This is a genomic window from Paenibacillus aestuarii (assembly GCF_027789125.1).
In the GTDB taxonomy this organism is placed as follows: domain Bacteria; phylum Bacillota; class Bacilli; order Paenibacillales; family NBRC-103111; genus Paenibacillus_E; species Paenibacillus_E aestuarii.
In genome coordinates, this window is record NZ_JAQFVF010000055.1 from 1 (window position 1) to 57,671 (window position 57,671).

Below are 57,671 nucleotides of genomic sequence, written 5' to 3' on the forward strand. Positions count from 1 at the left end.
CCGTCAGCCTCCACCATCATATGCCGTTGTAGCTCAACTGGTAGAGCAACTGACTTGTAATCAGTAGGTTGGGGGTTCAAGTCCTCTCGACGGCATGTTTTATTGGGGATTAGCCAAGCGGTAAGGCAACGGACTTTGACTCCGTCATGCCAAGGTTCGAATCCTTGATCCCCAGTCTCTTATTTGAGCCATTAGCTCAGTTGGTAGAGCACCTGACTTTTAATCAGGGTGTCGTAGGTTCGAGTCCTACATGGCTCACTTTTAACTATTTTTATGCGCGCGTATGGCGGAATTGGCAGACGCACTAGACTTAGGATCTAGCGGGCGACCGTGGGGGTTCAAGTCCCTCTACGCGCACCATTTGCGGAAGTGGCTCAGGGGTAGAGCATCGCCTTGCCAAGGCGAGGGTCGCGGGTTCGAATCCCGTCTTCCGCTCCATATGTTTTGTGCCCTTAGCTCAGCTGGATAGAGCGTTTGACTACGAATCAAAAGGTCGGGAGTTCGAATCTCTCAGGGCACGCCACTTTTTAAACCATACATATATCGGGACGTAGCTCAGCTTGGTAGAGCACCTGCTTTGGGAGCAGGGGGTCGCATGTTCAAATCGTGTCGTCCCGATAACGTGCGGGTGTAGTTCAATGGTAGAACTCCAGCCTTCCAAGCTGGTAGCGTGGGTTCGATTCCCATCACCCGCTTAACGAAAAGAAATCACCGGTAACGGTGGTTTTTTTGTTTTCCAATATAGAAAGGATTAGTTCTTGACAGGAAGAGCATGGAGCTTTTCGTCATGAATCTAATCTTTTTTTCATTTTACACTATGTGCCCGAAGCGGAATGTGGTAGAATATTCAGAAATGAGTTTTTGTGTGGAAAATACTTTGCTAGAGAGAAGCTTTAATGTAACATAGCGACTAGATGAGGTGGAGAGTATGTCAGAGAATACAAACAGCATACAGAAACAATCTACGAATAACTTGCTGCGGAGAGATGTCCGTTTCTTGGGCCATATTTTGGGCGAGGTCCTGGTCCATCAAGGCGGGAACGAGCTGCTTGACGTAGTTGAGAAAATACGTGAGATGAGCAAGTCGTTGAGAGCTCATTACGTACCAGAGATTTACGAGGAGTTCAAGGCAACGATCACTGCGTTAGATCCGGAAATTCGGCATCATGTCATCCGCGCTTTTGCGATCTATTTTCAGTTGGTCAACATTGCCGAGCAAAACCATCGGATTCGTCGTAAAAGAGATTACGAACGTTCCTCCGGTGAGCTCGTTCAACCTGGCTCCATTGAAAGCATCGTGCAAGAACTGAAGAATAATCACATTCCGCACCAAGAGGTACAGGAGATCCTTCAAGCGATTTCGTTGGAGCTTGTCATGACAGCTCACCCTACGGAAGCGATGCGACGTGCTGTACTGGACGTAAACCTGCGGATTTCCGATGATATGATGAAGCTGGATAATCCGATGCTGACCCACCGCGAACGTGAACAGCTCCGTGAGAAGCTGCTGGGTGAGGTGCTGAACCTATGGCAAACAGATGAGCTTCGTGACCGTAAACCGACTGTCATCGATGAAGTTCGTAACGGACTTTACTACTTTGACGAAACATTATTTGACGTTCTGCCTGAGGTGTACCACGAGCTGGAGCGTTGTTTGAATAAATACTATCCGGAAAAAGTATGGCATGTTCCATCGTTCTTGAAATTCGGATCCTGGATCGGCGGGGACCGTGACGGCAACCCTTCAGTAAGAGCGAATGTGACTTGGGAAACGCTGCAGCTTCATCGTCAACTGGCACTTCAGAAGTATGACGAGATTCTTAAAGAGACGCTGGAGCACATGAGCTTTAGCCGTAATATTGTCACAGTTAGCGAAGAGCTGCTGGCTTCGATTCAAAAAGATCGTGAGGTTCTGGGCAACGTTCAAGACGTATGGCGGAACGAGAAAGAACCGTATCGGATCAAAACAACCTATATGATCGAGAAGATTCATCATACAGGCGACCCGAACGTACCGGCCTCTCATAAATACAACAGTCCGGAAGAGTTCATTGCCGATCTGCAAATTATCGATGCCAGCCTAAGAGGGCATTACGCAGACTATGTCGCAGATAAATACTTCAAAAAGCTGATCCGCCAGGTCGAGCTGTTCGGTTTCCATTTGGCTGCGCTGGATATTAGACAGCACAGTAAGGAACATGAATCAGCAATGACGGAGATTTTGGCGAAAATGGGCATTGCTGCAGACTACAGTAAGCTGTCTGAGAGTGAAAAGATTAGCTTGCTGACAAATGTCTTGAACGATCCTAGACCGGTCACTTCGGTCTATCTGGAATATTCGGAAGGCACGCAAGAATGCCTCGACGTATACCGCACGGTTAGCCGCGCTCAGAAAGAGTTCGGACGCAACTGCATCAACAGCTACCTGATTAGTATGACACAAGGTGCCAGCGACCTTCTTGAGGTTATGGTTTTTGCGAAGGAAGCTGGGCTTTACCGCAAGGAGAGCGACGGCACGGTGACTTGCACAATGCAATCTGTGCCGCTCTTTGAAACGATTGATGATTTGCATGCTGCCCCTGAAATCATGAGCACGCTTCTTGCGATTCCCGCATATAAGTCGAGCTTGGATCCAGAGACACAGCTGCACGAGATCATGCTGGGCTACTCGGACAGCAATAAGGATGGCGGTGTCATTACCGCGAACTGGGAGCTGCGCATGGCGCTCCAGAATATTACGGATACAGCGAAAAAGTTCGGCGTTAAGCTGAAGTTCTTCCATGGCCGCGGCGGCGCGCTCGGTCGCGGCGGAATGCCGCTGAACCGCAGCATTCTGGCACAGCCGGTCGAAACGCTTGGTGGCGGCATCAAAATCACCGAGCAAGGGGAAGTGCTTTCCTCGCGCTATTCCTTGCAAGGCATTGCTTACCGAAGCCTGGAACAGGCGACATTCGCCTTGATTACCGCTTCGAAGCTGTCCCGCACGCCTCAGCGCCATCCGAAGGAAGAAAGATGGGAAACCATCATGAGAGGCATCTCGGAGCAGGCGCAGAAGAAATATCAGGATCTGATTTTCCGAGATGAAGATTTCTTGACGTTCTTCAAGGAGTCTACGCCGCTGCCGGAGATCGGCGAACTGAACATCGGCTCCCGCCCTTCTAAACGTAAAAATAGCGATCGCTTCGAGGATCTGCGCGCGATTCCATGGGTGTTCGCCTGGACGCAAAGCAGATACTTGCTGCCGGCTTGGTATGCGGCTGGAACAGGCATCCAAAGCTTTTACCAAGGCGTAGAAGAGAACCTTGAGACGTTGAAGGAAATGTACACAGAATGGTCCTTCTTCAGCTCCATGGTGGATAACCTGCAAATGGCACTGGCGAAGGCCGATCTGTTGATCGCGAAAGAATACGGCAATATGGTGAAGAAATCGGAGATCGCCGAGCGTATCTTCGGCTTGATCAGGGAAGAATACGCATTGACTTCTTCCATCATTCTACAGATTACAGGCCAACAGGAAATTCTGGATAACGTACCGGTGATCCAAGAGTCCATTCGCCTGCGTAACCCTTATGTAGATCCGCTAAGCTACATGCAAGTCGAGCTGCTTGCAGAGCTTCGCGAACTGCGTGATAACAATCAAGATGATGCAGATCTGCTGCGTGAAGTATTGCTCACGATCAACGGAATTGCTGCAGGACTTAGAAATACGGGCTGATTCTACATTCAGCGAATTTAAAATAAAGCAAGTCGAAGAGTCGGGGGTCTCGGAACAAGAGGCACTCGACTTTTCGCCGTGATTGTTACTGTTGCATGAATTATAGGAGTGTTGAACGAAATGATGCGTTGGGTAGCGATTTTCCTTGTCATTATAGGGGCATCGAGTTACGGATTACTCTCTTCTTTTATTAAATTGGCCTATGGTCAAGGATTCAATGACGGGCAAATTACGCCTACACAAATGTTGATGGGGACACTGTGTGTATGGCTGCTTATTTTATTTTCCAAAGCTTCGTGGGTAAATCCTTTCAAAGGACCATGGATAAAACTTGGATTAATTGGTATATTTGGATTAGCATTGACTACAAGTTTTTACAACATCGCGATATCTGAACTAAATGCCTCTATGGCGATCATTTTACTGTTTCAATTTACGTGGCTCACAATCGCCATCGACTGTGTGAAGCGGCGCAGACGACCTCGAATAGCCGAAGGTATCGCCGTAGTCATCATTATGCTGGGGACTTTGATGGCAGTGGATGTTTTGAACACGGATTGGCATCAATTCAACTCTAGAGGGCTTCTATATGGCCTTGCCTCTGCTGTAACGTACAGCGTGTTCCTTTTCTCTACGGGCCAGGTGAAGAGCCAGCTGCCGCCTCTTATGAATTCTGCCGTCATGCTAACAGCCTCGCTGCCGGTGATGTTCATCTTGCATCCTCCAACTGTATTCATACAAGCAAATGGGGGATATTTATTGTTATGGGGGCTTCTTCTGGGCATCTTAGGCCAGGTCATTCCAACAATCACATTCAATATGGGGATTCCACGGATTGGCAGCACCTTAGCGGCAATGCTAGGGTCTGTAGAGCTGCCGGTTGCTATCATAGCCGCTCATTTCATCATCGGAGAGCAAGTTGCGCTGCTGCAATGGTTTGGAATGGGGTGTATTCTTATAGGTATTGTTATCTCTGAATACAAGCCCAAATCCGCTGCTTTTCAAAAGGTAGAAAGTTGAATCGTCTAGAAGCCGGAGGTATCGGAGTGAATTTTGTAGAAGCTAGACTGGCGAAATTGGCCAGGAACGGGGATCGAAATGCTTTTGAGGAGCTCGTTGAGCTCTATAAGGATAAGATCTTTCACTTGGCTTACCGAATGTTGAATAACAAGCAGGAGGCCGAGGATGCGGTGCAGGAAACATTCTTGCGGGTTTACACGAATTTGCATCGATATGATGAGAATCAGAAGTTTTCAACATGGATTTTTAGAATAGGCACGAATTTATGTATTGATAAGCTGCGGCGCAGGAAGAACACATATTCCTTGGACGCGGAGCTGCCCGATGGCGAAGGCAACGATTTCTATGCCATGCTGCCCAGTGATGAGGATACGCCTGAGAAGCAGCTTATCGTCTCGGAGACACAGGAGCAAATTCGCAAGGCGATTGAAACGCTGCCGGAGAAATACAAATCGGTTGTGATCTTACGATATTTGCACGATATGTCGCTTCAGGAGATCGGGGATGTGCTGGGCATGCCGGTGACAACGGTGAAAACCAGGGTGCATCGCGGTCGGGAGTACTTACGCAAGCTGCTTGAGCAGCATGAACATATTACCATCTAAAAAAATGTTGCCATAGTGAAACATATGCGCAATTCAAACGTATGGTATACCACAAAAGCAATAGATCAAGAAAGGGGTGGCGGCAGCATGAATTGTAAGGAAGCCCTCCCGCTCATACATGAATATCTCGATGGTGATTTGCATGGGTCAGAAGCAAAAGAGTTGAAAGAGCACCTGATCGCTTGTCCTGCATGCCGGACGCTATTCAAGCAATTGGAGCAAACGGAAGCGATGGTGCGGTCGCTCCCTCCAGTCCGTGTGCCTGATACACTAACTGCGCAGATCATGAGCGGACTTCCACCAATGAAGAAGAGCAGAACGTGGACGGATTGGATTCGTAAACACCCGGCTGTGTCCGTAGCGGTTGTCTTTGCCGCTGTCATGTTCGGCAGCTACATGTCCATGTGGAATGATGACAAGAACCTGATGGTGAAGGGAAATGACTTGCAGGAAGTTATTATTCAAGGCGATACCGTAATCGTCCCACAAGGCCATACCGTCAACGGGGACCTGGTTGTTCAGCGCGGCAAGCTGGAAGTAGAGGGAGATGTGACGGGGAACGTGACGGTTATTGACGGCTCCGTGAACTTGGCCTCCACCGCGCATATCTCGGGACAGGTAACCAAAGTCGATGAAGCGATTGGTTGGATTTGGTACAAACTGGGCGAGATTGTGAATATGATTGGGAGTTAAAAGAGCTGCGTCCTTATTCAAGCCCATGAGGCTGGATGGGGACGTTTTTTATTGGGAAAAATGATCGGAAATAGCAAAAATGTCATGATTCAAAGACCGTATAAATAGAAGTCTTGTGTGGATTATGGTATGATGCTAAATACAGAGAGAATCTATGTGTTAAGCCGTTGGGGGAGAATATTAGATGGACCTGCTCACGAGCATCTCGATTAAGGATATTATTGATATTCTGATCGTCAGCTATGTGATTTATAAACTGATATTATTAGTCCGGGGAACAAGAGCCATTCAGCTAATGAAGGGTATTCTTGTTGTTGTCATTACTTGGGCACTCAGTATTTGGTTCCAGCTGAGCACCCTGCAGTGGATGATGAATCAGACATTGACCTTCGGGGTACTAGGCATCCTGATTATTTTCCAGCCTGAGCTCAGGCGCGCTTTGGAGCAGTTAGGGCGCGGCAAGCTATTCAGCAGGTCCTCTTCGGAAGAGGATCAAGATGTGAACAAGCGGATCGGAGAAGTGATTCGAGCGGCGAACTATTTGGCTAAACGGAAAATAGGGGCTTTGCTTGTATTTGAAAAAGAGACAGGCCTCACGGATTATGTAGAGTCCGGCATTGCGATTGAAAGCAAAATTAGCGCAGAGCTGTTAATTAATATATTTATTCCGAATACACCGCTGCACGACGGTGCGGTTATTGTAAGGCAAAATCAGCTTATGGCGGCTGGATGTTATTTGCCGTTGTCCGAGAATCCTTTTATCAGCAAAGAGCTGGGTACGCGCCATAGGGCCGCGATCGGCATGAGTGAAGTTTCGGATGCGATGTGTGTGGTCGTTTCCGAGGAGACCGGACAGATCTCGCTTACGATGAACGGGCATATCGTTCGGGATATTAAAGAGGAGTCGCTGATTGCCAAGCTTTTTGAAGAGCTGAAGCCGAAGGCGAAGACGAAAGAAAAGAACCCTTTCTTGAAGTGGAGGGGACGAAACAATGGATAAATGGCTGCGCAATACGAATGTTGTACGGGTCGTCGCCCTGATTATTAGTATATTTTTATGGGTTGTCGTCCACTTAGATCAAAAAGGTGTGGTCGGCAGCTCCCCCATCCGGGAGCGTGTGGAAACGATCAATAACGTCGCCATTACGACCAAATATGATGAGAGTCATTACTTTATCTCGTCCATGTCTCCTTCCAATGTACAAGTCGTGATTAACGGGAAAGAATCTTCTGTGAAAAAAGTGACGGCGAGCAATTCCTACCAGATCCAGCTTGACCTCACCCAGGTCGGCAAGGGAGACCATCAACTGCCGCTTACGCCGATAGGGTTTCCTTCGGACGTAGAAGTTCAGATCACCCCGCGGACTGTCCACGTTGTCATTGAAGAGCTGCAGATGAAAGAAGTTCCTGTCGTCATCAACTTGAAAGGCACGCCGGCTGCTGGACTTAAAGCGGGTCAGCCGATTGTGAAGCCGAACAAGGTGTATATTACGGCACCAACGAGCAAGCTGAGCCTGATTGAAAATGTTCACGGCGAGGTATCCGTCGATAAAGCGCAATCGGCCGTTACTAAACAGGTGAGGCTGCAAGCTTTTGATAAGGATGGTAAGGAAGTAGCGGTGAACCTGAATCCGACTGTTGTGGATGTCGAGGTGCCGATTACAAGCCCGTTCCAGACGATTCCTCTGCAATTGAAGCTTAGCGGCGAGCCGCCCAAAGGCTTCGCCATTTCCTCGGTGACGCAGACGCCGGACAAGATTACGGTTTACGGCACGCAAGAAGAAGTGGACCGCCTGGAGTTCTACCAAGGGCCGCAGATTAACGTGCAGGACATTAAAGAAACAAAGGATTATACACTGGATATCCCCCTTCGGAATAAAGTAACTCAACTGGATCCGTCTAAGGTCACCGTGCATGTGGAAATCGTACCTTCCGTGACCAAGGCGATCGAGAATGTGCCGATCACCATTATCGGGCAAAATGAGAGCTATAATACGAAGGTAACCCTGCCTGACACAGGGAAATTAAATATTACGGTCGAAGGTGCACCTGCGTTGATCGATCAGCTGAAGACGGAGGATATCCAAGCGATTTTGGATGTGAGCAATCTGCCTCCAGGCAAGCATGAGCTGAAAGTTGCGCTGAACCTGCCGACATATGTGAAACTGGGGATGCCGCAAGAAGTGAAAGCAACGGTAGAAATTAGCGAGCAGGCACCGAAACCAACCGTGAGCCCATAAGGTATGCGGGACATAGAACATAGAGGAGAAGAGAAAATATGGGGAAATATTTTGGCACAGATGGTGTAAGGGGAGTCGCTAATCGCGAATTAACACCAGAATTAGCTTATAAAATTGGCCGTTGTGGCGGTTTTGTCCTGACTCGTCAGGCGCAGCATCCAAAAGTGGTAATCGGACGGGACACACGAATTTCGGGTCCTATGCTTGAGGCAGCGTTGGTAGCAGGCTTGCTGTCCATTGGTGTTCATGTCATCCGCATTGGCGTTGTCAGCACACCGGCAGTCGCTTATTTGACTAAAAAGCTGGGTGCAGACGCAGGCGTTATGATCTCCGCTTCGCATAATCCTGTAGCGGATAACGGTATTAAGTTCTTCGGCGGCGACGGCTTCAAACTGCTGGACGAGACAGAGCTGGAGATTGAGAAGCTGCTGGACGCCGCTGTAGATGAATTGCCGCGCCCTGAAGGTGGCGAGATCGGTACGGTTTCCGATGATGCGGAGGCGAAGTTCGCCTATCTGGAGTTTTTGAAAACGACCGTATCCGAGTCTTTCCAAGGATTCAAGGTCGTGCTCGACTGCGCGAATGGCGCGGCGTATGAGCTGGCACCCAAAGTGTTCCGCGATCTTGGCGCGGAAGTAATTGCGATTGGCGCCGAGCCAACAGGGCGCAACATCAATGAGCAATGCGGCTCCACCCACCCCGACAAGCTTTGCGAGGAAGTGGTTAAGCACGGCGCAGCCATTGGTCTTGCTTTTGACGGCGACGCGGATCGTCTGATCGCAGTCGATGAGACAGGCGCCGAGATTGACGGCGACTACATTTTGAGCATTTGCGGCGATGCACTGAACCGCGCAGGCAAGCTGAACCACAGCACGATCGTGACGACCGTGATGGCGAACATCGGCTTTTTCAAAGGGATTGAAAAGGCGGGTTTGAAAGGCTTGCAGACGGCGGTGGGCGACCGTTATGTGATGGAAGAGATGCGCAAGGGCGGGTATAACCTGGGTGGCGAGCAGTCCGGTCACGTTATTTTCCTGGACTACATCTCCACAGGTGACGGTATTCTCACAGCGCTGCAATTGATGAATACGATTGTTCAATCCGGTCAGAAATTGAGCGAATTGAAGCATATTATGCGCAAGTTCCCGCAGCTGCTAGTGAACGTTCGTGTAGCTGACAAGAGCAAATTGAAGGACAATCCGGTGATTGAAGAAGCGATCCGCAAGGTGGAGACTGAGCTGGGCGATAATGGCCGCGTACTGGTACGACCATCCGGCACAGAGTCGCTGATCCGTGTAATGGCCGAAGGACCGGACAAAGAGCAGGTTGATGCTTATGTTCAAACAATTGCCAAAGTTATTCAAGAGCAGCTGGTATAGGCTGTAAAGCCTTATGGAACGCCCCTTTTCTGTAATTCTGTGGATAGAGAAGGGGAATCCATTGTTAAGAACAGGCAGTCTTGCAAGGAAAAAAGTGTTGCGCATCTGTGGTAAAATGAATATGATGTAAATGTGTTTTTTACTCAAGAAGGAAAGGCAGGGTAGAGGTTGATCTAGCCATAATAGCGCCAGAACTCGCGAGCGGGACGGATAACTGCGCGGTGCGAGTTGACGAGGTGAAGGTGTTCGAAACATTCGGCGGGGACCTTCCGGTACAGAGCTAGAGTGCCGTTAAGTTGGAGAGAAAAACGCTTGGGCGACCGGGCTGACAAGATTCCAACATTGCTAGCTATTGATGATGAACTTATTGCACGTTATATAGATTATGTTCTTTTGTTTTTTTTGAATGTAGGTTAGCATGTTTTTTTATCATGGGTAAAAAGATTGATCTTTGACAAACAGCCTAGAGAGGCTTATAAAAATTTGGAGGTTACTACACTATGTGCGGAATCGTTGGATATATTGGCAAGCGTAATTCTCAAGAAATTCTACTAGAAGGACTCAAAAAACTCGAATATCGAGGTTATGATTCAGCTGGTGTGGCTGTTTATACGGCAAGTGGACTGCAAATTCAGAAAGCGAAAGGCCGCATTGCGAACCTGGAATCCAAGCTGGAGGAAGCACCTCTGAACGGAAGCGTCGGAATCGGGCATACGCGTTGGGCAACTCACGGCAAACCTTCTGATGTGAACTCTCACCCGCATACAGACAACTCGATGAAGTTTTCTGTTGTGCACAACGGGATTATTGAGAACTACATCACTTTGAAAGAGGAATTGATCGAGAAAGGACATGTATTCGTATCGGAAACAGATACAGAGGTTATTTCTCATCTGATCGCTGACCTGTACGAAGGAGATATCCTGAAAGCTGTTCAGAAAGCTGTGAAACGCATGACTGGCGCATTTGCGCTGGGCGTTTTGACAGAATTCGAGCCAGATCGTTTGGTCGCTGTGCGTCAAGCTAGCCCGCTGATCATTGGTATCGGTGAAGGCGAGAACTTTATCGGCTCGGATATTCCGGCAATCTTGGAGTATACACGCAATGTGTTTATTCTAAATGATGGAGAAATGGCGCTGTTAACCCGAGAAGGTGTCGAATTAATGACTCTCGAGGGGAATTTTATTTCCAGGGAAATGTTCCGTGTCGATTGGGATATTGTTACGGCGGAAAAAGCCGGTTTTGATCACTTTATGTTGAAAGAAATTCATGAGCAGCCTAGAGCTTATCGCGATACGATGGGCAGCCGCATCTCTGCGGATGGCACGCAAGTGACTTTGAACGAGCTGACGACCCTTACTCCAGAAGCGATTCGTGAAATCAATCGTGTTCATATTGTTGCCTGCGGTACGGCGTATCATGCGGGAATGGTTGGGAAATACATCATTGAGAAAATGGCGCGCATTCCAGTTGAGATTGATGTCGCTTCCGAGTATCGTTACCGTTCACCGATTATTACGAAGGACACGCTCGTTATTGTCGTAAGTCAGTCCGGTGAAACCGCGGATACACTGGCTGCTCTGCGTGAAGCGAAGCGCTGTGGAGCGCATGTGCTGGCCATTACGAACGTTGTGGGCAGCTCGGTTGCACGTGAAGCGGATGACATGATCGTTACGCTGGCAGGCCCTGAAATTGCGGTTGCGTCGACAAAGGCGTATACGTCACAGTTGGTCGCATTCTACCTATTCGGTTTGCACCTGGCTCAAACACTTGGCACGCAAACTGCCGCAGAAATCGCTGAAACGCTTGCAGCGTTGAAGGCTCTTCCGGAGCAGGTTGAGGCGATCCTGGAGCAAGCTGAAGCCATTAAAGGCGTTGCTGAGGAAATGGCGAAGCATGACAACTTGTTCTTCATCGGCCGCGGCTTGGACTATGCAGTCGCTTTGGAAGGCTCCCTGAAGTTGAAAGAGATCTCTTATATTCACTCTGAAGCTTACGCAGCAGGTGAATTGAAGCACGGTACTCTTGCGTTGATCGAGGAAGGCGTTCCTGTGATTGCGTTGGCAACTCAGCACGAGCTGCTTGAGAAAACTGTGAGCAACATTAAAGAAGTGAAGGCGCGCGGCGCGAATGTGCTCGGCATCGCTGTTGAAGGCGAGCTGGAGCTGCAGAAGTCTGTAGACAGCACATTCGTGATTCCGAAGACGCTGGACGTCCTGGCTCCAGCTCTTTCGGTAGTGCCGCTGCAACTGCTGTCCTACTACGCTTCCTTGGCGCGCGGCAACGATGTTGATAAGCCGCGTAACTTGGCGAAGAGTGTGACGGTGGAGTAAGGGTTTGGAGAAGTGTTAAGGGTTATGAAATAAATAAAAGAGGCGCCAAAATGGCGCCTCTTTTTTTATTGTCTTTAGCTTACTCGAGCATATTTTTTGTCGCGTTATACATACTCGCTGCATATTGGTCAATTTCATCCCGCGACATGCGTAAGCGGGCCACAGAAGTGCCGTATCCAATCTCCGACAAACCTTCGGCCAACCCCTCAAAAATACCATCCGCAAAAGCATCTAACGGCTCGCCATGCACATGCAAGCCTGTCCCGCCCAGATCTGTATTGACGGCTGGAGGAGCCACTTCAATGACTTCAACAGACGTATCCGATAGTTGGTGCCGCAGACTCATGGTGAAGGAATGAAGAGCCGCTTTCGTTGCAGAATAAATAGGAGCAATTGCAAACGGAGTAAAGGCTAACCCGGATGTTACGTTAATGATCGCCGCGTCGGCTTTCGTTGCAAAAAACGGAGCGAACAACATCGAGAGATGAATAGGCGCTTCAATGTTAGTTGTGAGTTCTTTATTGAAATAGGCCCAATTGCTCTTTGCATCCGCTTTAAGCACGCTAAAGCGTTGTTGGATCCCCGCATTGTTCACTAACACATTCACTTCCGGATAATTCGCGGTGACCCAATCGAACAAGGCTGCACGCTCAGATTCAATATCCAGGTCACTGACACGCGTAATGAGGCCTGGAACCTTATCTTTTGCACTTTGGAGCACATGCTCACGTCGTCCAGTCACAATGACGGTATTTCCCGCTTTGACGAAGCGTTCTGCAAAAGCTAAGCCAATTCCTGCGCTTCCACCAGTAATAAGTATGGTATTATTAGAAAGTTTCATTTTCATCCACTCCTCAGTTAGGTTTTGTATATCGTGTAATTTTTACGTCAATGCCTTCTAAAGACTCTGTCATCAATGAAATCTTGTCCAGTACAGCTTGTTTATGATTCAACATCATTTTAAGTCGTTGTTCAGTGGTGCTTTCACCTTCTACTACCCAATCCATATATTGTTTAATGTCACTTATGGGCATCTGTGTATTCTTTAAACAAATAACGGTTGCGAGGAGCGCCAATTGAACCTCTGAGAATAACCGCCGACCGGCATCATCACGTTCGATGAACGGTAATAAGCCCTTTCTTTCATAATAACGTATCGTTGATTCTGGAAGATTAAATCTGGCTGCAGCTTCGCTAATGGATAAATACTTCATCTGGAGACCTCCGGATACTTTGTCCTGTCGACAAAATTATGATACGACTTAAACCATAGTTTAAGTCAACAATAAGTTTTTTTAGGTTTTGCGTAAAAAAACAAAACAGCCTTAGTTCGGACCACCATCCCAACTAAGGCTGCTTCAATTAGAGCGTCAAATTCGGCAAATATCCTTCGGACAATTCTCACAATGACAAATATCCCGCAAATAATCGAGACTTAAAATAATAAGCCGTCCCTGTTCATCAAACTGAATGGCGTTAGCCTTCTTGAGCTCGCCAAGCATGCGATTGACGCTTTCTCGGGTAGCGCCGATCATGTCGGCAAGCTCGGAATTGGTCAGCTTCTTGGAAACGAGAATCTGTCCATCCTGCTGAATGCCGTAGGAGTTCGAGAGCCTGATCATTAACGAACATAACGCACCGTGCTTGCCGAACATCATGAGATCACGGAATTTGGTCTGTGTCATGCGATGAACAAGCCCCATCCACTTCATGAATTCCACCGCTAGATCTCCATGCTGCCAAAGCAGCACTTCCAGATCCTTCTGCTGGATGACACCTATGACGGAATCCTCCATCGCTTCGGCCTTGAAGATGTGCAGCGACTGCTGGAATGGATCGAACTGGCCAAACATATCGCCAGCTTGGTACATGTATAAAACAAATTGTCTACCTTCATCCGAAGATTTGGTAATTTTGATACGACCTTTTTTAATAAAGTAAAGCTTATCCGCAGGATCCCCTTCCCAGAACAGATGCGCTCCGGCAGCGACCTTCATCTCATACATGATCTGCTGCAGCTTCGTTAAGCTTTCTGCTGAAAAGAAACCTGTATTTGTCACACCCGTATTGGGCTTTGTTGCGTTCACGTTCTCCATCGACTTACCACATCCTAATAACATGATCAGGCAGTTTATTCAAGTATAACAAATTTTCTCCTTACGCACTGTGATTTATATCACACCGCGAATGAGGCTGTGACATTTTTCACTTACGGAATGCAAAGTCTGAACTAAATTATAACTATACCAAACTTGTTAGGGAGGTGTGGCGGTAAATGCTTACAGGAGTGATTTTGGCTGGTGGAGTCAAACGTCGCATGAATGGCACGTTGAAGTCGCTGCTCCCGTTTGACGGGCAGCCGCTCATTGTCCGGCAAATTAATCAAATGAGAAGTTTATGTGATGAACTTATGGTTGTTACGGACGAGCCTAGACCGTTGCTGCCTGTGCTCGATCCGTCGGTGCGTGTGATAACGGATTTTTTTAAAGGCTGTGGAGCGCTTGGAGGGCTGCATGCGGCGTTATCGTTAGCTGGCAACTCGTCGGTATGGATTGTAGGCGGTGACATGCCCTTCCTTTCCAGTGAAGCAGCGAAGCTTATGTGGAAGAGAAAGAGCGAAGGGCTCCACGCGGTCATCCCTCGTATTGCGGGCGAGTTAGTTCCGCTACACGGTATTTATGACCGGGCAAGCACGTCGCCCATGATTCCGTTATTGGAACGAGGCGAATCCAAGATATTAGCGTTGCTCGATCATATTATTTGGGGAGACGCCTCACTGGACGACCTGCCGGAACTTGGCGCTGAGGGAAATCTTGCCTCCAGCATCAGAACGATGCAGGATTATGAAGCTCTGCAGCAGGGCAGACGGAGGCTATAGGCCAAATGTGCGATTTCGCGGCGATGTGATCTTCGTCACAGAGGTTTACGCTGGAAATCTTCTACAATAAGGGCGACGCGATCTAGCCCGAAGATGGAGGTGATTAACATCGTTATGGAGATGAAGGAAAAAGATCAGGCTGTGGCTGCTGCTACAGATGAGCAGCCGGTTCTTAAGGGAACTTTTGCTGCGGTATTGCTTCTAGGGGGATTTCTGGCTGTTACTTGGTTTGCCGTGTTCCTATTATTTCTTTCTAGACAGTAGCCGAATCGTAATGCAAGGAGAAAGGGGCAGGTTATGCATATTCATAAACTTGAAAAAATTTGGCTCACCATTGGGATCAGCATGTTATTCGTTTTTTTAGGCGTCCTAGGCGTATCCGCTTTTGCCATGGGCTTACAACCGCCTAGTGAACACCACCATATGCTCGATCCGGCTAAAGTATATGAGACAGCGCCATTCGACAAGCCAGGGCTGCGCCAAACCGGGGACAACACGTATGAAGCTGTGATGACCGCTTTTACCTTCGGCTATGCTCCGGATAAGATGGAGATTCCGCTCGGAGCGACCATTGACTTCGTGGTGACCAGCCAGGATGTCGTTCACGGCTTCGAAATCCCGGGCACCAATATCAATATGATGATTGTTCCTGGTGAAGTCAGCCATGTCAGCCATAAGTTTACGAAGCCAGGCGAGTATTTGATTCTATGCAACGAATACTGCGGTGGTGCGCATGAATTTATGAAGACAACGATTATCGTAAAATGACAGGAAGCTATTCAGGAAGGTGGAAGTTGTCATGCTGACAGGAAGACAGGAGTTTGGTAAAGCTATATTTGATCCAAAGGACGGCAGGCTCGTTGTTGCCCATATCCTTGTTGCTTTTATAGCTTTGCTTATTGGCGGAGTGGCCGGGCTGCTGCAATCGATGGTGAGAAGCGGGACGTTGAAGCTCCCGTTCAATATTGGATACTATGAGCTCTTGACCGCGCACGGCGTGTTGATGGCTATCATTTTTACAACGTATTTTATTATCGGGTTTCTGTATTCAGGTGTATCCCATACGTTAGGGGGTAAACTGCTACCGATTGTGAACCGCATGGGATGGCTCGGATTTGCACTTATGACAGCTGGCACTGCACTCGGCGTGGTCATGATTCTGACCGGGAAGGCCAGTGTACTGTATACGTTTTACGCGCCGCTTAAGGCATCTCCTTACTTCTATATCAGCTTGGTTTTCATTGTAGTAGGCAGCTGGATTAGCGGTTGGGGAATTTTTTATCAGTTTAAATACTGGAAAAGAATGCATCAAGGCCAGACATCTCCACTATTTGCCTTCATGGCGGTCGTTACGTTCCTGATGTGGCAGATTGCGACGCTAGGTGTGGCAGCCGAAGTGCTGATTCAGTTGATTCCCTGGTCGTTCGGTTGGGTGGAAACGATCAATGTGATGCTTAGCCGCACACTGTTCTGGTATTTTGGTCATCCGCTCGTTTATTTCTGGCTTATGCCTGCGTATATGTGCTGGTATGTCATCATTCCGAAAATGATCGGGGGCAAAATTTATAGCGATGCGCTGGCTAGACTGGCCTTCATTCTGTTGCTGCTGTTCTCGATTCCGGTAGGGTTTCATCATCAGTTGATGGAGCCGGGGATCAGCCCGTTTTGGAAGTTCCTGCAAGTTGTTCTGACGTTCATGGTTGTCGTTCCTTCGTTGATGACAGCATTCTCCTTATTCGCCACGTTTGAACTGAACGGTCGCGCCAAAGGAGCCAAAGGGCTTTTCGGCTGGGTTCGTGTTATGCCTTGGCGGGACGTGCGCTTTTTCGCTCCATTCATGGGCATGCTGATCTTCATTCCTGCCGGCGCCGGCGGGTTGATCAATGCGAGCAACCAAATGAACGCTGTCATTCACAATACGTTATGGGTGACAGGGCACTTTCATTTGACCGTTGCGACGAGTGTAGCCTTAACCTTCTTTGGCATTACGTATTGGTTGATCCCGGCCGTAACCGGACGCGTTCTAACGAAGCGCATGAATAAGCTGGGTATCATTCAGACAGTGATCTGGTGCGTGGGCATGTTCTTCATGTCAGGAGCCATGCATCTATCGGGATTGCTAGGCGCGCCTCGGAGAACGTCATTTACGACCTATGAGGGACATGCGGATGCGGCGAGTTGGATGCCTTATTATGTTGGCATGGCTGTAGGCGGCACGGTGTTATTCATTGGCGTTCTGCTCATGGTATACAATGTGTTTGCACTGCTCAAAGCACCTCAAGGCGCAACGGAATATCCAATCGGTGAGACGATGGAACAGGCCGAAGCGACACCCGCTTATTTGGAGCGTTGGGGCGTCTGGATTAGTCTATCGGTCATATTGATCCTCATTGCATACTCGATTCCGTTAATGGATATGATCATGCACCCAGGTGTGGGCTCGAAGGGCTTCGTCACTTGGTAAAGGGAATGCCGGACATTGTTGGTAGAGTAATGTTATGATCTTGACAAAATTGTGAAATATTTCACAATCGTAATCATGAGTTCAACATAATTTACAGGGTATTACGGATTATAAAACATTTTTAATCATGGAGGTCTAATAAGATGAAAAAAGTATGGAAAAACGCAGCTTTAGTGGCCATGCTGGTGATGATCGTCTCGGTATTTGCAGCATGCGGCAAAGACGAAGGCGGTGCGACGTCCGGAACTCTCAGCGTGGTGAAGGAAATTACGCTTCAAGCCAAAAACTTTGAGTTCGATCAGAAGGAAATTCGTGTGAAAAAAGGCGATAAAGTCAAAATCACGCTTGAAAACGCGCAAGGCAGCCATTCGGTCAAAATCGAAGGATACGATAAGACGATTCAAGCCGGCAAATCCGTCACTTTTACTGCAGACAAGACGGGCGAGTTTAAATTTGCTTGTGATCTGTTCTGCGGTCAGGGCCATGGTGATATGACGGGGAAATTGATCGTCGAGTAAAGTAATCCAATAAGCGTAACAACGATAAAGCCTCTGAGCCTGTATGCCGCTCATGGGCTTTTATTTTCGTTTCAATTCTGGCAATATAGGGTAATATAGAAGCTGTTTGCCAGAGTTTGCGGAATGATTTCGTTTATTTGTGTAGGAGGGGGAGTCAGGTTGGAAGTTTTTGTTGCCGTTCTGTTACTGCTGGTCTTAATTGGGGTATCCAACGTGATCTACAGGTTCGTTCCCTTCGTGCCTGTCCCATTGATTCAAATTGTGCTGGGAGCCATTATCGCGGTGATCCCGATAGGCATTCATATACCGCTGGAACCGGAGCTGTTTTTTATCTTATTTATCGCTCCACTGCTGTATAACGATGGTAAACATACGCCCCGAGAGGAGCTGTGGCGATTGCGGGCGCCGATTCTACTGCTCTCCGTAGGGCTTGTCTTTGCGACGGTGCTGGTTGTCGGCTACACGATCAACTGGATGATCCCGTCAATCCCACTGGCAGCAGCCTTCGCTCTGGCGGCGATTCTGTCGCCGACGGACGCGGTCGCCGTCGGCTCCTTGGCAGGCCGGATTCACCTGCCAAAGAGCCTGATGCGTCTCTTGGAAGGCGAAGCCTTAATGAACGACGCCTCAGGCCTGGTGGCCTTCCGGTTCGCCATCGCCGCGATGGTGACCGGCGTGTTCTCGCTGCAGAAGGCGACGGTCAGCTTCCTCATCATCGCTGTGGGCGGCTTGGTCGTCGGGGCGCTGCTGGCGTTCATCATCATCGGCATCCGCCAACTGCTCAGGCGCGTCGGCTTAGAGGACGAGACGATGCACATGCTGCTGCAGATCCTGACGCCGTTCCTCCTGTACTTGATCGCAGAGGAGATCGGCGTATCGGGGATCTTGTCCGCTGTGGCGGGCGGCATTGTGCACGCGGTGGAGAGCGAACGGCTGGAACGCGATATGCCGAAGCTGAAGTCGGTATCGACGAACACGTGGTCGGTCATTCTTTTTATCTTGAACGGGCTGGTTTTTGTCATTCTCGGCTTCCAAATCCCCGAAGTGACCGAAGTCATCTTCAAGGATCCGGACTTCAACAATTACCTGATGCTGGGCTACGCGGTCGTTATTTTCGTGATGCTGCTCGTCCTCCGCTTTGTATGGACCCTGCTGTTTACAAGAGGCGGGCGCTGGTTCGGCAAAAACAACAAAGAAGCAGCGAGCTTCAAGGTGCTTATCTTAACGACAATTTCAGGGGTGCGCGGTGCCGTGACCCTGGCAGGTGCCTTCTCCATTCCGCTATCTCTGGCGAGCGGAGAGCTATTCCCGCAGCGCGATCTCATCATCTTCCTCGCGGCCTGTGTGATCCTGCTGTCGCTGCTGACAGCGAGCATTCTACTGCCGCTGATCGCGAAGAAGCGGGTGTCCGCCGACGAGACGGAGAAGGCACAGATCGAGCGCGAGTGGCAAATTCAGGTGATGCAGGCAGCCGTGCGGCACTTGCAGCAGGAGAGCAACGAGGAGAACGAGATTGCGGTGGAATCGGTCATTGCTGAATACCGCAGAATGATTCAGCAGTTAAGCGCAACGGAAAATTCGCCTAGGCCATTACCGCGTCTGCGTCATGAAGAAGTGGAGCTGCGCCGGGCTGCGCTAAATATTGAGCGAGCTTTTATCAGCAACAAATTGGAGCAGGGGACCATCACACAGCGGCATGCTGATTTCTATTTCAAAATGCTGGATCAAGTCGATCTTATTCTCGCCAATCGGTTCCATCTCTGGGTAATGATCTTCAAGAAGCTGTGGGTTCGGTTGAAGACCTCGTTCCGCCTTATTCCGAGCGAGATCTCTTTCTCCGAGCAGGATGTGGCCGCGCTTCGCGGGCTTAAGATCCAGTGCGGTCAGGCGGTTATTCATCAGATGGGACCGTTGTGCACACCGGATTTGAAGGATGATCCGACGGAATGCGTGGTGGCTTACTACAACCAAGTCGTCGATCGTTTGAAAAAGATCCAGCTGGCGTCCACGCATAAGGATCGCACGTTCGACGAGTCCAGGAAAGAATTGCACTGGATTGCTGTGCAGGCGGAGCGGGAAGAAGTGCAAAATCTGTACGAACAGGGGACGATCGACCGTACCTTGGCCGCTGAACTGCGGCGTCTGATCCGCGATCGGGAAGCGTCGCTGTATGAGCAGGATGAATTAGGATGAGTCATGCTACGGATAAAAAAGGAAACCCAGTCATCCCACGTTTAGTGGAGGACTGGTTTTTTTCTTATTTTAAGCAAGGAAGCCTATGATCCGCGTTCACCGACCCTCTAAAGCGGATTTCCCGCTTTAGAGCAACCTCCGGGGGCGAGTGTAGAAATGGTCTCGGCAGGATGCTAATTAAAATATACGGTTGCATACGCTTTCATTCATGAAACAGGTCAAAAATGGCGAAAGATCGGCTCTGTATCATTTTACATCTCCACGGAAAGGGTCTATGATTTGGCTCACAACCAAATAAAACAAAGCAACAACGCTGAGTCCCTACTCGATAGGGAACGGGGGAACCAACAAGAATTAGCCGGGTAAATACGGTAATTACCGGCGGCGTTCTCGGGGTGAATCTCTGGCAAACGATTGCCGGAGTAGGGCGCTCTCAAGCCCGAATCCGACAGCTAACCTCGTAAGCGTATTGGGAGAGAATGACCTCTGAAGGATCTGCCGGCCGCTTAAACGAATGCGGCTGGACAAGAAGCCTGCGTGTAGAGAATTTCTCTGCGCAAGGGCTTCTTTGTGCTTTTCACAAATAAGGAGCGTGTACAAAGAATGATTGAGGAAAAGATTTGCCCGTTGCATCAGGCTCATGCCGGCAGCTGCAAAATCAGCAGCATCGAATGCTTTCGCTTTGATAAGGAGCTCAAACAAAGGCTGTTCCCGGGGTACGGGTATCAAGACGGCTGCGGTGTGCTCACGCTTGGTTCCGATCACGGGGACATTGGCATTAGCGGTTTCGCGCTGCCCTGCACGGCCATGCATGGAGATTTCGTCCGCTGGGCTTACGTGTTTCAGCGGATTAAGGGCTTATCCTTGGAGGATGCGCTGCAGTATGCGCTTCTGAAGCAAGAAGTCTGGGGGATCGACCGCGCGCAAATCCTGGAATCGGCATTGACGTGCATGACTAGCGAGCCTGAAACGGCTTTTCCTGTGAAATCGGAGTGGAACTGTCTAAGAGACCGCAGTTATTTATTCGATCATGCACAAGCCTATATCTCTTTCTAACGAGTGAGATTTTTATGCTTTTTTTACACCTGATCCTGCATTCTTTACCCCCTTTTTACAGCAAATCGTATTAAGATTTCTCTTGTAGCAAATAAGCAATAAAGAAGCTCAGAGCGGGCGTGGTGATGGTGGAGGCGTAGGGTATGAAAGATTCTGCATTTATTCTTGTTGTGGCGCCGATGAATACGGGTGAACCATTGCTCCGGTATTTGAAATACAAGTGTTTGCCATTTATTGTAATAACCAATAATAAGCAGGAAGAGCAGCGTCTTCGCAGACTTGGCGTCGAGCACATCCTCATGGTGGATACGGTGGAGCATGAAACTTGGGCTGTTCCGGAGACACCGATCGGTAAAGTGTTTATGTTCGAAAAAAGTTTGCCGCTATGCTGCCGTTATCTCCAGATTGTCCGGAAATGGACGGCACAGCCGATTTATGTAATCTCCGAGCGGGCCAGTGTCAGGCACATCTACAAAGGGCTCGGGGCTGATCATGTGATTTATTCAAGGAATGGCCAGGTTTCATTCTTAGTTGATTAGTTGCGGGAGGTGACCAAACATATGTTTGGCGATGTTGGTATGGTAATCCTTTTTATCGCATCCTTTGCGGTGTTTTGGGGGTTTTTGAAGTTCTGTGAAAAAGCTTAGGAGGTGGCACCCATGTGGGTTATTGGCTTAATTGCCGGTGTGCTAATCGTGTATCTTTGCGTTGTGTTGGTGAAACCGGAGAAATTTTAAAAAGAGACATGCATCGGTGCATGGGGAGGATTTTCAGACATGGGTATGGGAATTGTGCAGGTAGCCCTGACAGTAGTCATTATTCTGCTATTGGTGAAGCCGATGGGCAGCTATCTTGTCAAAGTATTTGATTATGAACGTTCCGGCCTAGACCGGGTGTTCGGTCCCATCGAGCGGGGCTTTTACCGCATCATGGGTGTTCGCGAGAAAGAATCGATGGGGTGGAAGCAATATTTGGGAGCGATGCTCCTCTCCAACTTCGTTATGATGGTTCTCTTGTATCTTGTCTTGAGAACGCAAAAATATTTGCCGCTCAATCCGGACGGCATCGGCAATATGCCGGCGGCTCAAGCGTTTAATACGGCAACTTCTTTTATCACGAATACGAACTGGCAGTCGTACAGCGGTGAGAATGCCCTGTCCTACTTATCTCAACTGCTGGCCGTAACCTTCCCGATGTTCACATCGGCGGCGACCGGGTTTGCCGTTGCGATTGCTTTTATTCGCGGCTTAATCGGCCGTCAGGACAATCTTGGCAACTTTTACGTGGATGTCACGCGTTCGATTACTCGTATCTTTTTGCCGCTGGGCTTTATCGTTGCTTTGTTCTTGGTGTTCCAAGGCATCCCGCAAACGCTGCAAGGAGCGGCGTCAGCTACGACGCTGGAAGGCGCGCCGCAGACGATCACGCGAGGGCTTGTGGCGTCGCTGGAGTCGATCAAGCATCTCGGAACGAACGGTGGGGGCTGGTTTGGTACCAATGCCGCGCATCCGTTTGAGAATCCGACCGCTTTGTCGAATGTGATTCACATTTTATGCATGATGCTTCTACCTACTGCGCTTGTTTATGCATTCGGGCTTATGATCAAAAACAAGAAGCAAGGCTGGGCGGTTTTCACGGCAATGGGCGTCATCTTCCTGGTGATGCTGGCGACCGTATTCGTTGCTGAATACAAAGGTGTTGCGGCACTCGACAGCATGGGCGTTCATGGCAACATGGAGGGCAAGGAAGTCAGGCTCGGTGTTGCGCAATCGGCGCTGTTCACAGCGGTGACGACCGCGGCCACGACAGGCTCTGTCGATAACATGCATGAATCGTTGACCCCGATGGGCGGCTTTGTGCCACTTGCTGAAATGATGCTCAATAACGTTTACGGTGGTAAAGGCGTAGGCTTGTTGAACGGTTTACTATATCTCATCCTTTCGATTTTCATCTGCGGCTTGATGGTCGGCCGTACGCCGGAATTTCTCGGCAAGAAGATTGAAGGCAAGGAAGTGAAGCTCGCTTCCATCGCATTGCTCACACATCCGTTGATCATTCTAGCTCCGACTGCGCTTGCGCTCTTGCGTCCGGAGTCCATTGCATCGATCTCCAATTCCGGTATGCACGGCTTGTCCGAAGTGTTATATGCTTTCACATCGGGCGCAGCCAATAACGGCTCTGCGTTTGCCGGACTGAATGCCAATACGAACTTCTATAATGTGGGCATTGGTTTAGTGATGCTGTTTGGCCGCTACATCTCCATAATTGCGATGCTGGCAATCGCCGGTTCATTGGCAGTCAAGCGCGTTGTGCCGGTAACGACGGGCACTTTGCGGACGAATACCCCTCTATTTACGGGAATATTGGTAATGATCATTCTCGTAATCGGGGCGCTTACCTTCTTCCCTGCTCTGGCGCTGGGACCGATTGCTGAGCATTTGGCCATGCCGCATTAAGCGCGGCGTACATTCGAGGGAGGATTCTTATGACTACCGTACGTAAAAAAACAATATCGAAAGAGTTGGCTGCACAAGCCGTTCTCGATGCATTCAAAAAGCTAAATCCTGTCGTCATGATCAAGAACCCGGTCATGTTCATTGTTGAAGTCGGCACGTTCATTACGTTGCTATTATCCTTCAAACCCGATCTGTTTGTCGCCTCTGGGGTCAGCCGTGGCTATAATATCGCCGTCTGTTTGATCCTGCTGTTCACGGTTCTTTTCGCTAACTTTGCCGAAGCGCTGGCCGAGGGCCGCGGGAAGGCACAGGCGGATACGCTGCGGAGAACGAAGTCTGATACGATGGCGAAACTGGTGCAAAAAGACGGTTCCTTGAAGCAAGTATCGTCAACGCAATTGAAAAAAGGCGACATCGTCCGCGTCGATACCGGGGAAATTATCCCGACGGACGGGGAAATTATAGAAGGTCTTGCTTCGATTGATGAGTCCGCGATTACGGGCGAATCCGCACCGGTTATTAAGGAAGCTGGCGGCGACTTCTCTTCCGTCACCGGCGGTACTCGGGTCGCCTCGGACTATATTATCGTGAAAGTGATGACAGACCCGGGTGAATCGTTCCTGGACCGCATGATTGCCCTCGTCGAAGGCGCGAAACGGCAAAAAACACCGAACGAAATTGCCCTCACAACGTTGTTGGCCGTTTTAACACTGATCTTCATGATCGTGATTATTACGATGGTTCCGATGGCGCAATATCTAGGGGTCCAGCTGGACCTGGCTACATTGATCGCGCTGCTTGTTTGTTTGATTCCGACGACCATTGGCGGCTTGTTGTCCGCGATTGGCATTGCGGGAATGGACCGGGTGACCCAGTATAACGTACTGGCCATGTCCGGTAAAGCGGTGGAAGCTGCCGGTGATATCGATACCCTTATTTTGGATAAAACTGGAACGATTACGTACGGTAACCGGATGGCGGCCGAGTTTATTCCTGTTAAAGGCGTAACTCAAAAAGAAGTGATCCTTAGCTCGTTGAAAGCATCAGTCAAAGATGAAACGCCGGAAGGCCGCTCAATTGTAGAGCTGGCGGGCAAGCTTGGCGAGTCTTGGGCGGAAAGCGAGTACCGGGACGCTGAGTCAATTGAATTTACAGCAGAAACGCGTATGTCAGGTTTGAATTTAAGCAATGGCGTGCAAGTGCGCAAAGGCGCTGTCGATGCCGTGAAAAAGCATGTAATGGCTAAGGGCGGCAGTATTCCTGCTGATCTGGACGAAGCTGCCCAACGGATCGCCAAGGCGGGAGGTACTCCGCTGGCTGTATCCGTCAATGAGCGAATCTTCGGTGTCATTTACTTGAAAGATACGGTGAAGCCTGGACTGAAAGAACGTTTCGCCGAGATGAGATCGATGGGGATCAAAACGATTATGTGTACGGGTGACAATCCGCTCACAGCTGCGACGATTGCGCTGGAAGCCGGCGTCGACGACTTCGTCGCGGAAGCCAAGCCGGAAGACAAGATAGCGGTCATTCGCAAGGAGCAGCAGGAAGGCAAGCTCGTGGCGATGACCGGTGACGGAACGAATGATGCCCCGGCGCTTGCGCAAGCCGATGTCGGCTTAGCGATGAACTCGGGGACGATGGCGGCCAAAGAGGCGGCGAATATGATCGACCTCGACTCCGACCCGACGAAGCTGTTGTCCGTGGTGTCGATCGGCAAACAGCTGCTGATTACGCGCGGAGCGCTGACGACATTCTCGATTGCCAACGATATTGCCAAATATTTTGCGATCATTCCTGCCATGTTTATTCTGGCTATGCCGCAGTTGCAGGCGTTGAATATCATGCATTTGGCTTCGCCGCAGTCGGCAATCTTATCGGCATTAATATTTAATGCCATTATCATTCCGCTGCTCATCCCGATCGCGATGAAAGGTGTCAAATACCGCGCGATGTCGGCGGATAGGCTGCTTTCGCGCAATGTTCTCATCTACGGTGTCGGCGGTGTCATCGTACCGTTCATTGGGATTAAGCTGATTGACCTGGTCCTGCAGGGGCTGCACATCGTTTAAAATAAAGAAGGAGAAGCTTCAAGCTTGCTCGTAGAGCTTGCAGGCTTGGAGTTTCCCTGTAACTAGGAGATATGATATGAAACATATATGGACGGCGATTCGCGTTTCCGTGGTGCTCATGCTGGTCTGCGGGCTCATCTATCCCTTGGTCACCACCGGAGTTGCGCAGGTGTTATTCCCTAAACAGGCTGATGGCAGTTTGATTGAGCTGAATGGCCAAACGGTCGGCTCAGAATTATTGGCTCAGGGCGTGGAGTCTCCCAAACTTTTCCACCCCCGAGCTTCGAATGCCAAATACGATCCTACTGCTTCAGCCGGTTCCAATATGGCCATCGCTTCCGACGATTATGTCAAAGCGATAGCTGACAAAATCGATGAGATCAAAAAAGATAATCCCACAATGACGGATATTCCAGCCGATTTGTTGACGGTATCCGGCTCGGGCTTCGACCCGGACCTGTCTCCCGAAGCGGCGAAAGCGCAAGTGTCCCGTATCAGCAAGGAGACGGGAATCAGCGCACAGCAGCTTAACGAGCTGATCGACGCTCATACGAAAGGCCGCCAATTAGGCGTTTTCGGCGAGCCGCGCGTCAATGTCACTGAGCTAAATATCGAGTTATTGAAGCAAGTGAAGCTTTAATTATCCAGCCGCTCCCGCATGTCGGGGGTGGCTTTGTGGCTTTATTCGTTTCTAGGGGGAGGCAACAACATGGACGGCTTTAAACGCAAAACACCTGAAGAGATCCTGCACTCGATCTCCAAACTGCACCGCGGCACGTTGAAGATATATATCGGCCCGGTGAGCGGCTCGGGCAAGACCTACCATATGCTGCGGGAAGGCCATATTCTGAAGCAGCAGGGGATCGATGTGGTGATCTGTGCCGTATCGACGCTGAAGCGGCCGGAGACGGTCGAGCAATTGGGTGATCTGGAGCGGGTATCGAGCATCCATTGGTATAAAGGCGATGTTGAGTACAAAGATTTGAACCTAGAGGCTTTGATGGCGAGAAATCCGGAGGTCGTCCTCGTTGACGGGCTGGCACACCGGAATCGCCCGGAGGCCAGGTTCGCGACCCGGTTAGAGGACATCAAGTATTTGCTCTCACACGATATCAGCGTCATCACCACGGTGAATGTGTATGAGCTGGAAGGCTACACAGAACTGGCGCAAAAGCTGACCGGGATCGAGGTTGAACATACCGTACCGGTCGATACACTGGAGCTTGCTGATGAGGTGAGGCTCATCGATGTGACGCCGGAGACGATTCTAAACCGGCTAGCGGAAGGGCATCTTAAGGTGAACAAAGATGCTCCTGTATTCAAGCGCGGCAATCTGGGGGTGCTGCGCGAGCTGGCGCTGCGCTTGGTGGCGGAGGATGTCAATGAGTCGTTGAAGGAGCACCGCGAGGAGATGGGGCTCTGCATCCCGCCGGGAACCGCAGAGCGCATCCTGGTGACGACGCAGTACCATTGGAACGGCTCGATCTACGTGCGCAGAGGGCAGCAGATTGCCAAACGGCTGAACGGCGATCTGCTCGTGGTGACGTTCAGGAATTTCAAGCGCGCGCTAACTAAAGAAGCGACCGCGTTCCGCCGCAGCATGATCAAGCTGGTGGAGAAGGTAGGGGGCGAGTTCGAGGAGCTGCCGTACCGCAGCCGCAGAAGCATGCCGGAGACCTTGGTGCAGTACGCATCGCGCCATCAGGTGACACGCATTGTCATGGGGCATACGAAGCATACGCGATGGCAGGAGTTTTGGCAGGGCTCGGTGGTCAATACGCTGCTCAAAGTAACCAAAAATATCGATCTATTTCTGGTCGCAGACCGGGCTGAGTACGAAGGGGAGCGGGTGCTGCCGGCAAAAATCGTCTCCGCCAAGGAACATCAGAAGTACCGGCGGTTAAGCGAACAGGAAGTTGTGGAGAAAATAGGGAAGATAAAGCGCGGCAAATTCAAGGTCTATATCGGCGCCGCTCCTGGCGTAGGAAAAACGTACATGATGCTTCGCGAAGGCAACGATCATTTGAAAAAAGGGATTGATGTGCAGATCGGTCTGCTCGAGACGCATAACCGCAAAGAAACGATCGCGCAGACCGGAAACTTGCCGATTATTCCCCGCAAGAAGATTGTCTACCAGGGCATTGAGCTAGAGGAAATGGACACGGAGGCGATTATTCGCAAGCGTCCCGAAGTGGTGCTGGTTGATGAGCTGGCACACACCAATGTTCCCGGAAGCAATAATAAAAAACGTTACGAGGACGTTCTGGAGATTCTGGACGCCGGCATATCCGTTATTACGACGGTCAACGTTCAGCATTTGGAGAGTTTGAATGATGCTGTGCAACAAATTACCGGCATTCGCGTTAGAGAGACTGTGCCGGATAATATTCTACAGATGGCGGATGAAGTGCAGCTCATCGATGTTTCTCCTGAAGCGCTGCAGCAACGGATGCGTGAAGGCAAAATCTATGCCAAAGCCAAAGTAGAGCAAGCGCTGTCCCATTTTTTCAAAACAGGGAATCTCATCGCTTTGCGTGAGCTCGCGCTGCGTGAAATCGCCGACGACGTTGACGAACGGCTGGAGTCGCTGGAGCGCAAAAGCTCACTTCGCGGCCCGTGGCGGCGCAAGGAAGTGATTTTCGTCTGCGTGAACAGCACGCCGCATGCCGAGCGCCTGATTCGCCGTGGTTTCCGCACCGCCTATCGCTTGAAGGCCGCCTGGTATGTTAATTATGTTCATGTTGGGGGAGGCGGCGAGTATACAGGAGAGCTGAAAGCAAGGCTGGACGCTTTGGAGCGGCTGACGGTCCGGCTTGGCGGCAAGTTCGTCGTTCATGAGGCGCGGGGGCCGAAGGAGATTGCTCATGTGCTATCCGTCAAAGCGGACGAAGCGGAAGCGACGCAGCTGGTCATTGGACAGTCGAAGCAGACGTTCTGGGAGACACTGCTCAAAGGCTCCGTCGTTAAGAAGCTGATTCGCAAGTCAAGGCATAGAGATGTGCTTATCGTTGCGGATTTTGAACCCAATCCTGCATAATTGAAGAGAACATAACAATGAAGTAAGGTGACATGATGAGCAGTCCGTGGAAACGGTTGGGGAAGTTAGCGCAAGGCAGCTTTTATGCCTGGAGGCCGTATACCTGGGTGACGCTGGGCATCGTTCTTTTAACCTTGTTGCTGCGTAGCTTTGAGCCGTTTTTTGATAACGTAAATATTGCATTAATCTACTTATTCCCCATTCTAATTAGCGCGGTATACGGGGGGATGGGGCCTTCCATCTTTGCCGCCAGCTTGAGCGTACTGGTGTTCGACTTTTATTTTATCCCGCCGTTCTTAAGCTTTACGATCGCAGATTTGCGGTACTTGCTGTCGTTTGTCGTTTATTTGGCGGTTGCGATATTAACCGCTAGTCTGGCTGCGCGGTTGAAGCAGCAGCTGCATGTTGCCAAGCAACGGGAGGCGACGACCGCTACGCTGTATGCCTTGAGCCGGCAGATGACGGCGATCACCGATTTGCAGTCGCTGCTCGACAATGTATCCCGTCAAGTATCAGAGACTGTTGGCGCTCAAGCTGTTATTTATATGCCGGATGCCGAAGATGAATTGAAAGTGATGACAAGCTCGTCGGACCCCGCTTATTGGGGCAATGGGCCTTCGGAGATGGGCATTGCCAAGTGGGTCTATATGTATGGGGAGATGGCCGGGAGGGGCTCAAGCACACTTCGCGAATCATCCGGCCTCTACGTGCCGCTGCGTACGGAGGAGCGGGTTTACGGCGTATTGGCCGTTAACCTTGATCTCTATGAGCAGCCGGTTGCCGGGACTGATGCGCCGGACCAAGTGCGTTTGCTCGAAGCGATTGGCGGACTGGCCGCAAGTGCTGTAGCGCGCGTGAAATTGGGCGAGGAAGCGAAGCTGGCCCATCTAACGGCGGAGTCGGAGCGCATCCGCACGGCGCTGCTAGACTCGGTGTCCCACGAATTGCGCACGCCGCTGGCGACGATTATCGGCTCGGCCACAGGCTTAATCGAAGGCGACGCCATGTTCTCCAAGGAGGACCGGCTCGACCTGCTTGCCACGATCCGCGACGGCGCGCTGCGCATGAACCGGCTCGTGACGAACCTGCTCGGCATGGTGAAGCTGGAGAGCGGCATGCTGACGCTGCGCAAAACGTGGTGCGACCCCGCAGACATCATCGGTGTCGTGCTGGCGCAGGTGAAGGATTTCCAGCAGCATCGGAAGATTACAGTCCAGCTGCCGGACACCGTACCTTATTTATACGGCGATGAGGTGCTGCTGGAGCAAGTGATGGTGAATGTGATCAGCAATGCGATCAAGTATTCACCTGATTACAGTGAAATCGTCGTCTCCGCAGCGCCGGCTCAGGATGACCGGCACATCATGCTGATGGTGGCTGATACCGGCGCAGGGATTGCTGCAGCGGATCGTGAGCGCATTTTTGATAAATTTTACCGCTCGCCAGCAACCCGCCATGTGACCGGAACCGGTTTGGGGCTCGCCATCTGCAAAGGCATCATTGAAGCGCATGGCGGGACGATTAGCGCAGAGCCGAATCTGGAGCGGGGCACGGTCGTCCGAATTGTGCTGCCAAGAGGCGACGAGCAGGAATTACAGGAATGGATACCGGAAAGGAATAATGCCTGACATGACGAATGGAGCGCGTATCTTAATTATCGATGATGAGCCGCAAATCCGGAAGCTGCTGAAAGTGACGCTGCAAGCACATAGCTTTGAAATTCACGAGGCGGCAACAGGAGAAGACGGTGTGTATCAAGCGAGCATCGTACATCCGGACTTGATCGTGCTGGATCTCGGCCTGCCAAGCATGTCCGGCATGGATGTGCTGACGCGTGTACGGGAATGGTCGCAGATCCCGATTATCGTGCTGACGGCGAAAGACCGCGAGGAAGATAAAATAGCCGCGCTGGATGGCGGAGCCGACGATTACGTGACCAAACCGTTCGGGATGGGCGAACTGGTTGCCAGGATTCGCGTAGCGCTGCGCCATGTGGCGAAGACGGTCGACGAGCCGATCCTGCGCTTCGATCATCTGGTCATCGACCTCGCGCAGCGGCTGGTCGAGCTGGATGGCAACCGGGTCAAGCTGACGCCGACCGAGTATGATCTTTTGAAAGTGCTTGCCTCGAATGCAGGCAAGGTGGTTACGCAGCGGCAGCTGCTGCAGCAAGTGTGGGGCGGCCACCACCACGAGTCGGACAGCCACTATTTGCGCATCTACATCGGCCATCTGCGCAAAAAGCTGGAGGAGGACCCGACGCGCCCGAAGTTTATCGAAACGGAGCCGGGGATCGGGTACCGATTTTTGTTGCAGCCTTAGTGGCGACGTGCGGTGAGGTGCGGTGAGGTGTGGTAGCCCCGAATCAGTCGGACCGCCGGGTCCAACTGTAGGTCGGTAGAATCGGACTGCAGCTTCTTGAAGCGGCCGTGTGGGACACGCAACAAGTTGGAGAAGCCGAGATGTAGTGTCTAGAGCACGGTTGAGCCATCCTACTGTGAGTATGCGTACTTATCTAACTGCCTCAGCAAATTGCAGTAGTCCGACTTTGCCCACTTATTTAGGCGTTGGGCGGGTGGATTTATGCTGCAGTCCGGCTTTGCCTACTTAGAGAGCAGAAATGGTGGATAGCTTAGTTGTTTTGCCGCAGCAATTGGGCAAAATCGGATTGGAGCGCATGTGGTGGGTGGAGGTCCAGCTGAAGGTCGGCAGAATCGGACTGCAGCTTCTTGAAGCGAGCGCCGCCCGCCCATCACTCATAAAATAAAGGGGACCTCTAAGTCAGCAGCTTTAGAGATCCCCTTTTGTTATATTGTAGCGCTTGGTATTTTATGTTAATATAATTATCGAACGAATAATATTAAATAATACCACAGGTTAACGATAAAGTCAATGTTTAAATCGGAGGTTCCCATGAGCGAACTGCCCTGTCAAGGATGCAAAGGATTATGCTGCGGCCCTGTCCCCGTCACGGATCAAGAATTGAAAACGATAAAAAAGAAAATCAAAGCCATGCCCATCAAGTTGCGTGCAGAGCTGGAAAACCAACAGCGCCATTATGGCACATGCATATTTTATGATATGGAAAAGGACAAATGCGGCATCCATGCCGTGAGACCTTCTGTATGCCGGGCGTTCGGCTACTTCAGCAACATGGTCTGTTTTCGGCAGCCATCAGCCGCCGGAGCGGCACCTTGGCGTGCGCAGGCTCCCTCAGTCGGCCTGCTGACAATTGATTTTACATGGCGCGACTTTAAGTAGCGGCAAGAAATCGGACGACTGGTCGGTAGATGGAAAGGTGTAGATCGGTAGATAGCCGGTAGGCCGGTAAGCCAGTAGATAGTCTTTAAGCAGGGCGGTACGTATTTAGGTATTTAGGTAGTTAGCTAGTTAGCTAGTTAGAAGTTAGCTAGTTAGAAGTTAGCTAGTTAGTGTTGCCCCGCCGCAACCGCCACATTAAAAAAAGAGCCTCACGGCTCCGTACGTTAAAACGTGTGACAATGTTATCACATTGCTGCCTGAAGTACCACAGGCTAAACTCGAAGTAGCCCCTCTCATGGGGACTGTCTGGATCGTGCTAATCGTTTAAGTGATGCTGTTCATCCAATACTTCAAGCTATACGCCAACCATACAAGGTGATAAATATTGACTGCGGCATAAGTGACGACAGTGATGGTTAAGGCAGGGCTCACCCAGGGACGAGCTTGAATACGCGGATAAAGAAGCATGAAGAGTAGCGGGAGGAACAGCTTGATCAAATAAAATCCTGCCACATTCCAGTCATAAATATGCCGGATCACAGGATTCAGCTCTTCAATGAACTGAAGGCGGAGGCCCATGTCGGTAAACATAGCATCAAGGAAGCACAAAGCAAGCAGCAGCACCAACGATCGAATACGGGCTATATGGATGAATGAAGATTTCATGACACGCCGCCTTTTGAATCAGTTTACTCTCATTATTATGATACAAAATGTATCGAGTAACATCAACTTTTTCTTTATTGCCCCGAAATGGTACGATGATAGCGATAAGCTTGCAGATGAAGGAGAAAAAAGAAGGGGAAATATTCCGTGATTCAATTTCAAAATGAACATATGACTGTTTTTCAAAGTGTTCTTTATCAAACCACAGCAACTGTCATCCAAACCACGGATCTGGTGCTCGTCGTGGACCCGAATTGGCTGCCTTCCGAAGTTGAACAGATTCGCAGCTACGTGGATCAGATAAAAGGCGCACGCGAACTTTACCTGCTGTTTACGCACGGCGATTTTGATCATATTATCGGGTATCGGGCGTTTCCCGACGCCAGAGTCATCGGGAGCAAGGGGCTTAGCGAGCATCCGAAGAAGGCTTATAAGCTGGAGTTGATTCGCGATTTTGATGCGAAGCATTATGTGGAGCGCAGTTATTCGATCGAGTTCCCAGAGCTGGACATCATCATGAGTGATAACGGGCAGCAGCTAAAAAAAGGCGGGACGACCTTAACGTTCTTTCAAACTCCCGGTCATACAGCGGATGGCTTGTTTACGATTGTTGAACCACTAGGCATTCTGATCGCCGGCGATTACTTGTCAGACTTCGAGCTGCCGTTTATTTATGACAGCGCCAAAGCGTATCAACAGACCTTGCTCACGGCGAAGCACATTTTTGAGCAATATGCGATAAAGGCGCTTGTTCCGGGGCATGGCCGAGTGACAACGGACCTGGAGGAAATGCGCCGGCGCCTGGATCTGGCGGACGACCATCTGCAGCGGCTCATTCAGGCTGTAACGGAGCCGAATGAGGCGGCTGTTGCGGCGCTCGAGCAGGAGCATGCTTTTCCGTCATCGTTTACGCAGGAGTGCCATGCGGAGAATGTCCGGATTATTCAACAGGAATTTGGAAAGCGGAACGAGTAAGTGGCAGGTTAAAAAGAAAGAGGGCTTATGGACAGGCGTCCACATAGCCCTCTTTTGATTTTTCCCGGTATTGCCCTGGAGTAATGCCTTCTTGCTTACGGAAAGAACGGATAAAGTTCTGTGAGTTGTTATACTGCAGTTTAGAAGAGATGTCCTTGATTGGCATATCGGTCTCGGAGAGCCATTTTTTAGCCATATTGAAACGGTAAGTCGTCAAATATTCGCTGAACGAGCAGTTCGTTTCTTTGCGAAAAATACTGCTTAAATAATTAGCGTTATAATGCAGCTTGGAGGCACAATCCTCGAGCGTCAGATCGGTATCGTAAAAGCGCTGCACCAGATCGATGATTTTCTCAGAGATGTTATGGTACTGGGCATCCTGGCGGTCCCGGAAAATCCGAATTAACGGATACACCACTTGCGTCCAGAACCAATCCTCGATCTCGGCGGCGATTTGCAGATCCAGCAGTTCCTCGAAGATGGAGCCCTTCGCAGGATGGATCTGATTGAGGCTAATCCCGGATTCCTGCATGACGATAAGCAGGTTGTTCAGCAGGCGGGTCAGCGGCATCTGGTATTCCTGCGGCGTAAGCGGCGCAGCGAACACCGTTTGCAGCAGCTGCTTGAGCAGCTCGCGCGATTTCTCTTTTTCCGCCAGCTTGATGGCATCCATAAGCTCGTTCTCAATCGGCTTCGGATAGTTCAAATTCAAGTAATGCTTGCCGGAGTTGATGTTCTCGTACTGAATGATGATGCCCTCGCCGAGCTTAATCCGGTGCTTGAGCGCTTCCAGTCCCTCGCGATAGGCGGTAGGCATGCTTGTAAACGCTTGGAAGGGGAGACTCATTCCAATACTGACATGCAGGCTGAGATAGCTGATCACGTGCTGCTGCATCTGCTCCGTCAGCGCATACACGTGGTTGCGGAACTCAGCCACATGGCTGTTTGGGCTGCCGATCAGCGTCACCACCGTTTGGTCGATGATGATGGGCGCCAGCCGCTGCTCCGACGGAATGAGCTCTTCGATAATGTTATGGATGGCGAAGAGCAGCAGCTCCGCATCTCGCCTCTCGTAGCGGGTATTATCGAAGGAGTCGATCTGCAAGGTAATGACTGACATCGTTCTCCAGTCACTGACCTGCACACCGTACCCGAACTGAAATAGTTTGTCGTGCAGCTCGCTTGATTTCACATGGCCTTGGAACGCTTTGATTAGGAAGAAAGTGCGCACCTGTCCGATATGCTGGCGGACTTCCTTTTCCAGCTGGGATTTGGATTCGAACAGATGGTACACCTGCTCGCCGATGAGCTGAAACTCGTCCGCTTTGCGCTTCCGATTGACGGTCACGAGGCCGCCGATTTGATTCATGAGCAGCTGGATGGGCGAATACATTTTACGTGAGCCGAGCCAGGCCAGCAGCATAGAGATCAGCAGCATGAGTGCGCAGATGTAGATGGTGTAGGTTTTGATCTTGCTCGATTCCTGGGTCATGCTGCCAATCGAGGAGACGGATAAATACGTCCAGCCGTTCAGATTGGAACGCAGATAAGACACCGAGTAAGGCTTGCTTAGAATTTCGGTGGAGAATTGTCCCTGCTGCTTGACGAGCTGCTGCCCCACGTCCGTCAATCCGGCTTCTGTAATCGACTTGCCGACCATGGTGGGATCCGGATGCATAATAATCCGATTCGCTTCGTCGATAATCAGAATGTCATCCAACTGGTCGGTATCGCTTTTAATAAAATCCTGCAAGCTGCAGGCAGGGATGTTGGCGAGCGCCATGCCGTACTTCTCTGGACCGGTCGTCGGCAGCTTTTTCATCAGGCTGATTGTATATTCACAAGGGACGCTGCGCGCGTTCTCCTCGGTGTAGAACCAGGCTGAAGGGCTCATCAGCCAGGCGCTCGTATCTTGAGGGTCCATAAGCGTAAGCAATTTATCGTAGTACGGATAGTTGTCGAATTGATATAAACCTGAGTTCTTGATCATCCAGTTCTCCCGAGCATTGATCAGGATGACATCCTCAAGCTTAGTATCAAAAGATTGCATGTAGCGAATCTCGCTGCGCAAGTCGTCATAAACCATGAAATCGTTTACAGTTAAAGGTTTGTCTAAAGCCTTCTTGAGCACGGTAGAGTTGATGACCTGATTAAGCGTATGGTTGACAGTTGTTAATTTCTGCTCTACATTGGAGTTGATTTGCATAATCAACTGCATTTTACCTTCATTTACATTTTTCTGGATTTCGTTGGAAGAAGTCACGAAGGCAAAAGCGCCGATGAAAATTACGGGCAGCGTGCTGAGCAAGAACCCAAAGATTGTCATTTTGCTTAGAAAGCTTAAAGAACGCACGATATCCAACACCCATCCTGAGGTAGTGATTATGCAAGTACTCGTTTTAACATTGTAGTAAACCGTTGCTCCTGGGGCAATAATCATCTGTAATCGCGATAATCATTATCTTAGATTATGAATAGAAATCACTGCTGCGGCAAGGGGGACACACAGAATGGGCAATGTTGTTAAACGGAGTCGTTGGAAAAGAAGCTGTCTGATCATCACGCTGCTGAGCCTGGTTAGCTGGCTGACCGCCTGCAGTCATAGCATGACGTCCAAGCAGGATCAAGCGGGTGACAACCGGCCTGTCATTTCGATTATGGCGCCTCTGCATTTTCCGCATCCGCCTACTCCCGAGCTGGTGAAAGCCATTGAAGACCGGACGCAAACGAAGTTGGAATTGAACTGGGTGCCTGATGGCATTTATACGGACAAGATGAACACAGCGCTCACAACCAACTCACTTAAAAAAGCGACTTATGTCAAATACACGGACTATTTGCTGCTCAAGAACTCCATCCGTTCGGACGCGTTTTGGGATATCGGCCCCTACTTGGAGCAATTTCCGAACTTAAAGCAATTGAATAAAAATATTCTCAATCAAACGTCTGTTGACGGCAAAATATACGGCCTGTATACAGAGCGCCCTTCGTCGCGCCAAGGCATTATCATCCGTGAGGATTGGCTGGACAACCTGAAGCTGGCGAAACCAAGGACGATTGATGAACTGTACAACGTGTTGAAAGCGTTCACGAACAACGATCCGGATCAGGACAGCAAAGCGGATACGATCGGGTTGACCGACCGGAACGACCTCGTCTTCGGCGCCTTCAAAACGGTCGCTTCCTACTTCGGCACCCCCAACAATTGGGGGATTAGCGGGGGGAAGCTGGTTCCGGAGTTCGAGACAGCGGCTTATATGGATGCGATGGATTTTATGAAGAAGCTGTATGACGAGAAGCTGATTAATAATGATTTCGCAGTCACGAGCAAAGATGTGCAGCGCGACAAGCTCATTCGCGGCATTGCTGGCGTCTATATTGGCAGCATGCAGGATGTGCAGCGTCTATCAGACGAGACACGTTTGGTCGATCCGAAGGCGAAATTGACGCTGATCAATCATATTGAGGGACCGAACGGGTTCAAAGTATGGTCAATCCCGAACTACAGCGCGCTGTACTTGTTCTCGAAGAAAGCGATTCGTACCGAGGACGAGCTGAAGCAGGTGCTTAGCTTTTTTGACCGGTCTATGGATAAAGATGTAGCCAACCTGATGAAATACGGGTTGGAGGGCAGGCATTACACGACCAAGGATGACAAGGTCCTCTTATCGGAGGATACGACACAAATTCGTGCGAATGAAGTGAACGCGCTCTACGTGCTGATGATTGCAGATTTGAACAATCCAAATGTGATGCAGGTGGCGGAGAGTGAATCGTTATCCCAGCTTGCCGACAAGCTTAGTGCGGATAATGAGAAATATGTCGTCAATGATCCGACGATTAGCTTGGAATCCAAGACTTATGATGAACGCGGTGTCGAATTGTACAAAATTATGTCGGACGCTACCTATAATTACATGCTCGGCAAGCTGGACAAGGCCGGATTCCAGCAGGAGATCGAACGCTGGAAACGCAACGGGGGCAGCCAGATCATTCAGGAATACAACGATGCATACGGGAAAAAGTAAAACAGCCGCAGGCGCTTCAGGCGCTTGCGGTTTTTTTGTCTTCATGGGCTCAGCCGTCATGCTCATTTCACATTCGGATAATCATCTTCTCACATCCTTTGCTGCGCCTGGGCGAAATGAGCAAATGATTGTATCGGCACCCGGGTACGGGCATGTAACGTAAGGGGAGCAGCACATCACAATTTTGTGGAGGTCTACGTATATGAAGAGAAAGTTAGTCTCGATTCCACTGAGCGTTATGCTCGTTTCGAGTGTTTTGCTGGCAGCTTGCGGAGGAGATAAATCAGCATCGACAGCACCTGCAGCCAGTACGGCAGCTAGTGCAGCACCAAAAGCAACGGAAGCGGATAGCAAGCCGACACCGATTACGATCATGTCTCCGCTGAATACCGCACAATCCCCGCCGGATGTCATCGTGAAGGAATTGGAGAAAATGACCAACACGAAGCTGACGTTCCAATTTTTCCCGGCAGATACGTACGAAGAGAAGTTGAATACAACGCTGGCGACAGGCGCGCTGCCGCAGGTTACATATCTGAAGAACCAGGCGACATTCATTCAGATGAAATCCGCCATCCGCGATGGCCAATTCTGGGAAATTGGCCCTTATTTGAAAGATTTCCCGAACCTGAGCAAGTTGAAATCCACAACGAACGACAATACCAAGGTCGACGGCAAGTTGTACTCGCTGTATCGCGGTGTCGACATTGCCCGTCAAGGCCTGATCTACCGCAAAGACTGGGCGGATAAGCTGGGCCTGAAAGCGCCTACAAACACTCAGGAGCTCTACGAGATGGCGAAAGCTTTCGCCGAGAAGGATCCCGACGGCAACGGCAAAAAGGATACGATCGGTTTGGCTGACCGTAACGACCTGATCTACGGCGCGTTCAAGACCGTTGATAATTGGTTGGGCGTACCGAACAACTGGGGTGAAAAAGACGGCAAGCTGCAGCCTGAATTCATGTTCCCTGAATATGTAGCTTCCATGGATTACTTCAAAAAGCTGCGCGATGAAGGCTTAATCAATAAAGACTTCGCAGCGACAAGCAAAACGGACCAAATCAAGCTGTTCACGAGCGGCACGGCAGGGATGTACATCGGTGCGATGACGGATGTGGCGTCGTTGAACAAAGATTTGATCAAGAACGTGCCATCGGCTGTTGTGGATGTGCACAGCATGGTAGCTGGACCTAGCGGGAAATTCTCTTCCTGGGCGCTGGGCGGCTACAACAACGTCGTGCTGTTCCCAAAATCCGCGATTAAAACGGAAGCTGATCTGAAGAAGATTTTGGCCTTCTTCGATAAAGAGATGTCGCCTGAAGTAGCGAATATGATGTTCTGGGGCATCAAAGACGTGCATTATTCCGTAACGGATAACAAAGCGAAGAAGCTGGACGAGGATAAATGGACGCGTGAAGTGAAGCCGTTCGCAGACGCCGCTATCGGTGATGAGGACACGACGGGGCGCTACCTCGGCATCCCTTCGATCCCAGCAGCAGGCAAAGCCGATCAGCTGAAAATCGAGAACCTGAAGTACGCCGTACAGGATCCGACGGCAGCGCTGGACTCCAAAACAAACATGGAGAAAGGCGTACAGCTGCAAGCGCTCATCACAGACGCTACGTACAAGTACATCTACGGCAATCTGGATAAAGCCGGATTCGACAAAGCGGTTGAAGACTGGAAGAGCCGTGGCGGTTCCAAAATTATTGACGAGTACAACGCCGTTTATAAGAAGTAAAGCAAACAGAAGGGCTGTCGTGCAGGCGGCAGCTCTTTCTTCTTAAAAAATGTTCTCCCGGAAAGGAAGAAGTGTATGGAGGAAGTGAATGTAAGACAAAGAGCGGTGACGACGACACGAAGCAGCGAGTTAAGCAAACGTCTATGGAAAAACAAGTGGATCTATGTCATGCTGCTGCCGGGAGTCTTGTATTTTCTTGTTTTTAAGTACATTCCCATGTATGGCCTTGTCATTTCATTTCAGGATTATAAACCGTTTAAAGGCATCAGCGGCAGTGAGTGGGTAGGCTTTGAACATTTTCAACGACTGTTCACTGAACCTGACTTTTTACAAATTTTAGGTAACACCTTGATTTTGTTTGTGATGAACCTGTTGTTCTATTTCCCGATTCCGATTATTTTGGCGCTTATGCTGAATGAAGTCAAAGGCGACCTGTTCAAGAAAACGTTTCAGACGATTGTGTATTTGCCTCACTTCATGTCTTGGGTCATTATCGTTTCCATCACCTTCGTTATGCTGACGATGGATGGCGGGGTTGTCAACGACTTGCTGGAGTACTTCGGCTTGGAGAAAGTGAACTTCCTGCTGGCGCCCGAATGGTTCAGACCGGTATATATCCTTCAAGTCATATGGCGGGAAGCAGGCTGGGGAACCATCATTTATTTGGCGGCTATCGCCTCAATCGACCCGCAGCTGTATGAAGCAGCTCGCATGGATGGCGCAGGGCGATTCAGACAAATGTGGCATATTACATTGCCTGCGATTCGCTCCGTTATCATCGTTTTGTTAATTTTGAAAATTGGTGCGGTTCTCGACCTCGGTTTCGAACATGTGTACCTGCTGCTCAATTCCATGAACCGGAACGTGGCCGAGATCATCGATACTTACGTATATACGGCAGGCTTAAAGCAAGGCCAATTCAGCTACAGTACCGCAATCGGATTCTTCAAATCGTTTATCGGACTGATCCTGGTTATGATGGTGAACCGGATTTCCAAGAAGATGGGCGAAGAGGGCGTCTACTAAGGAGGACTCAACCATGATAGATGATAGAACGGTAAAAGGCAGAATTTTTGCCATTGTCAACTATTTGTTATTAACGATCATCGGCCTCATTACCGTCATACCTTTCGTACACGTCGTTGCCGGCTCATTTACTTCCAGTGCGGAGATGGCGGCCAAAAAGTTCGTGCTGATTCCGACGGAATGGAGCCTTGCGGCGTACCAGTTTATTTTCTCTACGAATACGATCTTCAAAGCGATGGCGGTCTCGATCGGCATTACGGTAGTCGGCACCGCATTCAGTATGTTCATCACGGCTTTGATGGCTTACGGACTGTCCCGCCGGGATGTCGACGGGCGCAGCGTTATCATGTTCTTGGTCGTGTTCACGATGCTATTCCACGGCGGCTTGATTCCAACGTTCCTCGTCGTCAAAGAGCTTGGATTGATCGACAGCTATGCATCGTTGATTCTGCCTTCCGCGATCAGTGCGTTTAACCTGATCATTCTGAAAAACTTCTTTCAGAATATCCCAGACGGTTTGGAGGAGTCCGCAAGAATCGACGGCTGCAGCGATTTCGGCATTTTGTTCCGCATTGTGCTGCCGTTATCCATGCCGGCTATCGCAACAATCTCCCTGTTCTATGCGGTGACCTACTGGAACACGTATATGAGCGCCATTTTCTACCTGAACGATAGCGCCAAATGGCCGATCCAGGTCCTGCTGCGGCAAATTGTCGTGCTTTCCAGCGGCATGGATTACAGCTCGGATCTGGACAGTGTGACGCCGCCGCCGGCGCAATCGATCAAGATGGCCGTTATCGTCGTGGCGACACTGCCGATTCTGCTGGTGTATCCGTTCCTGCAGAAGCACTTTGCTAAAGGTGCCATGCTCGGCTCGATCAAAGGATAGGAGAGGAACCGGCAGATGGGCATTCACACTGACAATAATCAAGACATGGCTGATATGCAGCGGATTCTAGCGGAGATGGACGGCATGTTCGAGGGCTTCTTCGCCTGGCTGGGCGGGCAATATGACGCGGAGAGCGGAGGCTTCTATTATGCGCCCAGCTCGCGGTCCATGCCTGCGCGGCCGGACATTGAGTCAACAGCGCAGGCGCTGAATATACTGGAGCGCTGCGGCCTGCTGGCCGCCATGCCGGAAGCGATGAAACAGCGCATGATCGCTTTCTTCCAGCAGAAGCAGGACCCGGCATCAGGCTATTTCTATGACGACAACCCCTTGATGCGCGAGGATGAAGTGATGGTCGCCCGCGCCATCGGCTACAGTACGAATGCACTGCGTAAGCTCGGCGGGCAGCCGCTATATGCGCTGCCGTATGCAGCGCAGCAGGCTCCGGCGTACATGAGTTCGCCGGAAGATTACAGGCGGTGGCTGGACCTGGTCGAGCTCTGCAACAGTTGGCGCGGCTGCGACCGCCTGTCCACCTCCAGCGTGTACGTGCGGCAAGTGGAGCCGGCGGAGAAGCGGGCCGCGTTCGCGCAGACCGCATTTGATTTCTTTGCCGATCGGCAGGATCCGCTGACGGGGCTATGGGGGGAAGGGTCGTATTATGTGCGCATCTCAGGAACGTTCAAGCTGCACATCTTCTACGACCACTTCGAAGTCCCCCTGCCGCGCGAAGCGGAGATTTACAAGAGCATCCTGTACACGCTGCGCCATGAGGAGGCGGAGGATATGTGCTACATCCGCAATCCGATTCATCTGCTCTCTTATATGCAGCTGTTTATTCCTCTTGCAGAGCTGCATGAGATCATTGCGGTGACCACGCGCAATATGAAGCGGCTGCTGCGCGCGGACGGCGGCTTTTCGCGGGAGCTGGCGCATTCGCCGAAAGCGCCGAATGTCGCGCAGATCAAGCGCGGCGAGTACTATCCGAACATGCCGCAGGCGGTTAGAATCGGCCGCGGCGAGATCGAAGGCGACATGAACGCGGGGACGCAGGCGCTGTTAATCCGCTCGGTGTGCTACAGCTTGGCAGGGCTGCAAGCACCGGATTTGGCCGCTGCCGCCATCAAGCACGTGTACAAGGCAGCCGATTAGCATGATGGAACGGTTCGCAAGAGACCCACTGCCGCTTGAAAAACGATTGTCGCGCGAAGCCGCAAGCACGCTGTGGAATCACGGCATCTATCAATTCGGCAATTCGCTGGCAGGCGTGTTTATTAGCCTGTATTTGTGGCGGCTGACCAATGATCTGTGGATCAATGGCGCTTTTCAGCTGATTATGCTGGCATCAGCGCCAATTGCGACGATTTATATGGGTAAAGTTGCCAAAGTGAAAGACCGGTTGTACGCGTACCGTTCCGGCATTTATTTAACGGCATTATTTTATTTGCTAATCCTGATCGCCCAGGAACGAATGATTGACTATTATGTCGGGTTTGCACTGCTTAAAGGCATATCTACAGCCTTCTATTGGCTGGGCAACTTCACTATGATCTCGGATGTGACCGATAACGATAACCGGCACCGGTATTTGGGCATCAACGCGATGGTGACCCATGTGGCCAACTTATCGGGACCGGCCTTGGCCGGGCTGATCATTGCCAGTTTTTCCGGGCTGCGCGGCTACATGCTCATTTTTGGCCTATCGTTCCTCATGTTCGTTCTTGGCTCGGTTCTTAGTTTACAGATTCGCAAAAGACCGACGCATCATACGGCATATTACCTTAAATATACGAGTCTTATCTTGAAAAGGCGTCCTGACTTCACCAGATCCCTAGTGGGATGGTTCATCATTGGATTGCCGCAGGGCATCATGGTGTACGTGCCGTCGATTCTTATTTACCATGTGCTGCCCCATGAGTCATGGGTCGGCTATTTGAATGCTTTTTTTCTCAGCTTGTCGATTTTATCGAGTTATATCTTGTCCGTTCGCGGCAATTCAGCTGCCACTGGCACGTATTTATCCTGGTCAGCCTGGGGCAGCTTGGCGGCGACAGTCATTTTGCTGTGGGGCGTCTCCTTGACGGGGGTCATCATTTTTATGTGCGTCACCTCCCTGTTGAAACCGCTACAAGCGAACACGTATACGGCGCATTATTATCAGATGATCGGCAGTATGCCATTAGGCGAAAACTTTCGAATCGAATCGATCGTCATTCGCGAATCCGTCATTAATATCGGCCGTGCGGCCGGCGTGCTGCTGTTTATGCTGACAGCCGGGGAGATCGATAACGTGTGGCTGCCATGGATGCTGGTTGCCGTCATGCTAGCACAAGCTGTCATTCGCCCATTGATCGAGGGACGGGCAGGAACATTAGAGAGGGGAATATCAAGATGAACAACCGCTTAGAACAATCGCCAATCCAGTGGGCCAGAGCTGCCTGCGATTCTGTAATGAGCACGTACACGCCTATGGAGCTGCCGCCGGCTGGGCGCTGGCATTATCATCAAGGCGTATTCCTGTGCGGCATGGAGATGCTGTGGAAAGCCGATCAGGACGAGCGCTATGACGCCTATATCCAACAATACGTCGACAACCTGATCGATGAATATGGGAATCTTTATTTTGCCCGTGACGAGTTGGATGCGATTCAAGCCGGGCTTTTGCTGTTCCGCTTGGAGCAGCGCACGGGAGCGCGCAAGTACCGGATCGCTGCAGATAAGCTGCGGAGTCTATTGACAACGTTGAACCTGACAAGCGAAGGCGGCTTTTGGCATAAAGACAAATATCCGTACCAAATGTGGCTCGACGGGCTTTACATGGGCGGCGTCTTCTCCTTGAAGTACGCCAATGCGTATGGGGAGTCCGGCCTGCGAGCGACCGTGCTGCATCAGGAGAAGCTCATGCGTAAGCATATGAAGGACGAGCAGACGGGGCTTCTCTATCATGCCTGGGACGAGAGCCGGCGCATGCCATGGGCGAACCCGGAGACGGGTTGTTCGCCGGAGTTCTGGGGCCGCTCACTCGGCTGGTACGGCCTAGCTGTGGCGCAGTTCCTTGACGAGCTGCCTGCGGATGAGCCGGGGCGCGAAGCGCTAGTCGCCTCGCTGCGCGAGTTCGTGCAAGCCTTAGTCCGCTATCAGGATGCGGAGAGCGGCTTGTGGTACCAGGTGGTGGACAAAGGACACCTGTCGGATAACTGGCTCGAAACATCGTGCACGAGCCTGTTCGTCTATACCATCGCCAAGGCGATCAAGCATGGCGTTGTCGGCGCTGAATGCCTGGACGCTGCAGTCAAAGGCTATCAGGGCTTGATCCGCACGCTGGAGTTCGACGAGCAGGAGCTTGTGATTGTGCCGCTGATTTGTATCGGCACATCGGCGGGGGACTATGAGAACTACGTGACGCGCCCGACGAGCCAGAACGATCTGCATGGCGTGGGAGCTTTCGTCATGGCCTGTGTGGAGATGCAGTCGCTGCTGCAGGCAAATTAAGCTCAGATGCCCTTTAAAAGCTGATTTACACGACAATCCTCCCATCGCGTATGCGAATGATTCTTTGCGCTTGGCTGGCGATGGCCGGATCGTGCGTAATGACGATGATGGTCCGTCCCAGGGCATGCAGCCTTTTGAGAAGCTCCATGATCTCCTGGCCTGTACGAGTATCCAGCGCGCCCGTCGGTTCGTCCGCCAGCAGGATCGGCGGATCCCCGGCCAAGGCGCGGGCGATTGCGATGCGCTGCTGCTGCCCGCCCGAAAGCTCAGCCGGCCGGTGTGCCTTGCGGTCCAGCAGCTCAACGGATTCAAGCGCTTTGGTGACGAGGATGGCGCGCTCTTTTCTAGGGACGCCGCGGTACGTCAGGGGCAGCTCAACGTTCTCATAAGCGGATAGCCTCGGCAGCAGATTGAAGCTTTGGAACACAAATCCGATTTTGCGGTTGCGAATTTCGGCTAGCTGATTATCCTTAAGCCGGGCAACCGCAGTGCCATCGAGATCGTATTGCCCCTGATCAGCGACATCGAGGCAGCCGATAATGTTCATTAAGGTGGACTTGCCGGAGCCGGAAGGCCCCATTATGGCCACAAATTCCCCCTGTTCGACATCAAACGAAACGTTGTCCAACGCATGAACCGGCTCATCGCCCATTCGGTAATATTTGCTGACGCCCTCACAATGAATGAGAGGCATGCCGCTCACCTCCGATGGAATGCATCTATCCTAGTTTATGAGCAGCAGCACGTACTAATTTCAACAAAACGAATCGAGCGCACTAAAAAAAGCTTCCCCGCCATCGACCTCTCGGTTGAAGCGGGGAAGCTCTTCATTATACATGGCCGCTTAGAAAGACAGCGCCAAATAGCTCAGTGAGCCGACTTCGTAGCTGCGATGAATGACCTTGGCTTGCCGCTGCGGGTCGCCGCTGCCCATCGCCAGATAGAGCGGCACAAAATGCTCAGGGCGCGGTACGGCCATCCGCGCATTAGGGGCTAAGGTGTCGTAGTGGAACAACGCCTCCAAGTTCGATTGCTCGATGCCTGCGATCAGCCAATCGTCGAAGGCGACGGCCCATGCATCCGGACTGACAGCGTTCCAATTGATCGCCCGCAGGTTATGAACCGTTGCACCGCTGCCGATGATAAGGATATCTTCCTGATCCAGTCCGCGGAGTGCCTCACCGATGCGATATTGCTCGGCTGGCGGAAGATATGGATGTACGGAAATCTGAATGACGGGGCATTCAGGCTGCGGGAACATCCGGGAGAGCGGAACCCAAGAACCGTGATCAAGCCCCCGTGTCGCGTCCAGATTAACGCGAATTCCTTTGGCCTTAAAACGCTCCGCTAATGTATGTGCGAGCTGTGTCGAGCCTTTAGCTGGATATTTGATCTGGTACAGCTCTTTTGGGAAGCCGCCGAAATCGTAGATTGTTTCATAGATATCGTCTGTCGAGGATATCGTGAGCACTTCCGTTTCCCAGTGTGCGGTAAAAATAACGATAGCTTTCGGAGCCAGCTTGCTGCCATAATCGAGAAGGAATTCCGTGCAGGGCGTATCTTGAATAGCCATTAACGGCGAGCCGTGTCCAACAAAAATAGGTGAAATCATAGGTGATCACCATTCCCTTCGTTCGTTTACTTTTTATAAACTAGTTACTTTATGTAACTAAGTGTACAGGGTGAGTGTGGTTTCGTCAAGTAAGCACCATACTTTTGGTAACCTTGTTTCTTGTCGAATGGTTCAGTATAATAAAGAGACATATTGAGGTGATGAAAAGATGGAACAACCGCATCAGCAATCGCAAATGTGCCCCCGCTTTGAGAAGGCGGTAGAAATCCTGAGCAAACGCTGGACCTCGCTGATCGTTTTTCAATTGCTGTCGGGTCCGCAGCGATTCGTCCAGATTGATCACGCACTGCCTAATCTCAGCGGCAAAGTGCTGTCAGAGCGGCTGAAAGAGCTGGAGCAGGAAGGAATTGTGCGCAGAGTCGTATACCCGGAAAGCCCTGTGCGTATTGAGTACTCGCTGACTGACAAAGGCCGGGCGTTAGCGCCCATCTTCACAGAGATCGGCAAATGGTCCGCGGAGTGGCTGCCTATACCCGAATAATACGGTTCATTCTTTTACGTGAAAGCGGAAAGAGTGGACTTTTTTATTTTAGGAAAGTTGTCGAAATATAGGTAGTGTTTGCTATACACATATTTCCTAAATCAACTTATAATTAGGTATTAACTACTAGTCGTGGAAATATAGCCCTAGAAAAGGGTAAACCAATGGGGCATCCATTCTATTATTCGGGGGGGACTTTTTTACGCACAGACAGGGGGAACGTACTAGTGAGTAAGTGTCCATTTTCAAAAATGTTAGGATTATTCGGGTTCACCGGAAAAAAATTACCAACTCATCATGATTTATTGAAAAAATCACAACATGTAAACATAACGATGAGTTTGAAAGACCCTGAAATTATGATGCAGCTTAAAATGATTGAGCTTACAGATGAAGAAATTCGTATCGCCAAATATTTTCAACCGATCATTCGCGAGCACAGTGAGGAAATCGTCGATAGCTTTTATAAATCCGTGCTGGAAGTAGAGAAGTTAAAACAGCTTATCCAGGAGCATAGTACGATCGAGCGGTTGAAAAAGACGCTTGAGCTTCATTTGATCGAGATCTTCAGCGGCCAGTTTGATGCCCAGTTCCTGGAGAAACGAACACAAGTAGCGATGATTCACTTCCGGATCGGCCTCGATCCCAAATGGTACCTAAGTGCGTTCCAAAACCTGCTGAATGCATCGCTAGGCGTTGTATTAAGGCGTGTGGAGGATCGGGAAGAGAGTATGAGAATCAGCACAGTGGTCACGAAGTTGTTCAATTTTGAACAACAGCTTGTGTTGGATGCATACGAGAAGGAGACGCTGTATCAGCGTGAAATTGAATATCAGAAGAAAGAAAATCTCGTGAAACAGATCATCGGCACCAGCACGAATCTGGCTGAGTTGACTTTAGAGACAAGCTCTTCGGTCAAAGAGCTTATCGCTACTAGCAACGAAGTGAACACCAAAGTACAGCGAAGCGCGGAAAAAACAAGAGACACTCAGCGAATTGCCGCGGAAGGCGAACTTCGCATTGCCAAACTGGAGAGCAGCATCGAATCGATGGATACGAGCACATCCGAAATGTCCGATGTTGTGAGCAGGTTGAACGAATCCGCAACGCACATTCGCGAAGTGATTAACATCGTTAATGAAATTGCCGGACAAACGAATCTGCTGGCTTTGAACTCCGCGATTGAAGCCGCGCGTGCCGGCGAGCATGGCAGAGGCTTCGCTGTCGTTTCGAGCGAGGTCAGGAAGCTGTCGGATCAAACGAAACAATCCGTGGAACAAATTCAGAAACTGGTCGACCAGACGAGCAAATATTCTTCTGAAGTCGCCAGCGCCATTCTCTCTGTTCAACAATTGGTGAAGAACGGTCTTGCCGAGTCTCAAGTAACACGAGAAGCCTTCACTGAAATTATGGATTCTATGAACATGAATATTGCAGAAGTAGGGCAAGTAGAGCAGGAAATTAAAGAACTGGTGTATGTCATTGAAGAGATCGGCCAAGCGACGCAAAAAGTGGCGGCATCTTCGGAAGCGTTGAATGATTCGGCCAAGTCCATATAACGCAATGAAAGGCTGTCCGGGTGGACAGCCTTTTGGTTATGTTGGAGGATCCGAATCAGCCAGCTCCAGCTTCGTAAAGAAGGGGTCCCCCTCCTCGGATTCGACCAAACGTTTGAGTATGCTTAGCTTGTTTTCCCAATACCGCTCATAGTAGGCGAGCCAGCGTTTGAGTTCCATTAACGGCTCGGCATCGAGCCGATATCGGGTCTCCCGGCCGACTTTCCTTTCTTTGACGAGCCCGGCATCGGCGAGAATGCGCAGGTGCTTGGAGACGGCGGTGCGGCTCATCGTGAAGTGCCCGCTGATCGTCGTCACTGCCATCTCTTCCTCGCCAAGCAGTCGCAGCACCTGACGGCGAGTCGGGTCGGCGATGGCCTGAAAGACGTCATGCTTTTGCGAGGAAGCAGCCATCTTAAGCCTCGATGATGGTCTGCAGCTTCTTCACGATGCCAACCCAACCGCCGGCCATTCTTTCGCGGACTTCGGCGTGAGATTGCCCGAATTCGGTAACTTTGTCGATATCCCAGCCGTCGTGGATGAGCGTGAACTCGGTTTTGCCATCCTGCTCGACCAGTTCAAATGTCAGCGACCAGTCTTTGCCCCAAGCGAAGGCCAGACGGTTCGGCGGCGCGAGTTCGGTTACTTTGCAAGGCGATTGGCCGAAAGGACCGGCTTCCAAATGAAATTCATAGCCAAGCTCAGGCTTGAAATTGTTAGGCATGAACCAAGCTGCGATGCCCTCTGAAGTGGCTACGGTGTTCCATACCTTTTGGATCGGAGCATTCAGTACGACGGTTTGGCGGATAGCCTGAAGTGTTTGATTGGACATGATCATTGCCTCCATATAAAAGTTAATTTTTGCGAACGGAAATGAAACCAAAAGGTTTCGTAACTGAATTATACGCAACCATTTGGTTTCGTGTCAAGCGCCTATTTGACGGAGAATACTTGCAGGCTTGGCAGCTCTAAGCAGTTTAATTGGCCGCCATACACGGCGCCGCCGTCAATCCCGATAATCCGGTTGTCCCCGAAGTAGACTTCGAAGTTGGCCGGATCCTGATGCAGCGTATCTGTTGTAGTATGTCCGAAAACAACGATTTTGTCGCCATTGTAGCCGTTATGGAACTCGCTGCGAATCCACATGAGGGTGTAGGGCTCCGTTTCGGCAATTGGTGTCGCGGGATGAACCCCGGCATGAACGAAGATGAATTGTTCCGTTTCGATGTAATGATCCAGGCTCGTGAGAAAAGCTAAATGCTGTTCCAGCGTAGCCGAGTGCAAACAAGGCTTTTGAAAAGTGGGCGCCTCCTCGTCAATCGCCCAGTCTGCCTCTGTAAACCCGTAGCTGCGCAAAGTCGCGTCGCCGCCGTTAATTTGCACCCACCGCTTCCAGGTTCGCTCATCGTTCGTCGTTAAAGATTTAATCATCATATCTTCATGATTGCCTTTAAGGACGAGGGCGCCGAGCTCGCGGAGCTGCATGACCTTTTCCACTACACGCTTAGGATCGGGCCCGCGGTCGACATAATCGCCTAAGAGAATGAGCTGGTCTTGCTCAGGCTGATAGTCGATATCCAGGAGCAAGCGCTCCAATTTGTCCAATTCGCCGTGGATATCGCTGATGACAAGTGTGCGTTTCATTGTTTTCTCCTTGCAGTTCGACTTTTTTCTCATCAGTATAGCAAAAAAAGCCGCGCAGCGGCGATGGGGAGGGGGTCTCACCTCTTCGCATTCATCATCAACCTTTAACCACTAAGCTCTACTACTCTAGCTATTTTTAATCACCATCCGCCATCCATCTCCATCGTTTACCCTTCATCATTTTGCATCCGCCATCTGTCACCATCGTTCATCCTCTATCATTTTGCATCCGCCATCCGTCACCATCGTTCATCCTCTATCATTTTGCATCCGCCATCCGTCACCATCGTTCACCCTCCATCATTCTGCATCCGTTATCTGGCCCATCGTTCATCTCTGTCATTTTGCATCCGCCATTTGTCACCATCGTTCACCCTCCATCATTTTGCATCCGCCATTTGTCACCGTCGTTTACCTCCCATCATCCCGCATCCTCAGCCGCTTTAGTGCATGTTTCCTTCACCACATCAACGTCAATTTCACCGTAACTTGTCCACACGTTCATAACACTTTCCGTGCACATATCCATCTTTTGTAACTCGCTCGAATAAGTCATCTTCATTTCGACCACCATCCATGCTTTCTCCCTTTTTTGCCACAGCTTCTTACCATCCTCATCTCGGCAACTCTTCATCCACCATCACTCAGTCTCCACATCCTCCAATTTCCTTCATCTCGCTGCTTCATCTACCATCATTCATCGGTCCAGTCCACACCCACCGTCACTCACTCGCCGCATCCTCCAATCACCATCTCGACCCTCCATCTACCATCCATTCATCGCCCAACCCACATTCACGTCATCCCATCCCTCTCGGCGAGCCATCCGCCACGGCGAATCCTTTCTCCCTCTTTTTCCCCTTCAAAGCTCCTCGTACATGCCCAAAATCACTGCCCACCCCACTTGTCCACAGATCTATCCACAATATCAACATACCCACAAAACCGCATGTGAATAAGACCTCGGCCACTTTATACACATATCCACATGCCGAGTTATCTACATCTGAGTACCTTTTTCTCATATACGGGATCTGACAAATGTTGTATGTTAGGCTATATACAAGGTTACATTAACTACCAGATGAGCGGGGATGGGTGACGGGAATGAAACATATTTTCGGTATATATAAAACGGATCTATTGAACTTGTGGAAAGTGCCCACAGGCCTGCTTCTTATGATTGCACTTGCGATTCTGCCTTCCGTCTACGCGTGGATCAACTTGGAGGCGATGTGGGACCCTTATGCCAACACGTCGGGCATCAAAATCGCCGTAACCAGCAACGACCAAGGTGCGACAGTAGACAACAAGCCGATTAATATCGGGGATGAAGTTGTTAACAATTTAAAAAATAACCATCAACTCGGATGGACGTTTGTGGATAAAGATACAGCGCTCCGCGGTGTCGAGCAGGGGAAGTACTACGCCAGCTTGATTATTCCGGAGGATTTCTCTAAGAAAATTACCAGCATTGTGGATGGCACAATGGAAAAACCGCAAATTATCTACACGGTGAATGAAAAAATCAACGCCGTTGCCCCTAAAATCACCAGCAAAGGCGCATCCAACGTGACCGAGGAGATTAGCGCTAATTTCATCAAAACCGTCAGCTCCTCCATTTTGACAAGGTTAAAGGAGATCGGCATCGACTTTGAAAAAGAGCTCCCGACGATTCGCAACGTAGAGACGAAAATTTTTGAGCTGGAAAAGCATCTTCCTGAGATTACGGATATGGGGAATAAAGCGCTGGATCTTGAACAGAAACTGCCGGATATCAAGGAAAAGGGGCAGAAGATCGTCGATCTGGAGAAGAAAATTCCCGAAATCGATCAAGCTGCGGATACACTGCTGAAAATTGAGGAGCGCTGGCCAAAAATTGCAGCCGTCGCACAGGAAGTGACAGCGATTCAAAAGAAGCTGCCCGAAATCCAGCAGGCGGTGAACCGCGTAACCGAGCTGGACCAGAATTTCGACAAAGTCGAAACCGCGCTGAATACGGCTATCGATACCTCCCGCAAAGCGGACGAGATTGTAAGCGCAGCTTTGGACGCGCTGCCGAAGTTAGAATCCATAGCTGACAACGGCGGCGCTTTCGCCGATCAGCTGAGCAGCTTTTTACAGAATAACGATGCCGCCTTCCAAACGATGATACCTGTCATCAAGCAAAATCTCATCCTCCTGCAGCAGACAGCCGATGCGGTTACGCAGCTTACTCAGGTGCTGCAGGATGCCAATTTGGACCCGCAAAAGGCGCTGCCGCTCGTCACCTTCCTAACGGATCGCTTAACGACAGGCGTCGCCGTTATGGATAGAATGGCAGACCTGTTAACCAGACTGAATACCTACTTACCCAATAGCGCGCTATCCGATCAAATCAGCAAGCTGAACGATGTGAAAGCGAACTTTAACAAACAAATTCAAGTTATGAACAGCATTTCAACAGCATTGAAAAATGGCGCGCGACCGGCAAAGACCCTTGTGGATAACTTGGATACGTTATCCAAGGAGGCCAGCAATGCTTTGGGCGGCATCATTTCCCGCTATGATACGGAAATTGTCCCCAACCTGACAAAGGCGTTGAATCAACTGAAAACGACCGCTTCGCAATCCGCAGGCGTGCTTCAGACGCTGAAATCGCAGCTGCCCAACATCAAGGCGATTTTGCAGGACGCCCAGTCGGGCATTCATTTCGCGCAGGATCAATTGGATGCGCTGCAGAAAGATTTGCCGCAGATCCGTGCTCGCGTCCATGAAGCTGCCACAACGCTGCAGCAGAAGATGGGCGATTTTTCGAGCGGGCTCAATGAGGCCGCTGCCTTTATTCAGAGCGACCTGCCCAAGGTGGAACTGAAGCTGCATGACGCGGCGAATTTCGTGCGCACGGACCTGCCCGCGGCGGAAGACGAAATCCGCAAAGTATCGGAGCTGTACCAGACGAAGTTTCCGGAGTTGGAGGATGCCGTGCATATGGCGGCGAACCTCGTCCGCAGCGATCTGCCGGAATTCGAGGCAGCGGTGCGCAAGGCTGCGGATCAGATCCGCAAAGTTGAGGGTGGGAACAGCATCGAAGAAATATTGCGGCTGCTGCAGAGCGACATCCAGAAGCAGAGCGATTTTCTCGCGAATCCCGTCCTGCTCCAAGAGAATAAATTATTCCCAATACCGAACTATGGGTCGGCCATGTCCCCTTTTTACACAACTTTGTCACTGTGGGTAGGTGCGATGCTGCTCGTTTCGTTGATGCGTGTTGATGTGGATAACCCCGATGGTAAGCTGAGGAGCTACCAAATCTACTTTGGGCGGATGTTGATTTTTTTGACGGTGGGGTTTTTCCAGGCTCTGGTCGTGACTTTAGGGGATATCTATTTGCTCAAGACGTATGTTGTGGATAAAATTTGGTTCATTATTTTCGCCATGCTGATCAGCGTCGTGTTCGTTGCCATTACGTATACGCTCGTTTCTGTATTTGGCAATATTGGCAAAGGGGTCGCGATTATTTTTCTCGTGCTCCAGTTCTCCAGCTCTGGCGGAACATTTCCCGTCAGTACGTCCTCTTCATTTTTTCAGTTGCTTAACCCGTTTGTGCCGTTTACTTATGCGGTTAGTCTCATGCGCGAGGCGGTAGGCGGCATGCTCTGGCCAGTGGTCCTCAAGGACGCGGCTATGCTCATTCTCTTCATCGCAATCAGCTACATCGTCGCCTTAGTCCTGAAAAAGCCGCTCAGCGAATACACACGGCGCGTTGCTGAGAAAGCAAAGAAGACGAAACTGATTTCTTAGGCAATTTCGTTGTGAATTGGCTTGTACCCACGGGTGCAGGCCTTTTCTCTTGCCTCGATATCGGACAAATTCCCCGTCTTAGGTCTAGGTGGCTCTCCAACTTTTGGCTAAATAAAGACAGTACCAAAGTTCGTTTAGGATGATCTGATTCTCTTTTATGATGAATATACCGATAAGGAGAGCGAGGAAATCGAATGAAGGTGCAGTCGTTAAGATCGTATGCATGGGCCTGCTGCGCATTGCTCATGATCCCGTTAATTGGCTTGATCTATATACACTTGAATCATGGAGAGGGCGTCTACTACAGTCTGGTGACAGATCTGGACCGACAGCTCCCGTTTCTCAAAATTTTCGTCGTGCCTTATTTATCGTGGTATGCGTTTCTGCTGGCGGGGTTTTTGTATCTGGCCTATAAGGACCGGCAGAGCTACTATTGGACGCTGCTGCAATTCATCGTTGGTTTGTTGATTTGCTACAGCGTATACGCTGTTTACCAGACTTATGTGCCGCGGCCCTTAATCGAAGGGGATGACTGGCTGCTGCGCACCGTAGCGTGGGTGTACCAATCGGATCAACCATTTAATTGTTTTCCAAGCACGCATGTGCTGACTTCCTATTTGATGATGAAGGCGTATTTGTCTGCGGGGAACGTTCCGCGTATCTATAAAGCGATTGTTACTTTGATGGCTGTATTAATCATTGTCTCGACGCAGTTTGTGAAACAACATGTGCTGCTCGATATCGTCGGCGCCGTGATCGTGGCGGAAGGCGTGGTAGCGATCCTGAACCGGATTCGTTACCGACGCTGGAACAGCGAGCTGGCTGCGGGTATGAGAGGCGAACATTTGGAAGGAGGACTGGAGAGATGATACGCAAAGAGCGGGTACTTATCCTAACCGGTGCGCTTGGTGATGGTCATAATAAAGCGGCGCAAGCGATTGTTGAGGCCGCCAAATATTACCGCCCGGATATCGAGGTGAAAGTCGTCGATTTCTTGGAATGGACGCATCCTTATTTGCACACCGTAGGCAAGTATTGCTATATGCAATGGGTGAAAAGCCTACCATCCGTATATGGATATTTGTACCGTAAAACACGGGATGAGAATAAATTCTCATATATGTTCAAGCGCATGAAGTCGTTTAGCACGGACCGGATGCTGGAGCTTTTGCATATGTACCAACCGACAGAGGTCGTAAGTACGTTTCCGGGCGCTGCCGCGGCGATGTCCTATTTGAAAAAAAGCGGATTAACGACGGTGCCCACAGTGACCGTACTGACCGATTACACAGATCACAGCTATTGGATACACCCTTTCACGGACAGGTATTTGGTCGGAGCTGAGCATGTCAAAAAATCGCTGCTTCGCTACCGTATCCCCGAGCATCGGATCGTGGTGACGGGCATTCCGCTTCGGCTGCCTTTTGCCCAGAGCTATGACCGTCTGAAGCTGCGCGATAAGCACGGGCTGGACCGCCAGCTGCCGACAGTGCTCGTCATGGGCGGCGGGCATGGCCTGATCGGCAAGCAGTTCAAATCCGTCGTGCAATCGGAGGAGCTCGCCTCCCCGGTGCAATTTATTTTCGTATGCGGACGCAACGAGAAGTTGAAACAGAAGCTGGAGGAAGAGTTCGGCGGCAGCAAGACGCGTCATCGGATTGTGATCACAGGCTTTGTTGACCATGTTCACGAGCTGATGGCTTTATCTGACCTAATCGTCACCAAGCCTGGCGGGCTTACCGTGTCGGAGGCGCTTGCGCTGGAACTGCCGATGATGCTGTACAAACCGATTCCCGGTCAAGAGCAGGACAATGCGGCTTATTTGGTCGGTCTGGGCGCAGCGATGGAGGCGAAGAATGCGGCAGAGTTGAAAAGCCAGCTGCTGCAGCTAATCGCAGATCAGAACCTGCTGCACGAGCTGAAAAAGAACGCCAAATCCAACAGACAGAAGGAAGGGGCGCTGCACACCCTAATGGCGATTTTGGAGACGAAGGAAGCCGTTAGCAGGGCGCGCGGGGAGCTGCACCTGGCTTATGCGCGCGTTTAGCACAGGACTTGATGGAGGAGGGCAGCGCGAATGAAACCTTTGGCTTTTACATTCCTGACAATCGGTGCCATCTATACGTTGCTTCCATGGGTGGTGACGCGTATTTTGGGGATCGGCGTATTTCGCAAAGGCGGAGAATTGCGGGAGATTGCGCTCACCTTTGATGACGGGCCTAACCCGGAGTATACGCCGCAATTGCTTGATCTATTGAGACGGCACGGGGTCAAAGCGACCTTTTTCGTGCTTGGGGCTAAGGCTGCACAGTACCCCGAACTGATTCAGCGCATTCACCGCGAAGGACATCAGATCGGCTTGCACAACTATGAGCACAAGTCTAACTGGCTGATGATGCCCTGGAGTGTGCTCAGACAAGTTCGAAGCTCGGCGGCGCAGATCGAAGCGATAACGGGTGAGCAGCCGACGTTTTACCGCCCGCCGTGGGGGATTTTCAACCTTTTTGACCTTGTACTGTTGAAAAAGGAGTTTACCTTCGTACTATGGTCGGTACTGGCGCATGACTGGCGCAGTCGTGTCGGACGGAACCGTTTGAAGTCGATCCTGCAGGACAGGATCACCGATGGATCGGTCGTACTGCTTCATGACTGCGGTGAGACCGTGGGTGCCGACAAGGATGCGCCGCTGCATATGCTGCGCGCTTTGAGCAGTGTCTTGCCGGAGCTGGCGGCAAGAGGCTTTCGCTGCGTCCGGGTCGACGAGATGAGCGGTCGGGCACATTCGCATGCCGATCATGATGGCCGATTGTCTATTCGTTCGTAATTTGGAATTGCCAGCCGGCGGTCGGTATCCTTTAGGCGTCAACGCTGCAAAAATGGTATAGTAGATAAAAAGCAGCAGCTATACAGACCGCTTAAAGGAGAGACCATGTCATGATTCGTTTTGGTATTATCGGAACCAATTGGATTACAGAGGCTTTTATTCATGCTGCCCGTGAGACGGGTGAATTTGCCCTGACGGCCGTATATTCCCGTACAGAGGAGAAGGCCCGGGAGTTTGCCGGCAAGTTCGACATCCCTCACTTCTATACGGATTTATCGGCTTTTGCGGGTAGTGGAGAGTTTGACGCTGTCTACATTGCCAGTCCGAATTCGCTGCATGCGGAGCAGGCCGTTCTGTGCATGAATCACGGCAAGCATGTGCTATGTGAAAAGCCTGCGGCATCGAATGCCGAGGAACTGTCCGCGATGGTCGAGGCCGCCAAACAAAATAAGGTTGTTTTCATGGAAGCGCTCAAAACAACTTTGCTGCCGAATTTCGCCGCCATCAGGGACAATTTACATAAAATTGGCTGTGTTCGGCGGTATTTTGCCGGCTACTGTCAGTATTCATCGCGGTATGATGCCTATAAGCAAGGCACGGTGCTGAACGCGTTTAATCCGATCTATTCGAACGGTTCTTTGATGGATTTGGGCATTTATTGTATTTATCCGTTGGTTGCTTTATTTGGCAAGCCGGAACGTGTACAAGCGGGCGGTATCTTGCTGGAATCCGGCGTGGATGGCGAAGGAAGTCTGCTGCTCGGCTACGCAGATATGGATGCCGTCATTATGCATTCGAAAATTACGAGCTCTTACGCGCCTGCCGAGATCCAAGGTGAATCGGGGACGATGATCATTGACAAAATCAATGAACCCGGCAAAGTGGAGATTCGCTACCGGAACGGCGAAGTCGAAGATGTGACACGGGAGCAGACGACGCATACGATGATGTACGAAGCTGCGGAATTCATGCGTCTGATTCGCGAAGGCGAGTTGGAGTCGCGCACGAATTCT

At 50.5% G+C, this 57,671-nt stretch carries 52 protein-coding genes, 8 tRNA genes and 1 riboswitch (1 of these 61 running past the window's edge); of the genes, 49 read left to right on the forward strand and 11 right to left on the reverse strand.

From position 1 onward, the window contains the following. Positions 1-22 precede the first annotated feature (22 nt). From O9139_RS21800 to glmS, 16 genes are all read left to right on the forward strand, one after another. Positions 23-95: transfer RNA gene (locus tag O9139_RS21800), tRNA-Thr, on the forward strand. Between the two features lie 8 nt (positions 96-103). Next, positions 104-175 (forward strand) — tRNA-Gln (locus O9139_RS21805). 10 nt (positions 176-185) lie between these two features. Beyond that, a tRNA-Lys gene (locus O9139_RS21810) sits at positions 186-258 on the forward strand. Between the two features lie 19 nt (positions 259-277). Next, a tRNA-Leu gene (locus tag O9139_RS21815) sits at positions 278-360 on the forward strand. Between the two features lie 3 nt (positions 361-363). Continuing rightward, positions 364-438: transfer RNA gene (locus O9139_RS21820), tRNA-Gly, on the forward strand. A gap of 8 nt (positions 439-446) precedes the next feature. Next, positions 447-523, forward strand: a tRNA-Arg gene (locus tag O9139_RS21825). Positions 524-544: 21 nt separating this feature from the next. Next, positions 545-618 (forward strand) — tRNA-Pro (locus tag O9139_RS21830). A 6-nt stretch (positions 619-624) separates the two neighbouring features. Further along, positions 625-695: transfer RNA gene (locus O9139_RS21835), tRNA-Gly, on the forward strand. 233 nt (positions 696-928) lie between these two features. Beyond that, entirely contained in the window at positions 929-3,715 is a 2,787-nt protein-coding gene (ppc, locus tag O9139_RS21840; RefSeq protein WP_270881543.1) for a phosphoenolpyruvate carboxylase, read from the forward strand. A 120-nt stretch (positions 3,716-3,835) separates the two neighbouring features. After that, positions 3,836-4,735 carry a DMT family transporter gene (locus O9139_RS21845; RefSeq protein ID WP_270881607.1) on the forward strand — a complete coding sequence of 300 codons (900 nt, stop codon included), beginning with the start codon at positions 3,836-3,838 and terminating at the stop codon, positions 4,733-4,735. Positions 4,736-4,761: 26 nt separating this feature from the next. Next, the gene (gene sigW, locus O9139_RS21850) at positions 4,762-5,340 is read left to right on the forward strand and encodes an RNA polymerase sigma factor SigW (RefSeq protein WP_270881544.1); all 579 of its coding nucleotides are present in this window, start codon (positions 4,762-4,764) and stop codon (positions 5,338-5,340) included. An 87-nt stretch (positions 5,341-5,427) separates the two neighbouring features. Beyond that, positions 5,428-6,033, forward strand: a complete 606-nt coding sequence (locus tag O9139_RS21855; protein WP_270881545.1) for a zf-HC2 domain-containing protein — start codon at positions 5,428-5,430, stop codon at positions 6,031-6,033. Positions 6,034-6,217: 184 nt separating this feature from the next. Beyond that, on the forward strand, positions 6,218-7,033 hold the full coding sequence (cdaA, locus tag O9139_RS21860) for a diadenylate cyclase CdaA (protein WP_270881546.1): 816 nt from the start codon (positions 6,218-6,220) through the stop codon (positions 7,031-7,033). Continuing rightward, positions 7,026-8,273: a CdaR family protein gene (locus O9139_RS21865; RefSeq protein WP_270881547.1), complete on the forward strand. Its 1,248-nt coding sequence runs from the start codon at positions 7,026-7,028 to the stop codon at positions 8,271-8,273. Before cdaA ends, O9139_RS21865 begins: the two co-directional genes overlap by 8 nt. Positions 8,274-8,311: 38 nt before the next feature. Continuing rightward, on the forward strand, positions 8,312-9,652 hold the full coding sequence (gene glmM, locus O9139_RS21870; RefSeq protein ID WP_270881548.1) for a phosphoglucosamine mutase: 1,341 nt from the start codon (positions 8,312-8,314) through the stop codon (positions 9,650-9,652). A 500-nt stretch (positions 9,653-10,152) separates the two neighbouring features. Next, positions 10,153-11,985, forward strand: coding sequence for a glutamine--fructose-6-phosphate transaminase (isomerizing) (gene glmS, locus O9139_RS21875; protein WP_270881549.1), 1,833 nt, complete (start codon positions 10,153-10,155; stop codon positions 11,983-11,985). 79 nt (positions 11,986-12,064) lie between these two features. Here the strand turns inward: glmS and O9139_RS21880 are convergent, their stop codons facing one another. The 3 genes from O9139_RS21880 to O9139_RS21890 form a co-directional block, all read right to left on the reverse strand. Then, positions 12,065-12,826, reverse strand: a complete 762-nt coding sequence (locus O9139_RS21880; RefSeq protein ID WP_270881550.1) for an SDR family oxidoreductase — start codon at positions 12,824-12,826, stop codon at positions 12,065-12,067. Positions 12,827-12,839: 13 nt separating this feature from the next. After that, entirely contained in the window at positions 12,840-13,199 is a 360-nt protein-coding gene (locus tag O9139_RS21885) for a MerR family transcriptional regulator (RefSeq protein WP_270881551.1), read from the reverse strand. A gap of 156 nt (positions 13,200-13,355) precedes the next feature. Then, a complete protein-coding gene (locus O9139_RS21890; protein ID WP_270881552.1) occupies positions 13,356-14,081 on the reverse strand; it encodes a Crp/Fnr family transcriptional regulator in 726 nt (241 codons plus the stop codon). A gap of 179 nt (positions 14,082-14,260) precedes the next feature. On the opposite strand from O9139_RS21890, the gene mobA reads away from it, so the two are divergent. The 17 genes from mobA to O9139_RS21970 all read left to right on the forward strand — a co-directional run bounded on the left by mobA (position 14,261) and on the right by O9139_RS21970 (position 31,920). Further along, positions 14,261-14,863: a molybdenum cofactor guanylyltransferase gene (gene mobA, locus O9139_RS21895; protein WP_270881553.1), complete on the forward strand. Its 603-nt coding sequence runs from the start codon at positions 14,261-14,263 to the stop codon at positions 14,861-14,863. Between the two features lie 114 nt (positions 14,864-14,977). After that, positions 14,978-15,127, forward strand: a complete 150-nt coding sequence (locus O9139_RS21900) for a cytochrome c oxidase subunit 2A (protein ID WP_333742804.1) — start codon at positions 14,978-14,980, stop codon at positions 15,125-15,127. Positions 15,128-15,160: 33 nt separating this feature from the next. Further along, the gene (locus O9139_RS21905) at positions 15,161-15,631 is read left to right on the forward strand and encodes a cytochrome c oxidase subunit II (RefSeq protein ID WP_270881554.1); all 471 of its coding nucleotides are present in this window, start codon (positions 15,161-15,163) and stop codon (positions 15,629-15,631) included. A gap of 31 nt (positions 15,632-15,662) precedes the next feature. Then, the gene (locus O9139_RS21910; RefSeq protein WP_270881555.1) at positions 15,663-17,327 is read left to right on the forward strand and encodes a b(o/a)3-type cytochrome-c oxidase subunit 1; all 1,665 of its coding nucleotides are present in this window, start codon (positions 15,663-15,665) and stop codon (positions 17,325-17,327) included. A gap of 143 nt (positions 17,328-17,470) precedes the next feature. After that, positions 17,471-17,845 (forward strand): cupredoxin domain-containing protein, encoded by a 375-nt coding sequence (locus O9139_RS21915; protein WP_270881556.1) that lies wholly within the window; start codon positions 17,471-17,473, stop codon positions 17,843-17,845. A gap of 159 nt (positions 17,846-18,004) precedes the next feature. Beyond that, on the forward strand, positions 18,005-20,038 hold the full coding sequence (locus O9139_RS21920) for a Na+/H+ antiporter (protein ID WP_270881557.1): 2,034 nt from the start codon (positions 18,005-18,007) through the stop codon (positions 20,036-20,038). Between the two features lie 301 nt (positions 20,039-20,339). Beyond that, a riboswitch (cyclic di-AMP (ydaO/yuaA leader) is annotated at positions 20,340-20,521 on the forward strand. A gap of 120 nt (positions 20,522-20,641) precedes the next feature. Beyond that, positions 20,642-21,094, forward strand: a complete 453-nt coding sequence (locus tag O9139_RS21925; protein WP_270881558.1) for a hypothetical protein — start codon at positions 20,642-20,644, stop codon at positions 21,092-21,094. Between the two features lie 143 nt (positions 21,095-21,237). After that, positions 21,238-21,633 carry a hypothetical protein gene (locus O9139_RS21930; RefSeq protein ID WP_270881559.1) on the forward strand — a complete coding sequence of 132 codons (396 nt, stop codon included), beginning with the start codon at positions 21,238-21,240 and terminating at the stop codon, positions 21,631-21,633. 120 nt (positions 21,634-21,753) lie between these two features. Beyond that, a complete protein-coding gene (locus tag O9139_RS33390; RefSeq protein ID WP_377525942.1) occupies positions 21,754-21,831 on the forward strand; it encodes a potassium-transporting ATPase subunit F in 78 nt (25 codons plus the stop codon). A 45-nt stretch (positions 21,832-21,876) separates the two neighbouring features. Continuing rightward, entirely contained in the window at positions 21,877-23,550 is a 1,674-nt protein-coding gene (gene kdpA / locus O9139_RS21935; protein ID WP_270881609.1) for a potassium-transporting ATPase subunit KdpA, read from the forward strand. A gap of 29 nt (positions 23,551-23,579) precedes the next feature. After that, positions 23,580-25,622: a potassium-transporting ATPase subunit KdpB gene (gene kdpB / locus O9139_RS21940; protein WP_270881560.1), complete on the forward strand. Its 2,043-nt coding sequence runs from the start codon at positions 23,580-23,582 to the stop codon at positions 25,620-25,622. A 76-nt stretch (positions 25,623-25,698) separates the two neighbouring features. Then, a complete protein-coding gene (kdpC, locus tag O9139_RS21945) occupies positions 25,699-26,262 on the forward strand; it encodes a potassium-transporting ATPase subunit KdpC (protein ID WP_270881561.1) in 564 nt (187 codons plus the stop codon). Between the two features lie 69 nt (positions 26,263-26,331). Beyond that, the gene (locus tag O9139_RS21950) at positions 26,332-28,659 is read left to right on the forward strand and encodes a universal stress protein (RefSeq protein ID WP_270881562.1); all 2,328 of its coding nucleotides are present in this window, start codon (positions 26,332-26,334) and stop codon (positions 28,657-28,659) included. 32 nt (positions 28,660-28,691) lie between these two features. Continuing rightward, the gene (locus O9139_RS21955) at positions 28,692-30,287 is read left to right on the forward strand and encodes a DUF4118 domain-containing protein (protein ID WP_270881563.1); all 1,596 of its coding nucleotides are present in this window, start codon (positions 28,692-28,694) and stop codon (positions 30,285-30,287) included. Position 30,288: 1 nt separating this feature from the next. Then, on the forward strand, positions 30,289-30,981 hold the full coding sequence (locus tag O9139_RS21960; protein ID WP_270881564.1) for a response regulator: 693 nt from the start codon (positions 30,289-30,291) through the stop codon (positions 30,979-30,981). Positions 30,982-31,279: 298 nt separating this feature from the next. Further along, positions 31,280-31,426, forward strand: a complete 147-nt coding sequence (locus tag O9139_RS21965) for a hypothetical protein (RefSeq protein ID WP_270881565.1) — start codon at positions 31,280-31,282, stop codon at positions 31,424-31,426. A 146-nt stretch (positions 31,427-31,572) separates the two neighbouring features. Then, positions 31,573-31,920 (forward strand): YkgJ family cysteine cluster protein, encoded by a 348-nt coding sequence (locus O9139_RS21970; protein WP_270881566.1) that lies wholly within the window; start codon positions 31,573-31,575, stop codon positions 31,918-31,920. A 324-nt stretch (positions 31,921-32,244) separates the two neighbouring features. Here O9139_RS21970 and O9139_RS21975 read toward each other — a convergent pair whose 3' ends face one another. Continuing rightward, on the reverse strand, positions 32,245-32,586 hold the full coding sequence (locus O9139_RS21975; RefSeq protein ID WP_270881567.1) for a DUF5658 family protein: 342 nt from the start codon (positions 32,584-32,586) through the stop codon (positions 32,245-32,247). 147 nt (positions 32,587-32,733) lie between these two features. On the opposite strand from O9139_RS21975, the gene O9139_RS21980 reads away from it, so the two are divergent. After that, a complete protein-coding gene (locus tag O9139_RS21980; protein WP_270881568.1) occupies positions 32,734-33,561 on the forward strand; it encodes an MBL fold metallo-hydrolase in 828 nt (275 codons plus the stop codon). Positions 33,562-33,586: 25 nt separating this feature from the next. Here the strand turns inward: O9139_RS21980 and O9139_RS21985 are convergent, their stop codons facing one another. Next, positions 33,587-35,914, reverse strand: a complete 2,328-nt coding sequence (locus O9139_RS21985; RefSeq protein WP_270881569.1) for an AraC family transcriptional regulator — start codon at positions 35,912-35,914, stop codon at positions 33,587-33,589. A gap of 157 nt (positions 35,915-36,071) precedes the next feature. Between O9139_RS21985 and O9139_RS21990 the strand changes: the two genes are divergently transcribed. The 8 genes from O9139_RS21990 (at position 36,072) to O9139_RS22025 (ending at position 44,737) form a co-directional block, all read left to right on the forward strand. Then, positions 36,072-37,589: an extracellular solute-binding protein gene (locus O9139_RS21990; protein ID WP_270881570.1), complete on the forward strand. Its 1,518-nt coding sequence runs from the start codon at positions 36,072-36,074 to the stop codon at positions 37,587-37,589. Beyond that, complete coding sequence (locus tag O9139_RS21995; protein WP_270881571.1) at positions 37,570-37,752, forward strand: hypothetical protein; 183 nt, start codon at positions 37,570-37,572, stop codon at positions 37,750-37,752. The genes O9139_RS21990 and O9139_RS21995 overlap by 20 nt, the downstream gene beginning before the upstream one ends. A 39-nt stretch (positions 37,753-37,791) precedes the next feature. Continuing rightward, a complete protein-coding gene (locus tag O9139_RS22000; RefSeq protein WP_270881572.1) occupies positions 37,792-39,330 on the forward strand; it encodes an extracellular solute-binding protein in 1,539 nt (512 codons plus the stop codon). A 75-nt stretch (positions 39,331-39,405) separates the two neighbouring features. After that, the gene (locus O9139_RS22005) at positions 39,406-40,356 is read left to right on the forward strand and encodes an ABC transporter permease (RefSeq protein WP_270881573.1); all 951 of its coding nucleotides are present in this window, start codon (positions 39,406-39,408) and stop codon (positions 40,354-40,356) included. A 13-nt stretch (positions 40,357-40,369) separates the two neighbouring features. Next, positions 40,370-41,245: a carbohydrate ABC transporter permease gene (locus tag O9139_RS22010; RefSeq protein WP_270881574.1), complete on the forward strand. Its 876-nt coding sequence runs from the start codon at positions 40,370-40,372 to the stop codon at positions 41,243-41,245. Between the two features lie 15 nt (positions 41,246-41,260). Further along, the gene (locus O9139_RS22015; protein ID WP_270881575.1) at positions 41,261-42,397 is read left to right on the forward strand and encodes a hypothetical protein; all 1,137 of its coding nucleotides are present in this window, start codon (positions 41,261-41,263) and stop codon (positions 42,395-42,397) included. Position 42,398: 1 nt separating this feature from the next. Beyond that, positions 42,399-43,640: an MFS transporter gene (locus tag O9139_RS22020; protein WP_270881576.1), complete on the forward strand. Its 1,242-nt coding sequence runs from the start codon at positions 42,399-42,401 to the stop codon at positions 43,638-43,640. Then, complete coding sequence (locus tag O9139_RS22025) at positions 43,637-44,737, forward strand: glycoside hydrolase family 88/105 protein (RefSeq protein ID WP_270881577.1); 1,101 nt, start codon at positions 43,637-43,639, stop codon at positions 44,735-44,737. Before O9139_RS22020 ends, O9139_RS22025 begins: the two co-directional genes overlap by 4 nt. A gap of 25 nt (positions 44,738-44,762) precedes the next feature. On the opposite strand, the gene O9139_RS22030 is transcribed toward O9139_RS22025, so the two are convergent. Beyond that, the gene (locus tag O9139_RS22030; protein WP_270881578.1) at positions 44,763-45,431 is read right to left on the reverse strand and encodes an ABC transporter ATP-binding protein; all 669 of its coding nucleotides are present in this window, start codon (positions 45,429-45,431) and stop codon (positions 44,763-44,765) included. 150 nt (positions 45,432-45,581) lie between these two features. Then, a complete protein-coding gene (locus O9139_RS22035; RefSeq protein WP_270881579.1) occupies positions 45,582-46,349 on the reverse strand; it encodes a DODA-type extradiol aromatic ring-opening family dioxygenase in 768 nt (255 codons plus the stop codon). Positions 46,350-46,518: 169 nt separating this feature from the next. On the opposite strand from O9139_RS22035, the gene O9139_RS22040 reads away from it, so the two are divergent. Together O9139_RS22040 and O9139_RS22045 are read left to right on the forward strand one after the other, a co-directional pair. Next, positions 46,519-46,851, forward strand: a complete 333-nt coding sequence (locus tag O9139_RS22040) for a winged helix-turn-helix transcriptional regulator (RefSeq protein WP_270881580.1) — start codon at positions 46,519-46,521, stop codon at positions 46,849-46,851. A gap of 335 nt (positions 46,852-47,186) precedes the next feature. Next, on the forward strand, positions 47,187-48,410 hold the full coding sequence (locus O9139_RS22045; RefSeq protein ID WP_270881581.1) for a globin-coupled sensor protein: 1,224 nt from the start codon (positions 47,187-47,189) through the stop codon (positions 48,408-48,410). A 36-nt stretch (positions 48,411-48,446) separates the two neighbouring features. On the opposite strand, the gene O9139_RS22050 is transcribed toward O9139_RS22045, so the two are convergent. The 4 genes from O9139_RS22050 to O9139_RS22065 form a co-directional block, all read right to left on the reverse strand. Then, the gene (locus O9139_RS22050; protein ID WP_270881582.1) at positions 48,447-48,821 is read right to left on the reverse strand and encodes an ArsR/SmtB family transcription factor; all 375 of its coding nucleotides are present in this window, start codon (positions 48,819-48,821) and stop codon (positions 48,447-48,449) included. Between the two features lies 1 nt (position 48,822). Then, positions 48,823-49,239: an SRPBCC family protein gene (locus tag O9139_RS22055; RefSeq protein WP_270881583.1), complete on the reverse strand. Its 417-nt coding sequence runs from the start codon at positions 49,237-49,239 to the stop codon at positions 48,823-48,825. 101 nt (positions 49,240-49,340) lie between these two features. Then, positions 49,341-50,051 (reverse strand): metallophosphoesterase family protein, encoded by a 711-nt coding sequence (locus O9139_RS22060; RefSeq protein ID WP_270881584.1) that lies wholly within the window; start codon positions 50,049-50,051, stop codon positions 49,341-49,343. Positions 50,052-50,472: 421 nt separating this feature from the next. After that, positions 50,473-50,625 (reverse strand): hypothetical protein, encoded by a 153-nt coding sequence (locus O9139_RS22065; RefSeq protein ID WP_270881585.1) that lies wholly within the window; start codon positions 50,623-50,625, stop codon positions 50,473-50,475. A 533-nt stretch (positions 50,626-51,158) separates the two neighbouring features. Between O9139_RS22065 and O9139_RS22070 the strand changes: the two genes are divergently transcribed. The 5 genes from O9139_RS22070 to O9139_RS22090 form a co-directional block, all read left to right on the forward strand. After that, a complete protein-coding gene (locus O9139_RS22070) occupies positions 51,159-53,834 on the forward strand; it encodes a YhgE/Pip domain-containing protein (protein ID WP_270881586.1) in 2,676 nt (891 codons plus the stop codon). Between the two features lie 194 nt (positions 53,835-54,028). Next, a complete protein-coding gene (locus O9139_RS22075; protein WP_270881587.1) occupies positions 54,029-54,703 on the forward strand; it encodes a phosphatase PAP2 family protein in 675 nt (224 codons plus the stop codon). Next, entirely contained in the window at positions 54,700-55,881 is a 1,182-nt protein-coding gene (locus tag O9139_RS22080) for an MGDG synthase family glycosyltransferase (protein ID WP_270881588.1), read from the forward strand. The genes O9139_RS22075 and O9139_RS22080 overlap by 4 nt, the downstream gene beginning before the upstream one ends. Before the next feature lie 30 nt (positions 55,882-55,911). After that, positions 55,912-56,658 (forward strand): polysaccharide deacetylase family protein, encoded by a 747-nt coding sequence (locus O9139_RS22085; protein WP_270881589.1) that lies wholly within the window; start codon positions 55,912-55,914, stop codon positions 56,656-56,658. A 110-nt stretch (positions 56,659-56,768) separates the two neighbouring features. Further along, a protein-coding gene (locus O9139_RS22090) for a Gfo/Idh/MocA family protein (protein ID WP_270881590.1) crosses the window boundary here: on the forward strand, positions 56,769-57,671 show its 5' portion. The gene runs 87 nt beyond the window's last position; only the first 903 of its 990 coding nucleotides appear in the window; it begins with the start codon at positions 56,769-56,771; the stop codon falls past the right edge of the window.

Coding starts and splice junctions, on each gene's coding strand:
- ppc (WP_270881543.1), top strand. CDS start 929: ATGTCAGAGAATACAAACAGCATACAGAAACAATCTACGAATAACTTG.
- O9139_RS21845 (WP_270881607.1), top strand. CDS start 3,836: ATGATGCGTTGGGTAGCGATTTTCCTTGTCATTATAGGGGCATCGAGT.
- O9139_RS21855 (WP_270881545.1), top strand. CDS start 5,428: ATGAATTGTAAGGAAGCCCTCCCGCTCATACATGAATATCTCGATGGT.
- cdaA (WP_270881546.1), top strand. CDS start 6,218: ATGGACCTGCTCACGAGCATCTCGATTAAGGATATTATTGATATTCTG.
- O9139_RS21865 (WP_270881547.1), top strand. CDS start 7,026: ATGGATAAATGGCTGCGCAATACGAATGTTGTACGGGTCGTCGCCCTG.
- glmM (WP_270881548.1), top strand. CDS start 8,312: ATGGGGAAATATTTTGGCACAGATGGTGTAAGGGGAGTCGCTAATCGC.
- glmS (WP_270881549.1), top strand. CDS start 10,153: ATGTGCGGAATCGTTGGATATATTGGCAAGCGTAATTCTCAAGAAATT.
- O9139_RS21880 (WP_270881550.1), bottom strand. CDS start 12,826: ATGAAACTTTCTAATAATACCATACTTATTACTGGTGGAAGCGCAGGA.
- O9139_RS21885 (WP_270881551.1), bottom strand. CDS start 13,199: ATGAAGTATTTATCCATTAGCGAAGCTGCAGCCAGATTTAATCTTCCA.
- O9139_RS21890 (WP_270881552.1), bottom strand. CDS start 14,081: ATGGAGAACGTGAACGCAACAAAGCCCAATACGGGTGTGACAAATACA.
- mobA (WP_270881553.1), top strand. CDS start 14,261: ATGCTTACAGGAGTGATTTTGGCTGGTGGAGTCAAACGTCGCATGAAT.
- O9139_RS21900 (WP_333742804.1), top strand. CDS start 14,978: ATGGAGATGAAGGAAAAAGATCAGGCTGTGGCTGCTGCTACAGATGAG.
- O9139_RS21905 (WP_270881554.1), top strand. CDS start 15,161: ATGCATATTCATAAACTTGAAAAAATTTGGCTCACCATTGGGATCAGC.
- O9139_RS21910 (WP_270881555.1), top strand. CDS start 15,663: ATGCTGACAGGAAGACAGGAGTTTGGTAAAGCTATATTTGATCCAAAG.
- O9139_RS21915 (WP_270881556.1), top strand. CDS start 17,471: ATGAAAAAAGTATGGAAAAACGCAGCTTTAGTGGCCATGCTGGTGATG.
- O9139_RS21925 (WP_270881558.1), top strand. CDS start 20,642: ATGATTGAGGAAAAGATTTGCCCGTTGCATCAGGCTCATGCCGGCAGC.
- O9139_RS21930 (WP_270881559.1), top strand. CDS start 21,238: ATGAAAGATTCTGCATTTATTCTTGTTGTGGCGCCGATGAATACGGGT.
- O9139_RS33390 (WP_377525942.1), top strand. CDS start 21,754: ATGTGGGTTATTGGCTTAATTGCCGGTGTGCTAATCGTGTATCTTTGC.
- kdpA (WP_270881609.1), top strand. CDS start 21,877: ATGGGAATTGTGCAGGTAGCCCTGACAGTAGTCATTATTCTGCTATTG.
- kdpB (WP_270881560.1), top strand. CDS start 23,580: ATGACTACCGTACGTAAAAAAACAATATCGAAAGAGTTGGCTGCACAA.
- kdpC (WP_270881561.1), top strand. CDS start 25,699: ATGAAACATATATGGACGGCGATTCGCGTTTCCGTGGTGCTCATGCTG.
- O9139_RS21950 (WP_270881562.1), top strand. CDS start 26,332: ATGGACGGCTTTAAACGCAAAACACCTGAAGAGATCCTGCACTCGATC.
- O9139_RS21955 (WP_270881563.1), top strand. CDS start 28,692: ATGATGAGCAGTCCGTGGAAACGGTTGGGGAAGTTAGCGCAAGGCAGC.
- O9139_RS21960 (WP_270881564.1), top strand. CDS start 30,289: ATGACGAATGGAGCGCGTATCTTAATTATCGATGATGAGCCGCAAATC.
- O9139_RS21965 (WP_270881565.1), top strand. CDS start 31,280: ATGGTGGATAGCTTAGTTGTTTTGCCGCAGCAATTGGGCAAAATCGGA.
- O9139_RS21970 (WP_270881566.1), top strand. CDS start 31,573: ATGAGCGAACTGCCCTGTCAAGGATGCAAAGGATTATGCTGCGGCCCT.
- O9139_RS21975 (WP_270881567.1), bottom strand. CDS start 32,586: ATGAAATCTTCATTCATCCATATAGCCCGTATTCGATCGTTGGTGCTG.
- O9139_RS21990 (WP_270881570.1), top strand. CDS start 36,072: ATGGGCAATGTTGTTAAACGGAGTCGTTGGAAAAGAAGCTGTCTGATC.
- O9139_RS21995 (WP_270881571.1), top strand. CDS start 37,570: ATGCATACGGGAAAAAGTAAAACAGCCGCAGGCGCTTCAGGCGCTTGC.
- O9139_RS22000 (WP_270881572.1), top strand. CDS start 37,792: ATGAAGAGAAAGTTAGTCTCGATTCCACTGAGCGTTATGCTCGTTTCG.
- O9139_RS22005 (WP_270881573.1), top strand. CDS start 39,406: ATGGAGGAAGTGAATGTAAGACAAAGAGCGGTGACGACGACACGAAGC.
- O9139_RS22010 (WP_270881574.1), top strand. CDS start 40,370: ATGATAGATGATAGAACGGTAAAAGGCAGAATTTTTGCCATTGTCAAC.
- O9139_RS22015 (WP_270881575.1), top strand. CDS start 41,261: ATGGGCATTCACACTGACAATAATCAAGACATGGCTGATATGCAGCGG.
- O9139_RS22020 (WP_270881576.1), top strand. CDS start 42,399: ATGATGGAACGGTTCGCAAGAGACCCACTGCCGCTTGAAAAACGATTG.
- O9139_RS22025 (WP_270881577.1), top strand. CDS start 43,637: ATGAACAACCGCTTAGAACAATCGCCAATCCAGTGGGCCAGAGCTGCC.
- O9139_RS22030 (WP_270881578.1), bottom strand. CDS start 45,431: ATGCCTCTCATTCATTGTGAGGGCGTCAGCAAATATTACCGAATGGGC.
- O9139_RS22035 (WP_270881579.1), bottom strand. CDS start 46,349: ATGATTTCACCTATTTTTGTTGGACACGGCTCGCCGTTAATGGCTATT.
- O9139_RS22040 (WP_270881580.1), top strand. CDS start 46,519: ATGGAACAACCGCATCAGCAATCGCAAATGTGCCCCCGCTTTGAGAAG.
- O9139_RS22045 (WP_270881581.1), top strand. CDS start 47,187: ATGAGTTTGAAAGACCCTGAAATTATGATGCAGCTTAAAATGATTGAG.
- O9139_RS22050 (WP_270881582.1), bottom strand. CDS start 48,821: ATGGCTGCTTCCTCGCAAAAGCATGACGTCTTTCAGGCCATCGCCGAC.
- O9139_RS22055 (WP_270881583.1), bottom strand. CDS start 49,239: ATGTCCAATCAAACACTTCAGGCTATCCGCCAAACCGTCGTACTGAAT.
- O9139_RS22060 (WP_270881584.1), bottom strand. CDS start 50,051: ATGAAACGCACACTTGTCATCAGCGATATCCACGGCGAATTGGACAAA.
- O9139_RS22065 (WP_270881585.1), bottom strand. CDS start 50,625: ATGGTGGTCGAAATGAAGATGACTTATTCGAGCGAGTTACAAAAGATG.
- O9139_RS22070 (WP_270881586.1), top strand. CDS start 51,159: ATGAAACATATTTTCGGTATATATAAAACGGATCTATTGAACTTGTGG.
- O9139_RS22075 (WP_270881587.1), top strand. CDS start 54,029: ATGAAGGTGCAGTCGTTAAGATCGTATGCATGGGCCTGCTGCGCATTG.
- O9139_RS22080 (WP_270881588.1), top strand. CDS start 54,700: ATGATACGCAAAGAGCGGGTACTTATCCTAACCGGTGCGCTTGGTGAT.
- O9139_RS22085 (WP_270881589.1), top strand. CDS start 55,912: ATGAAACCTTTGGCTTTTACATTCCTGACAATCGGTGCCATCTATACG.